A 46,267-nucleotide genomic window follows, 5' to 3' on the forward strand; every position below is an offset into this window, starting at 1 on the left:
GGGTGGCTGGCCTATGCGCTGTCGAGTTCGCGGGCGCGCGCCGTGGCCGTGGCCGACCAGATGACGCACAGCCTGCGCGACAGCCAGGCCGCGCTGGCCGAGGCGCAGCAGATTGCCCGCCTGGGCGACTGGCGCATCGACCTGGACAAGGACATCGCGCATTTTTCCCGGGAAATGGCGCGCCTGCTGGGCTTGCGCGGCGACAAACCGACTCCGGAAGCGCTGTTCCAGGCGATCGACGCCGGCCATTGCGCCGTGCTGCAGGAAAGGATGCGGGTAGCCCTGCAGGATCGCCAGCCGTTCGAGTTCGAGTGCCCCTACCGTTCGCGGCGCGGGCGGCGGGGCTGGCTGCACCTGATCGGCCACGCGCATGGGGCGGCGGACAGCGCCGTGCTGCGGGGCACCGCGCAGGACATCAGCCAGCGCAAGTCCGCCGAGCAGGCCAGGATGCAGGAACACCAGATTGCCCTGCACCTGGCCACCGCCACCAGCGAAACCGAGGTGCTGGAGGAGATTGTCCACACGCTGCTCGAAGGCATGGACTGGGAGGCGGGTGCCTTCTGGCCGGGCGATGACAGCCAGGGGCTGAAGCTGCCACCGGTCTACCTGGCCCGCGTCAAGGTGCTGCAGCCCTGGTTCGCCGAGCGCCCCGCAGGGCCGGCCGGCGCTGCGGTCTTGCAGGCGCCGCAATGGTATGCAAGCCGGAGCGCGATGGCCCGGCATTCGCAAGCCAGGTGGCTCGACGCGGGCGGCATCCGGACGGTGTTCGCCTTCCCGCTGAGCAGGGGGCACGTGACGCTCGGCGTGGTCGAACTCTATTCCCGCAGCAAGCGCAGCCCCGATACGCATGCGCTCGCGATGGCGGGCGGCATTGCCAATCAGACCGGGCACTTCCTGCTGCGGCGCCAGGCCGAGGAGAACCTGCGCTTCCTCGCCAATCACGATGCCCTCACCGGCCTGCCCAACCGCCTCATGTTCAAGGCCGAGTTCGAGCAGGCGCTGACCCGTGCCCGCGCGAGCGACCAGGCGCTGCATGTCATTTTCGTGGACCTGGACGAGTTCAAAGTCGTGAACGACACGATCGGCCACAACGCCGGCGACATCGTGCTGCGCGAGATGGCCGACCGGTTGCGCGGGAGTCTGGAGGAGGTGGAGCTGATCACCCGCTTCGGCGGCGATGAATTCGTCGTGCTGCTGGACCCCAAGGGCGATTCGACGCTCCTGGAGCGGACCATCGCCAGGATCCAGGCTGCGCTCGCGCCAGGCTTCGTCGTCAACGAGTCGGAGCTGCGCATGACGGCAAGCATCGGCATCAGCTCCTTCCCCGAGGACGGCAGCGACTGGCAGACCCTGCTCAAGCATGCCGACCTGGCCATGTACGGTGCCAAGCAGCTCGGCAAGAACGGCTACCAGTTCTACTGCCGGGGCATGAGCGCGTCCCTGCAGCGGCGCATCGACATGGAGACGCACCTGCACCGCGCGCTCGAGCAGAACGAATTCATCCTCTACTACCAGCCGCGCATTGCGCTCGCGTCGGGAGCGTGCACGGCGGTCGAGGCACTGATCCGCTGGCGCCACCCGGAACTGGGCCTGGTCATGCCCGGAGATTTCATTCCCTTCGCGGAGCAGAGCGGCGCCATTGTCGAGATCGGCGCCTGGGCGCTGCGCGAAGCGTGCCGGCAGAATGCCGCATGGCGCGCGCAGGGGCTGCCGCCGGTGCGTGTTTCAGTCAATCTTTCGGCACGGCAGTTTGCCGACAAGTCGCTCAGGCTGACCATTATCGATGCCCTGCGGCAAGCGGCCTTGCCTGGCAACCTGCTGGAGCTGGAACTCACCGAAAGCATGATCATGCGCGATGCCGAACAGGCTTCCAGCTGGCTCTCGCGCCTGAAGCGCACCGGCGTTCGATTGGCGATCGACGACTTCGGCACCGGCTATTCCTCACTTGCCTACCTGAGCCGCTTCCCGATCGATACGGTCAAGATCGACCGTAGCTTCGTCCGCTACGTACCGGAAAGCCGCAGCGACACGCAGATTACCAGCGCGGTGATCGGGCTCGGCCACCGGCTCGGCCTGGAAGTGGTCGCCGAAGGCGTGGAGAACGAGGTGCAACTCGAATTCCTGCGCCGCGAAGGCTGCGACGAGGTGCAGGGCTACTACTTCAGCCATCCGCTGCCGCCGGCGAAGATCACTGCCTTCCTCGCCAGCCGCATGGAGAACGGCCCCGCTATCGAGCACGGGCCGCAACCGCTGCGCGCCTGACTGCCGGCAATCCGGCGCGCGCTTATGCAAGTCCAATAAAAGGCAGTCAAATAAAAATGGGAGCATGAATCATGCAGGTCCGTACTATTGAAATCATGTGGCAGGCCATCGACGCCCTGGACTTTTCCAGGATGAAGGCCAAGCTGCTGCACCAGAAGTATGCGCACTGGTCGCCAGAATCGCTGGAGCAGGCGGAGAGCGGCTACCGGCAATTCCTCAAGCTGGCGGCGAAGCATCCGGACACGCCCGCCGTCCCCAGCGAGCAGGTGGATGCCTTCTGGCATGCCCACATCCTGGACACCAGGCGCTATGCCAGCGATTGCGAGCGCATCTTCGGCTATGTCCTTCACCACGACCCCTACGTTGGCATCGATGGCCCGGAGGATGAGGCCCGCCTCCTGCAAATGGCCGCGGCGAGCGATGCGCTGAGCATGCGCGAATTCGGCAGCCCGCTGACGTCTGCCGCATATTGTGCCCGGGCAGCAGCTGACGAGGCCGCGTACTGTGCGCGCATGGCGAAGGCGGAAGAACCCGCGTACTGCGCGCGCATGGCGAAGGCGGAGGAGCCCGCGTACTGTGCACGGATGGCCAAGGCGGAAGAACCGGCGTACTGCGCACGCATGGCGAAGGCGGAGGAGCCGGCGTACTGCGCCCGCATGGCCAGGGCGGACGATCCCGCGTACTGCGCCCGCATGGCCAAGGCCGGTGCCCCCGCATACTGCGCACTGGCTTCGCCCCAGCCCGCGGCCTGCTGAAGGCCTGGCATTCGTGGCCGGGCGGGTGTCGTCGACCTGGCCACGTTGCCCACGCTGGCACTATCGGTTGCCGCGCGGCATAGGTGCTGCATCGCGCATTGGCCGCGGCATCGATGAAATGAAAAATTTCATTTCTGAAATCCGATAGGCTGGCCTCGGAAGAAAATCCTCCACTAAATCAAAGGGATGGGGCCTGAATCGGCCGTGGCCCGCTTCTTGCGGCAGCAGGCCGGGATGGGCGCGTATTTCATCGCGCCTGCAAACCTGCCGTCGCCCTGGCCATCGCGCTGCGTCGCGGGCAGGCGAACCTGGTCTTGAAGAGGAAGGCACCACGATGTACTACGGAAGAAACGGAGCCCGCGGGCACAGCCGCGAGCTTGCCGGAGATGGCGATCAGCCGCTTGCCGGCCAGAATCGAAGCGAGCATGGCGATCGGGACCAGCCGTCGCCAAAGCGAGCCAACTGGGCATGGGCCGCTGCATCGGCGCACTATGACTGGATGGACTCGCACGCCCCATTTGCCCATTACGACTAGCGGCCCGGGCAAGCCTTGCGCCCGTGCTGCATCCCTGATCACCTGACCCTGCCGTGGCGGTTGCGCACGGCTGGTTCGTTTCCCTGCGCCCCATGGACTACGCTCCTATCCGTTCCCTGCTGATTGCCAACCGTTCCGAGATCGCGATCCGCGTGATGCGCGCCGCCGCCGAGATGAATGTGCGCACGGTGGCGATCTATTCGAAGGAAGACCGCCTCGCGCTCCATCGCTTCAAGTCCGATGAGAGCTACCTGGTCGGCGAAGGCAAGAAGCCGCTGGCGGCTTACCTCGACATCGACGATATCCTGCGCATTGCCAGGCAGGCAAAGGTCGACGCCATTCATCCGGGCTATGGCTTCCTCTCGGAAAACCCGGACTTCGCGCAGGCCGTGATCGACGCGGGAATCCGCTGGATCGGCCCGTCGCCCGAGGTCATGCGCAAGCTTGGCAACAAGGTGGCGGCGCGCAACGCGGCGATCGAGGCGGGCGTGCCGGTAATGCCGGCAACTGATCCGCTGCCGCATGACCTGGATACGTGCAAGCGCCTGGCCGCCGGCGTCGGCTATCCGCTGATGCTCAAGGCAAGCTGGGGCGGCGGCGGACGCGGCATGCGGGTCCTGGAAAGCGAGCAGGACCTTGAGGGGGCGCTCGCCGCGGCGCGGCGCGAGGCGCTGGCTGCGTTCGGCAATGACGAGGTCTATGTCGAAAAGCTGGTGCGCAACGCGCGCCATGTCGAAGTGCAGGTGCTCGGCGACACGCACGGCAACCTCGTGCATCTCTATGAGCGCGACTGTACCGTGCAGCGGCGCAACCAGAAGGTGGTGGAGCGGGCGCCCGCGCCGTATCTCGACGATGCCGGCCGGGCCGCGCTGTGCGAATCGGCCCTGCGGCTGATGCGCGCGGTCGGCTACACCCATGCCGGTACGGTCGAATTCCTGATGGATGCCGATTCCGGCCAGTTCTACTTCATCGAGGTCAATCCGCGCATCCAGGTCGAACACACGGTCACGGAGATGGTCACTGGGATCGATATCGTCAAGGCGCAGATCCGCGTGACGGAGGGCGGCCATATCGGCATGACCGAGAACACGCGCAATGAAAACGGCGAGATCGTCGTGCGCGCCGCGGGCGTGCCGGTGCAGGAAGCGATTTCGCTCAACGGTCACGCGCTGCAATGCCGGATCACCACCGAGGACCCGGAGAACGGCTTCCTGCCGGACTATGGCCGCCTCACCGCCTACCGCAGCGCGGCCGGCTTCGGCGTGCGCCTGGACGCCGGCACTGCCTACGGCGGCGCGGTGATCACGCCGTACTACGATTCGCTGCTGGTCAAGGTCACCACCTGGGCGCCGACCGCGCCCGAATCGATCCGGCGCATGGACCGTGCGCTGCGCGAGTTCCGCATTCGCGGCGTCGCGTCCAACCTGCAGTTCCTCGAGAACGTCATCAACCATCCCGCGTTCCGGTCCGGCGATGTCACCACGCGCTTTATCGACCTGACGCCGGAACTGCTGGCCTTCACCAAGCGCCTGGACCGCGCCACCAAGCTGCTGCGTTACCTGGGCGAGGTCAGCGTCAACGGGCACCCGGAGATGAGCGGCCGCACGCTGCCATCGCTGCCGCTGCCCACACCGGTCCTGCCCGCCTTCGACACCAGCGGTGCGCTGCCCTACGGTACGCGCGACCGGCTGCGCGAGCTGGGCGCGGAGAAGTTCTCGCGCTGGATGCTGGAGCAGAAGCAGGTGCTGCTGACTGACACCACCATGCGCGACGCGCACCAGTCGCTGTTCGCCACGCGCATGCGCACCGCCGACATGCTGCCGATCGCGCCGTTCTATGCGCGCGAACTGTCGCAGCTGTTTTCGCTGGAGTGCTGGGGTGGCGCCACCTTCGACGTGGCGCTGCGCTTCCTCAAGGAAGACCCGTGGCAGCGCCTTGAGCAACTGCGCGAGCGCGTGCCCAACGTGCTGTTCCAGATGCTGCTGCGCGGCTCCAACGCGGTCGGCTACACCAATTATGCCGACAACGTGGTGCGCTTCTTCGTGCGCCAGGCGGCCAGCGCCGGCGTGGATGTGTTCCGCGTGTTCGATTCACTGAACTGGGTGCGCAACATGCGGGTCGCGATCGACGCCGTCGGCGAGAGCGGCGCGCTGTGCGAAGGCGCGATCTGCTATACCGGCGACCTGTTCGACAAGTCGCGCGCCAAATACGACCTGAAGTACTACGTCGGCATCGCGCGCGAGCTGAAGCAGGCCGGCGTGCATGTGCTGGGCATCAAGGACATGGCAGGCATCTGCCGTCCGCAGGCCGCGGCGGCACTGGTCAGGGCGCTCAAGGAAGAGACCGGGCTGCCGGTGCATTTCCATACCCACGACACCAGCGGCATCTCGGCCGCTTCGGCGCTGGCCGCGATCGAGGCCGGCTGCGATGCGGTCGACGGCGCGCTCGACGCCATGAGCGGGCTGACCTCGCAACCCAACCTGTCGAGCATCGCCGCGGCCCTGGCCGGCAGCGAGCGCGATCCCGGCCTCAGCCTGGAGCGCCTGCACGAAGCGTCGATGTACTGGGAAGGGGTGCGCCGCTTCTACGCGCCGTTCGAATCCGAAATCCGCGCCGGCACCGCCGACGTGTACCGCCACGAGATGCCCGGCGGCCAGTACACCAACCTGCGCGAGCAGGCGCGCTCGCTCGGCATCGAGCATCGCTGGACCGAGGTGTCGCGTGCCTATGCCGAGGTCAACCAGATGTTCGGCGACATCGTCAAGGTGACGCCGACATCCAAGGTGGTCGGCGACCTGGCATTGATGATGGTGGCCAACGACCTGAGCGCCGCCGACGTGTGCGATCCGGCCAAGGAAACCGCCTTCCCTGAATCGGTGGTGTCGCTGTTCAAGGGCGAACTGGGCTTTCCGCCCGACGGCTTCCCCGCGGCACTGTCGCGCAAGGTGCTGCGCGGCGAGCCGCCCGTGCCGTACCGGCCCGGCGACCAAATCCCGCCGGTTGACCTCGACGCGGCGCGCGTCGCGGGTGAAGCAGCGTGCGAACAGCCGCTCGACGACCGCCAGCTGGCTTCGTACCTGATGTACCCGAAGCAGGCCGGCGAGTACCACGCGCATGTGCGCAACTACAGCGACACCTCGGTGGTACCCACGCCGGCATACCTGTACGGCTTGCAGCCGCAGGAAGAAGTGGCCATCGACATCGCCGCCGGCAAGACCCTGCTGGTCTCGCTGCAAGGCACGCACCCCGATGCCGAAGAGGGTGTCATCAAGGTCCAGTTCGAGCTGAACGGGCAGTCGCGCACCACGCTGGTCGAGCAGCGCAGCACCACGCAAGCGGCGGCGAAGCGCCACAGCCGTCCGGTTGCCGAGCCCGACAACCCGCTGCATGTCGCTGCGCCCATGCCTGGCTCGATCGTGACGGTGGCGGTGCAGCCAGGGCAGCGCGTGGCCGCGGGCACGACGCTGTTGGCGCTGGAGGCGATGAAGATGGAGACCCATATCGCGGCGGAGCGGGACTGCGAAATCGCCGCAGTCCATGTTCAGCAGGGCGATCGCGTGGCGGCGAAGGATCTGCTGATTGAACTGAAGAATTGACGCTGGCTGGCAGGCGCAGGCTCCGATTCGCATCCCGCGGCGAACCGTCCGCCACTTCCACCACGCCGTGCAGACAGATTCCCGGCTACGTGCAGTTGTCCCGGTACGCCTGCTGCAGTTGCTTGCGCGTCTTGTCGCGTTCGATCTTGGGGATGGTGCGGCCTTGCGCGTTCTGGGTGGCAGGGCCGGATGATTGATAGGAGCGCTTCTTGGAGGTGGCGTTGTATTGCTCCTTCAGGGCTTCGCACTTGGCGCGCGCGGCATCGTCAGGATCGGGCGAGGCGGCTGACGGGGGGCGATAGGGACTGGCCCCGCCTTGCACCGCTTCCGATATGGCGCCGGCGGCACCGTCTGCCGGTGCGGGCTGCGCCAGGGCAGGCGAGGCCCACGCCAGGGCCAGCAGGCCGGTTGCCAGGCATCTCGTCGATATCGGCATCTTGTCTCTCCCCGGTGCAAAGGCATTCCGCTGGGCGCGGGAACCCTGTCGGACTACAGGCTGGCTTGCCAGACCATCATACGTCCCATTACCGGGATTGTCAGAAGCGAATGACCCGGGCGGTTCTTCCCCGTAGTCAGATCGGGAGCGCGGTGCGGCAAGCAGGCAGCATTGCATTGCAGCATCCGAGGGGTTTCGCGGCACCCCGACCAGGGCGTTCCAGGGCCGGCTGATCCACTTCTTTCTTTGATCCGGCGGGGCGGCACCCTCTATAGTCGATGTATGCCAAGGAGATGCCCCCCATGGAGCCTCAGAACCTGACTCCCGCCGCGCAGCGCGACGCCGACAAGGCACCCGGGTGGTTGCGCTGGCTCCCCGGGGTCCAGATGCTGAAGTCATACCAGCCGGGCTGGCTGCCGAACGACCTCGCCGGCGGGCTGGTGCTGACCACCATGCTGGTGCCGGTCGGCATCGCCTACGCGGAGGCCTCCGGCGTGCCCGGTGTCTACGGGCTCTACGCCACCATGATCCCGATGCTGGTGTATGCCGTGTTCGGCCCGAGCCGGATCCTTGTGCTGGGGCCGGATTCGGCCCTGGCCGCGCCGATCCTGGCTGTGGTGCTGCAGGTCTCCGGCGGCGATCCGGCGCGCGCCATCATGGTGGCCAGCATGATGGCAATCGTCTCGGGCGTGGTCTGCATCGTGATGGGGCTGTTGCGGCTGGGGTTCATTACCGAGTTGCTGTCCAAGCCGATCCGCTATGGCTACATGAACGGGATCGCGCTCGCGGTGCTGGTCAGCCAGTTGCCCAAGCTGTTCGCCATCTCGATCGAGGACGCCGGCCCGCTGCGGGAGATAATCAGCCTCGGCCGGGCGATCCTGGCCGGCGAGACCAACTGGTACAGCTTTGCGGTCGGCGCGGGCAGCCTGGTGCTGATCCTGTTCCTGAAGCGCTTCGAGCGCATTCCCGGCATCCTGATCGCGGTGATCATTGCCACGCTGGCCGTCAGCGGGCTCCACCTGGACCAGTCCGGCGTGAAGGTGCTGGGCCAGATCCCGCAAGGCTTGCCGGCCTTTGTCGTGCCCTGGGTGAGCGATGCGGACCTGGTGAAGATCCTGCTGGGCGGGTGTGCCGTTGCGCTGATCTCGTTCGCGGATACCAGCGTGCTGTCGCGCACCTTTGCCGCGCGCACCAACACCCGCGTCGACCCGAACCAGGAGATGGTCGGGCTGGGCGCCGCCAACCTGGCCGCGGGCTTCTTCCAGGGCTTTCCGATCAGCAGCAGCTCGTCCCGTACGCCGGTGGCCGAAGCCGCGGGCGCGAAGACCCAGCTTACCGGCGTGTTGGGTGCGCTGGCCGTGGCGGCGCTGCTGATGTTCGCGCCCAACCTGCTGCAGTACCTGCCAAACAGCGCGCTGGCCGCGGTGGTGATCGCGGCGGCCATCGGCCTGTTCGAGGTGAATGACCTGAAGCGCATCTACCGGATCCAGCAGTGGGAGTTCTGGCTTTCCATGGTGTGCTTTGCCGCGGTGGCGGTGTTCGGGGCCATCCAGGGGATCATCCTGGCCGTGGTCATCGCCGTTATTGAGTTCCTGTGGGACGGCTGGCGGCCGCACTATGCCGTGCTCGGCCGCGTCGAAGGCCTGCGCGGCTACCACGACATGCAACGCTACCCGCATGCGCAGCGCATCGACGGCCTGGTGCTGTTCCGCTGGGATGCGCCGCTGTTCTTCGCCAATGCCGAACTGTTCCAGGAGCGGCTGATGGAAGCGATCGATGCATCGCCGACACCCGTGCGCAGGGTCGTAGTGGCGGCCGAACCGGTGACCAGTGTCGATGTCACCTCGGCCGACATGCTGCGCGAACTGAGCCGCACCCTGGACGCGCGCGGCATTGCGCTGCATTTCGCCGAGATGAAGGATCCGGTGCGTGACAAGCTCAAGCGCTTCGAGCTGATGGAAGCGATTGGCGACAAGAATTTCCATCCGACCGTTGGCAGTGCGGTGGATGACTACCTTGGACTTGACGACGGCCCGGCCGGCACGGGCAGCGGAAGTGCGCCTGCGGCGCAGGCCGGCCAGTGAAAAGACCTGCGCCGCATGCTTCGTTGCCGGCGCTGGGCTTACGAGAGCCGCCGGCCGAGCGTCTCCGGCACCATGGCCAACCCGAGCAGCGAGACCAGGCCGCAGCCGATCAGGTAGAAGGCCGGCGCATTGGGGCTGCCTGTCAGGTGGATCAGCACGGTCGAGAACAATTGGGCAAAGCCGCCGAATATCGCAATCGCCACATAGTAGGTCACGGACATGCCGGTGGCCCGCAGGCGCTGCGGCAATACCTCGCTCACCAGCACCAGCGTGGCGGGTGAAGTCATGGCCATGGGGATGGCCAGGCACCCGACCACCACCAGCAGGCAAGTCAATGACGGATAGGTGTTGAGCACGAAAAAGGCTGGATAGGCCATCAGCAGCAACACCACGCGCGACCACCACACCATGGTGCGGCGCCCGACGCGGTCGCACATCCAGCCGGCGATCGGACCGAACACCACCATCATGGCCGCGGCCACGAAGCCGGCCCAGACCGCCTCCCCGCGCGGGATATGCAGCTGGAAGGTGGCGTAGTTCGGCAGATAGTAGGCGATCAGGTGTACCGCCGCGGCGAGGCCGGTCATCAGGAGCACGCTGGCCACTAGCTCACGCCAGTGCTGGCGCATCAGCTGCCATCCGCCGGCAGCGGCCTTCTTGCGCGGCGGCGGCACCAGCGTTTCCTCCAGGCGCCGGCGGATCAGCTGGCCGATGGGGATTACCAGGATGCCGAGCAGGAATGCAGCGCGCCAGCCCCAATGCTCGAGGGCATCGGCGCTGAGCGTATGGCTGAGCGAGAGCGCCACCAGCGCTGCGAACACGGCGGCAATACCCTGGCTGGCCGTCTGCCAGCTGGTGTAGAAGCCGCGCGAGCGTTCGTCCGCGTACTCCAGCAGCATGGCGCTGGCCGAGCCCATCTCACCGCCGATCGCAAAGCCCTGCAGCAGGCGTGCGAGGATCATCAGGACCGGGGCCAGGTAGCCGATCTGTGCATAGGTCGGCGTCACCACGAGGATCAGGGCGCTGAACGCCATCAGCCACATCGACAGCAGCACAGCGGGCTTGCGGCCATGGCGGTCGGCGTATGCGCCGATCACCAGTCCGCCCAGGGGCCGCATCAGGTAGCCCGCGCCAAAGGTGCCGAACGACAGTAGCAACTGGCCGAGCGGATTGCCGACAGGAAAATAGAGGGGAATGATCAGGGTGGCGAAGAAGTTGTACACCCCCGAGTCGTATAACTCCAGGGCACCGCCGATGGTGATGGCGGTGACCGCAGAAGCCTTGGACATGGGCTTGGGGTTGTCCTCGGCCGGCGCGGGCGTGGATATTGGCGACACCATGGTGGTGGTGGGATCGAGGGGCAAAGCTGTCTCCTGGCGCGGCCGTTGCCGGTACGGGTGCGGGCAAGAAGCCGCCGCGCGCTGTTGTTAGTCTGATGAAGTGAGTCGGTGGAGGCGGGCCGGCGGCCTGGCGTCGCCGGGCCGTGCTGCCTTATTCCAGCCGGAACCCGGTCTGCTTGATGGCGAGCGCCCATTTCTTCTGCTCGGCCGCCATGAAGCTGGCAAACTGGTCTGGGGAACTCTGGCTGGCGGGCTCATAACCCCTGCTGACGAGTTGCTGGCGCACGCCAGGCGCATTCAGGGCCTTCTCGATCTCCTTGCCGAGCAGCGCGACGATTTCCTTCGGCGTGCCGGCGGGTGCCACCAGGCCATACCATTCGCTGGCCTCGATACCGGGGAAGCCCGCCTCCGCCATGGTCGGCACATCCGGGAACAACGGCAGCCGCTGCTTGCTGGCCACGGCGATGCCCTTGAGTTGGCCGCCCTTGACGAACGGCATCACCGCCGGCACGCCGTGGAACATCATCTGGATGTGGCCTCCGACCATGTCGGTCAGCGCCTGCGGTCCGCCCTTGTAGGGCGCGTGCACGACATTGATATGGGCGGTCTCCTTGAACACCTCGGTGATCACGTTCTGCTGGGTGCCCGGGCCGACCGATGCATAGCTGAGCTTGCCGGGCTCCGCCTTGGCGCGTGCCACCAGGTCCTTGACAGAGCCGCCCACGGACGGGTGGATTACCAGCATGTACGGCGAGCTTGCCATCAGCCCCAGCGGCGCGAAGTCCTTGCCCATGTCGAAGGGCAGGTTCTTGTGCAGGCCGGCGTTGATCGCCATCGGTGCGCTGGCGACCAGCAGCGTGTAGCCATCCGGTGCCGCCTTGGCGCCCATGCCGGCGCCGATATTGCCGGTTGCCCCGGGCCGGTTGTCGACCACGACTTGCTGGCCCAGGCTGGCTGTCATCTTCTCGGCCACCGTGCGGGTGACGGCATCGACGCCGCCGCCCGCCGGCCAGGGTACGATGATGCGGATCGGGCGGTTGGGGTATCCGCCTTGTGCCAGCGCGCCGGTGGCGCAGGCGGCCAGTGCGATCGCGCCCAGGGTACGGCCAAAGCGGTTCAGTACGGATTTCATCTGTTGTCTCCTCGCTGTCTCTGGCGGGCCCCGTGCGGGTGGCGGGGCCTACGCTGTTTCAGTCTTTGGTTTATGCCGCTTCAGTAGCCTTGGTCTGTCCCGGCTTTGCGCTTCCTTGCTGCCATTGCGCCATCAGCCGCTCCCAGCGCGTGCGGGTGGCCGCCAGGTTGCGCGCCTTGACGTGGCCGTAGCCGCGGATTTCCTGCGGCAGCCGGGCAATCTCCAGCGCCAGGTCAAGGTTTTGCGCGGAAAGTGCCGGCAGCAAGGCTTCCACGCTGCGCCGGAATTCACCGATCAAAGCCCGCTCTTCCTTGCGCTCCAGGGTGTAGCCGAAGGGGTCGAATGCCGTGCCGCGCAGTCCCTTGAACCGGGCCAGTACGCCGAACGCGCTGCGCATCCACGGGCCATAGGCGCCTTTCACCAGTTCGCCGGCCTGGTTCTTCCGCGCAAACAGGGGAGGGGCCAGGTGATGGACCAGCCGGACCTTGCCTTCGAACATCGACGCAATCTGCTGGCGGAATGCGGCGCCGGTATGCAGGCGAGCCACCTCATATTCGTCTTTATAGGCCATCAGCTTGAACAGCGAGCGGGCCACGGCTTCGGTCAGGCGGGTGCCGCCGACGACCGATTCCGCCGCCTTCACGCGGCCCACTAACGACTCGTATTGCGCCGCATAGGCCCGGTTCTGGTAGCCGGCCAGGAAGTCGGCATGCTTCGTCATCAGTTCCCCGACCGGCACCTTGCGCACGAACTGGATCACCTGCGAGCCGGCCGGCAGCGCGGGTATCTTCGACATATCGTGGGCGCACAGCCGGCCCCATTCGAAGGCCGCCTTGTTGCTGTCGACCTGCACGCCGTTGAGCTCGATGGCGCGCATCAGCGCGGCGTGCGACAGCGGCACCTTGCCTTTCTGCCAGGCATAGCCGAGCAGCAGCAGGTTGGCGAAGATCGACTGGCCGAGCAGCTGCTTCGCCACCTGTTCGGCGTCGAAGCTGGCGAGCTGGCCTTCGCCGACGGACTGCGCGATCCGCGCCACGGCCTCGCCGGTCTGCGGATCCCAGTCGGGATTGCGGACAAAGGCCGCGGTCGGGGTGAGATGGCTGTTCAGCACCACATAGGTCCGCGCCGGCGACATCGCGGCCAGCGAGGTCTTGCCGGCTGCGACCACGGTATCGCAGGCGATCACCAGGTCGGCCATGGCCATGTCGACGCGGCTCGCATGCAGGGCGTCCGGGCTGGCGGCGATCTGGATGTGGCTCCAGGTGGCCCCACCCATCTGCGCCATGCCGGTCGCATCCTGGGTGATCACGCCCTTGCCCTCCAGGTGGGCGGCCATGCCCAGCACGCCGCCGATGGTGACGATGCCGGTGCCGCCGATCCCCGCCACCACGATGCGCTGCGGCTTGCCGGCATCCGGCAGCGTGGGCATCGGGATGGCCGGAGGCGTGGCGCGGCCGCTCGCGGTGGCGGCGGGCTTCTTCAGTTGGCCGCCTTCGACCGTGACAAAGCTCGGGCAGAAGCCCTTGGTGCAGGAGAAGTCCTTGTTGCAGGTATCCTGGTTGACCTTGCGCTTGCGGCCGAAGTCGGTTTCCACCGGCTGCACGGCCAGGCAATTGCTTTGCACGGAGCAGTCGCCGCAGCCTTCGCACACCAGCTCGTTGATGACCACGCGCTTCGCCGGATCGACCATGGTGCCGCGCTTGCGCTCGCGGCGCTTCTTGGTGGCGCAGGCCTGGTCGTAGATGATCACGGTCACGCCGGACACCTCGCGCAGCTCGCGCTGCACGGTATCGAGCTCGTCGCGGTGGCGCACGGTGACGCCGGCGGCGAGGTTGTCGACACCCTTGTACTTGCCCGGTTCGTCCGTGACCACGACGATCTGCCGCGCGCCTTCGGCGCCCAGTTCGCGCGTCATCGCCGGCACGTCGAGCTGGCCGTCCACCGGCTGGCCGCCGGTCATGGCCACGGCGCTGTTGAACAGGATCTTGTAGGTCAGGTTCACGCCGGCGTGGATCGACTGGCGTACCGCCAGCAGGCCGGAGTGGTTGTAGGTGCCGTCGCCCAGGTTGGCGAACATGTGGGTGCGCTTGCTGAAGGGCGCCTGGCCCATCCAGTGCACGCCTTCGCCGCCCATCTGCGACCACGAGGTGGTCGAGCGGTCCATCCACACCACCATGCCGTGGCAGCCGATGCCGGCGGTCGCGACCGAGCCCTCCGGCACCTGGGTGCTGGTGTTGTGCGGGCAGCCCGGGCAGAACCACGGCAGGCGATCGGTGGCGCGCGTATCGCCCTGGCCGGTGGCGCGTTCCTTCGCTTCGATTTCCTGCAGGCGCACGTCCATGCGCGCGGCCACGTCGGCCGGCACGCCCAGCGCCTTGAGCCGCTGCGCGATGGCCTTGGCCACCAGCGCGGGCGAGAGATCGGCCTTGGCGCGCAGCAGCCAGTCCTCGGCGGGCTTGCGGTGGCTCCATTCGCCGCCGGCGCCGTCGGTGTGGTGGTACTTGCCGAAGACGGCCGGGCGGGCGGCGGGCGGGTAGTGGTACAGCTCGTCCTTGAGCTGCTGCTCGATGACGGGACGCTTTTCCTCGACCACCAGGATTTCGCGCAGCCCGCGCGCAAAGTCGCGCACGCTGTCGGGCTCCAGCGGCCAAACCACGCTGACCTTGTGCAGCCGGATGCCGAGCGCGCGGCAGGTGGCGTCATCCAGCCCGAGGTCGAGCAGGGCCTGGCGCGTGTCGCTGTAGGCCTTGCCGCTGGCGATGATGCCGAGGCGGTCGCCGGATCCCTCGATCACGTTGCGGTTCAGGCGGTTGGCACGCACATAGGCGAGCGCGGCCGGCCACTTGAACTCCATCATGCGCGCCTCGGCCGCGAGCGGATCGTCGGGCCAGCGGATATGCAGTCCGCCCTCGGGCAGGGCGAAGTCTTCCGGCAACACGATGCGCACGCGATCCGAGTCGGTGGTCACCGAGGCGCCCGATTCCACCACCTCCTGCACGGTCTTCATGCCGGCCCACAGCCCGCTGAAGCGGCTCATGGCGAGGGCATGCACGCCGAGATCGAGGATGTCCTGCACATTGGACGGGAAGAACACCGGCAGCCCGCACGCCATGAAGGTGTGGTCGCTCTGGTGGGCCAGCGTGCTGCTCTTGGAGACATGGTCATCGCCGGCGAGCGCGATCACGCCACCCAGCGGCGAGGTGCCGGCGAGGTTGGCATGCTTGAGCGCATCGCCGCTGCGGTCGACGCCGGGACCCTTGCCATACCAGATGCCGAACACGCCGTCGTAGCGCTTGCTGGCGGCATCGAACTCCAGTTGCTGCGAGCCCCAGACCGCCGTGACGCCGAGTTCCTCGTTGACGCCGGGTTTGAAGACCACGTGGTTATCGGCAAGATGCTTCTTTGCCTGCCACAGCGCCTGGTCATAGGTCCCCAGGGGTGAACCGCGGTAGCCGGAAATAAAGGCGGCGGTGTTGTGGCCGGCCGCGGCATCGCGCTTGCGCTGCAACAGCGGCAGGCGTACCAGCGCCTGCACGCCGCTCATGTAGGCACGGCCGGAGTCCAGCGCGTACTTGTCGTCGATCGACACGGCTTGCATCGCCTGCCGGGCCGCGTCGGGGAGGATTGGAGCATTCATAAGGGCGGTTTTCAGGCAAACAGGGTTGAACGGGGCCTGCCGGCGTGCCTTGGCACCCGGATTCCAGGCAATACAGGTGATGGAAGCGGCGCTAGCCGGGGAGGGGGATGCCGAGTTCGCGGCCTAGCGCATCCAGTTCCCGCACGACCGCGTCGGGCAGGGCGATGCCTTGCTCGCGGCCTTCGCGTTCGAGCGCTTCGCCTCGGTGTCCGGGGAGCCGGGCATCGGCGCCGCCGGCGGCAAGATAATTGCCGGTCCACTGCGCCATGTAGTCGGCGAACAGGTCCTTGCCGGCAAAGGCGTCCGGCTTTACCAGCCAGACAAAACCGCCTTGGCGGCCGACCGCGCCGGCGCCTGCGACGGTGTTGCGTGCGGGAGAAAGCGAGTCTGCGGTGGCGGCCATGGCACCGGCCAGGCACTCCACCATCATGGCGATGCCGATGCCTTTGTGCCCGCCGGTGGGCAGCAGCGAGCCTTCCAGCGCGCGTTGCGCATCGGTGGTCGGATGGCCGTCGGCGTCTAGCGCCCAGTCATCGGGAATCGGCTTGCCTTCACGGGCGGCCAGCAGGATATGGCCGCGGGCGGCGACGCTGCAGGCGACGTCGAACACGATCGGCGCCGCGCCCGGCAACGGGCAGCCGAAGGCGATGGGGTTGTGCCCGATCGCGGCGCGGGCAAATCCTTCCATGCCCAGCACGGGCGGCGTGCGCTGTCCGACCATGCAGAAGGCACCCGCCTCGGCAGCCAGCAGCGCCGGGATGCCCAGCGCGCCGAGATGGCCGCACGATTGCACCGCAACCAGCACGGACGCGCACGATTGCAGCGCCTCCAGCCCCAGTTGCACGGCGCGCGGGCCCGCGATCTGGCCCATGGCGCCGTCGGCGTCCAGCACGATGCCGCCCGGAAAGGCCTTGTGCGACATCTCGGGGCGCGGGTTGAAATCGCCGGCACGCAGGCGTTCGACATAGGAGGGGACCCGCGTCAGGCCATGCGTCTTGTAGCCACGCAGTTCGCTGCGCACCAGTGCGGCCGCGGCTTCGGTAGCCTGGTCTGGCGCCACGCCGCACGACTCGAACACGGCGGCGGTCCAGCGCGCAAGGCGGTCGGTTTTCCAGCGGATACTCATGTGGATTTCTCCCGCACGATCATCAGGCGCTCCGCGAACGGGGCGGCATAGATCGACTGGTAGTAGAGCGGCTGGTCGCGCAGCGTGTAGCCACGTAACTCCATGATGAATGCCGGCGCTTCCGGGTCGAGCCCGAGTTCCTGCGCGGCCGCGGCCGGGGCCGGGCCAAAGCGGATCCACTGGTCCACGCGCAGCGTCGGCAGCGACAGGCGCTGGCCGATCAGCTCGCGCAGGTTCTTCTCCAGGGCATCGCGGTCCAGCCCGCCAAGTTGCGCAAAGTCTTCCTCGCGCAGCCAGAACTCGCTGTAGAGGTCGAAGCGGCCACCGACGCTGATCACGCGCTCGATGCGCACGTAGCCGTCACCGGCGAGGAACTCCGACCACGGTCCCTTGCGCTTGATACGCTTTACCGAGCGCGCGTGGACGTAGGACGGCAGCTCGTTGCCCTGTTCATCGCGAAAGCGCAGGTAACGGACATCCGCCGGCGCAACGCGCGTCCCGGAGACAAAGGTGCCCCGTCCCTGTTCGCGCGTGATCAGTCCGGAGTGCGTCAGCCGCGCCAATGCCTTCTGGATCGTGCCGACGCTGACCCCATGGAAGCTGGCGAGCTCGCCCTCGGAGGGCAGGCGGTCGCCCTCGCGCAGCGCGCCGGATTCGATGGAGTGGATGATCGCGTCGGAGACGCTGCGAAGTTTGGTCATGGTTGTTCAGAGGCTCAGTGCGAATCGACTGACCGCGGTCTCCCGGATATCGAGCACCTCGCTGGTCAGCCGCGTGCCGGATGCGACGTCCATCGCATAACCAAACAGCTGCTCGCCGAGGTCGGAGATCTTGTCCCCGTTCTGCAGGACTCCGCTGACGTCGAAGTCAATGTTGTCGGCCATGGTGTGCAGGGTATTGACGTTGCCGCACACCTTGACGGTCGGTGCCACCATGCTGCCGATGGGGTTGCCCACCCCCGTGCCGAAGAAGGTGAGCTGGCATCCGCCGGCGGCCAGCGCAGTGAGATTTTCCACTGCCGCGGCCGGCGCGTCCATGAAATGCAGCCCCTTCTTCTGCGGCGCCTCGCCGTAGCGCAGCACGCCCACCAGTGGGCTGGTGCCGGCCTTGGCCATGGCGCCCAGCGCCTTTTCCTCGACCGTGGTCAGGCCGCCGCGCTTGTTGTCGGGCGAAGGCTGGTCCTCGCGCATGTCGACGCCGCGCGAGATCGCCAGGTTTTCCATGTTGCGCACCGCCGTGACAAAGGCCTCGCGCACCCGGCCATCGGCCGCGCGCTCGGCGAACAGATGCTCGGCGCCGATGAACTCCGAGGTTTCGGAAATGATCACGGTGCCGCCGCCGGCGATCACCATGTCCGCCATGCGGCCGATCACCGGATTGCAGCTCAGCCCGGAAGTGGTGTCAGAACCGCCGCACTCGACGCCGATCACCAGCGACGACACCGGGCACGGCACGCGGCGCGCCTTCGACGCCGCCAGCGAGAGCCGGCTGGCCTTGCGCGTGCCTTCGGCAATGCATGCAACCGTGCCGTCGGGCTGCAGGTGCACGCATTCGACCGGCTTGCCGGTGCTGCGGATGCGGCGTGCGACCTCTTCCGTCGACGATTCTTCCAGGCCCACCAGCAGCACCGCGGCGATATTGGGATTGCGGCCAAGGCCGGCCAGCGACTCGAACGCGAAATCCAGGTCGGCGCCGAACTGTCCGCGCACGAACAGCGTCGTGACCGGGATGCAGCCGCCTACGGTGCGGGCAATGGTGCGGGTGACCGGATTGCAGTTGTCCATCACGGAAACCACCGCGACCCAGTTGCGCACACCGACCGCGCCGTTCTCGCGCGGGTATCCGAGGAAGGTTGTTGTCATCTGCATTACCCCTTTTGCAGGTCGCCGCGGGCACGCGCCGACTCGATGTTGTGAACGTGCATGTGTTCGCCGGCGCGCACCGCGCGGCTGGCGCGGCCGATGACCTGGCCGTACTTCAGGATGGTTTCTCCCTCGACCGTGTCGGCGATGCAGATCTTGTGGCCGAACGGCACGTCTTGCAGCAGCACCAGCTTGCCTTGTCGCTCGCCTTCCAGCGCGCAGGCGTCGCCGGCCTGGCCGGCGTCCAGCAGGGTGGCCACATTGTCGGCCGGGTTCAGTACGATGGCTCGGGGCATTGATCAACTCCTGTATAGGTGTTGGGATCAAATGTAGGGAGCCTGCTGGTATCTAGTCAAGGATAAATAGGGATACTTAGCGAAAACCACTACTCCTAGAGTGAAAGTCCTATATAGAAGTTTGTTGACATCGGCCCGACCGCTGTCTATCGTCATGACAACGGCGATGTTGTTTGCGCCGGAGCATCGACGCAGTGAATCAACGGAGAAGGCGGACATGAACGTCATGTCACACAAGGAAAAGATTGCGAAGCTGCAGGCCCTGCGCGCACGCCTGGATCCCCTGGAGGACTTCGGCCTGTGGTTCTGGGCAGGCATGACCGCCGGCACCCATGCCGTCAATGCAGCACTGCATCAGGCGGGCATCACGCTGGATGACGACCGGTTCCCGACGCAACCCGGCGTCTACCTGGTGCCGCAGCCCGACGGCAGCCTGAAGCCGGCGTTCCGGCCGCTGGGCGACGTCCTGCATGTCGGTCGCCCGAAAGTGGAGGGGCCGGTGCCTGCCGATATCGCCGAGATGATGGAAGTGATGGAGCACATCGAGCACTACCGCGATCCCTGTCTGCGCGAAGGGCTGGCGCCGACCGCCGGGATTGCGCAAGGTTGCGACGCCGCGCTGCGCCGCTGCCTGGGATTGCTGGAAGCGCGCCTGGAGGGAGACCGCCATGGACATTGAGCAGCACATGGCGATGGCGCGCAGTCTCGAGGCGTCGCTGCAGAAGTGCACCAGCGTCGACTACGAGATGACTATCGAAGGCGCGATGCTGGCGGGAACGCACTGGTTGAACGCGCTACTGCACAAGGTGGGTGCGACGCCGCCGCAGGCGGATGTGTTCCATACCTACCTGCTGACGGTCAATGAATTCCGGCGGCTGGCGGTGGCGGCGGAGAAGCCGCTGCACGCCCTGGCCGCCATCGAGGATACGCGGGCGCCGTTTGTACGCGGCAACCATCCGGGTGGAGAAGCTGCCGCCGAACGGGCGCTGGAGCTGCTGTCGTTGATCCGCGCGACGGCGCTGGGCAGCGCATAGCAAGTACAGACGCAGCAAGAGACACGTCGAGAGACAGGAAAAGGAGACAACAGTGAAGGCAGTCCGTGTAGTGCCGGGCCCCGAGGGCGGCAAGGTCGAAGTGCAGGATATCCCCGTGCCGGTGGTGGCAGCGGGGCAGGTACTGGTGAGGGTGCGCGCCGCGGGCCTCAACCGTGGCGAAATCAACCAGGCGAAGGAGCTGCGCTCGGGCAACACCATCACCACCGGCGTCGAATTTGCCGGCGAGATCGCGGAAGTCGGCGAAGGCGTCAGCGGCTGGCGCAAGGGCGACCGCGTGATGGGCCATGGCCGCGGCTGCCAGGCGGAGTACGTGGTGGCCGACCCGTTGGCACTGATCCCGGTGCCGGACGGCTTGTCATGGATCGATGCCGCGGCGTTCCCCAACGTCTTTATCACCGCGCATGACGCACTGGTCACCAACGGCCGCCTGGTGGCGGGCGAGTCGGTGCTGGTCAACGGTGCCTCGGGCGGCGTGGCGATGGCGGCGATCCAGATCGCCTCGCTGATGGGCGCCCGGCCCGTGATCGCGTCCTCGCGCTCGGCGGCCAAGCTGGACAAAATCAGCCAGTTCGGCGTGGATGTCGGCATCGACGCCTCGAAGGACGACCAGGTCGAGGCGGTCTTGCAGGCCACCGACAACAAGGGCGTCGACATCATCATCGATACCGTCGGCGGCCCGGTGTTCGAGGCCAATATGAAAAGCCTGGCAATCAAGGGCCGCCTGGTGAACATCGCGCGGCTGGGCTCGGCAACCGCCCAGATCGACCTGGCACAGCTCTGGCTCAAGCGCCTGCAGCTGATCGGCGTGACCTTCCGCACCCGCACGGAACAGGAGCGGCTGGAGTGCATCCAGGCCTGCGCGCGCGACATGCTGCCGTTTTTGCGCGCGGGCCGCGTGCGGCTGCCGATCGATCGGACCTTTGCCATGACCGACATCGACGCCGCGCATGCGTACATGAAGCAAGACCAGCACGTCGGCAAGATCGTGTTGCTGGTCGACTGATTCCACAGAAAGCGATAGATAAGAGGAGACATGATGACAATCCAGATCAAGCCGCTGACCGGCTCCGTGGCTGCAGCCGTGACCGGTGTCGACCTGAACCAGCCGCTCGACGACGCCAGCTTCGAGATCCTGCACCGGGCGTTCCTGGAGCATGGCGTGCTGGTGTTCCGCGGCCAGCAACTGCAGCCGGCCGCGCAGGTCGCGTTCGCCCGGCGCTGGGGCAAGCCGGTGCAGGGCAACCCGCTGCTCAAGGGCCTGACCGAGTTCCCGGAACTGGCTCAGGTCACCAGGATCCCGAAGGAAACCGCCTCGACCGAGGCCTGGCATTCGGACTCGATCTATACCGAGGTGCCGCCGAAGATCTCGATCCTGTCGGCGGTCACCATCCCCATCGGTGGCGACACCATGTGGTGCAACCAGTACGTCTCGTACGACCGCCTGTCGCCGGCGATGCAGCGCATGATCGAAGGGCTGCGGGCCCGCTTCTCGGGGGCGCGGCTGGCCAAGATGACGGGTTCGGACAAGGTGCCGACGGCCGTGCACCCGATCGTGCGCACGCACCCGGAGACCGGGCGCAAGGCGCTTTATGTCGGCCACCCCGACACCGCGCAGTGCATCGAAGGCATGACCGAAGTGGAGAGCCGTCCGCTGCTCGACTTCCTGTATGAGCACTCGGTGACGCCGGACAACGTCTACCGCCATATGTGGCAGGAGGGCGATGTGGTGATGTGGGATAACCGCTGCACCATGCACTACGCCGTGCACGACTATGGCAATGCCGACCGCGTGCTGAACCGCGTCACGCTGGAAGGGGAAGTGCCCCGCTGAGCTGTACCGCCAAGACCGGCGCCGCGCCTTGCCATTGATCCGGCATGCGGCGCCCGGCACACAGGTTGCCCGTCCACCCTCGACGCACGGAATGCACGGGACCAAAGGAGATTGAAATGCAGATAGGGATCCCGACTGAGACGCGGGCGGGGGAGGCGCGCGTTGCCGCAACGCCGGAGACCGTGAAGAAATACGTGGCACAGGGCCACCAGGTCATATTGCAGGCTGGCGCCGGCGTGCGTGCCAGCCAGACCGACAGCGCCTATGAGGCCGCGGGAGCGCGCATCGGCAGCGCCGCCGAGGCGCTGGGCGCGCAACTGGTGCTGAAGGTGCGCGCACCGGACGAAGCCGAGCTGGCGCAGATGAAGCCGGGCGCCGTGCTGGTCGGCATGCTCAATCCCTTCGACGCCGAGAACAACGCGCGCATGTCCGCCGCGAACATCACCGCCTTTGCGCTTGAAGCCGCGCCGCGCACGACGCGCGCGCAGAGCATGGACGTACTGTCGTCGCAGGCCAATATCGCCGGCTACAAGGCCGTGCTGGTGGCGGCGCACCATTACCAGCGCTTCATGCCGATGCTGATGACCGCCGCGGGCACCGTCAAGGCGGCGCGCGTGCTGATCCTGGGCGCGGGCGTCGCCGGCCTGCAGGCCATCGCCTCGGCCAAGCGGCTGGGCGCGGTGATCGAGGCCTCCGACGTGCGCCCCGCGGTGAAGGAGCAGATCGAATCGCTCGGCGGCAAGTTCCTCGATGTTCCCTTCCTCACCGACGAAGAGCGCGAGATCGCCCAGGGCGTGGGCGGCTATGCGCGCCCGATGCCGCCGGACTGGATGAAGCGCCAGGCCGAACTGGTCCACCAGCGCGCGATCCAGGCCGACATCGTCATTACCACCGCGCTGATCCCGGGCCGCAAGGCGCCCACGCTGCTGCACGAAGCGACCGTGCAGCAGATGAAGCCGGGCTCGGTGGTGGTCGACCTGGCCGCGGCACAGGGCGGCAATTGCCCGCTGACGGTGGCCGACGAAGTGGTCGAGCGCCATGGCGTCGTGCTGATCGGACACACCAACCTGGCCGGCATGGTCGCGGCCGACGCCTCGGCACTGTATGCGCGCAATGTGCTGGACTTCCTCAAGCTGGTCATCGACAAGGACGGCCAGTTCACGCTGAACCTGGAAGACGACATCGTCGCCGCATGCCTGATGACGCGGCGCGAAGAACTGGCGCTCGCCAGCTGAACCGGCAATCAAGGAGATCTCGATGGAAATAGTTGGCCACACGGTGATTAACCTGATCATCTTTGTACTGGCGATCTACGTGGGCTACCACGTGGTCTGGACGGTCACGCCCGCGCTGCACACGCCGCTGATGGCGGTGACCAATGCGATCTCGGCCATCATCATCGTCGGCGCCATGCTGGCCGCCGGCCTGACCGAGGGCTACGTTGGCCGCGCAATGGGGACGCTGGCGGTGGCGCTGGCGGCAGTGAATGTGTTCGGCGGCTTCCTGGTCACGCAGCGCATGCTGGAGATGTTCAGGAAGAAGGCACCCAAGGCGCAGCCCGAAGCCAAGGGGCAGCCTGGCGGCAAACTGGCGGAGGTAGCGCAATGAATGGCCTGTCGATGAATATGGTGACGCTGTCCTACCTGGGCGCGTCTGTTTGCTTTATCCAGGCGCTCAAGGGGCTGTCACACCCGACCACGGCGCGGCGCGGCAATACCTTCGGCATGGCGGGCATGTTGGTGGCGGCGCTCACCACGGTGGCGCTGATCTTCAAGCTGAAGAGCGAGCTGCTGTCCGGCGGGGCGGACCCGTCCGCGCCGGGCACCGGCCTGGCGCTGATCCTGGCGGCGCTGGTGGTGGGCGGCGGCATCGGTGCCTACGTGGCGAAGAAGGTGCAGATGACCAAGATGCCCGAGTTGGTCGCGGCGATGCACTCGCTGATCGGCCTGGCGGCGGTGTTTATTTCCGTGGCGGCAGTGGCGGAGCCTGCTGCCTTCGGTATCACGGCTGCCGGTTCGCATGACATTCCGCTGGGCAACCGCATCGAACTCTTCATCGGCTGCTTCGTCGGTGCCATCACCTTCTCCGGCTCGGTGATCGCCTTCGGCAAGCTGGCCGGGCGCTACAAGTTCCGGCTGTTCCAGGGCGCACCGGTGGTGTTCGCCGGCCAGCACTGGCTGAACCTGCTGCTGGCGGTGGCGATGGTGGGCTTTGGCATTGCGTTCTTCCTGACGCAGGCATGGATGCCGTTCCTGGTCATGCTGGCGCTCGCCTTCGTGCTGGGCGTGCTGATCATCATCCCGATCGGCGGTGCCGACATGCCGGTGGTGGTGTCGATGCTGAACTCGTACTCGGGCTGGGCAGCGGCGGGCATCGGCTTCTCGCTGAACAACCCGATGCTGATCATCGCCGGCTCGCTGGTGGGTTCCTCCGGCGCGATCCTGTCGTACATCATGTGCCGGGCGATGAACCGCTCGTTCTTCAACGTGATCCTGGGCGGCTTCGGCAGCGACGCCGCGGCCGCCAGCGGCCCGGCAGGGCAGGCCCAGCGCAATGTGAAATCGGGCTCGGCCGATGACGCCGCCTTCCTGATGGGCAATGCGGAAACGGTGATCATCGTCCCGGGCTACGGCCTGGCGGTCGCGCGTGCCCAACACGCGCTCAAGGAACTGACCGAAGTGCTCACGCACAGAGGCGTGACCGTGAAGTACGCGATCCACCCGGTGGCGGGCCGCATGCCCGGCCATATGAACGTGCTGCTGGCCGAGGCCGAGGTGCCGTACGACCAGGTCTTCGAGATGGAAGACATCAACAGCGAGTTCGGCCAGGCCGACGTGGTGCTGGTGCTGGGCGCCAATGACGTGGTCAACCCGGCGGCCAAGAACGACCCCAAGTCGCCGATCGCCGGCATGCCGATCCTGGAGGCGTACAAGGCCAAGACCATCATCGTCAACAAGCGCTCGATGGCCGCCGGCTATGCCGGGCTGGACAACGAGCTGTTCTACATGGACAAGACCATGATGGTGTTCGGCGACGCCAAGAAGGTGGTCGAGGACATGCTCAAGGCCGCCTGAGCCGCAGATTCACAGCAATAACGAGGAGACATGGATTGACATTCTCCCCTCCCTAAAGGGAGGAGATTCCCTCTGCAGGCGATCGATGTCCCGATCGGGCAAGGATATTTAACGCAGCGTTCACATCGCGATCATGTACGGCACCGCATTCACTGCATACCCACTGCCTTATTCCGAGGTCTGCGATACCTTTCGGCCTCCCCGGCGGCATCGCGTCGCACGAAGAACAAACCTGGGTGGTGAAACGTTCGTCGACTTCCTCATACCACGCGCCATGCGCAATCGCCTTGTACGCGAGCATTGTGCGGAAGGACGACCAGCCCGCATCGAGGACGGACTTCGCCATGCTGGTTTTGGCGAGGCCGGCGGCGTTCACATTCCCCACCGCGATGTAGTCAAAGTCTCGCACGATGCGACGCGAGAGCTTGTGCAGGAAGTCACGCCTTGCGTTGGTGATGCGGGCGTGAAGGTTCGTTGCCTGTCGCCGCTTGCGTGCTCGCTGCGCTTTGGCCAGCGCTTGCTCGAGTCGGCCGAGGTGGCGCGGATTCTCGAACTTCTCGCCGGTGGACAGCGTGGCAATGTCCTTCAAGCCCAGATCGATGCCGACGCCGCGTTCCGGGCAGCGGGCCTGGGTGTCGGCAACTTCAATCACGATGTTCAGGAACCAGTTGCCTCGCGCATCGCAGGAGAAATTTGTGCCGTCCTTGATCTTGCCTTCGGGAAGGGGGCGGGAGCTGAACACGCGAAACGTGTTGCCGGCAAAGCGGAATGCGTCGCCCGAGCGCTTGAGATCCCGGCCCTTGAGCGGCACCCAGCCAAGCGACTTGCGGCCGCGATAGCGCAGGTACGGCCGGCGGTGCTGGCTACGCGACTTGGCGTACTGCTCGCAAACCGCGTTGACGGTGCCGGAATGGATGCGCAGTTCCTTGCTGCTGCCGGTGGTCAACACGTTCAGATCGAAACCCGTGGGCCATTTCTTGCCCCACTTGAGTGCGTGCTTCTGCGTGTCGTTGCAGAAGTTCCAGACGTAGTTCACCGCGCGGCTCTGCTGATTGAGCAGGCCGTTCAGCGACTTCACCCGGTAGCGATAGACCAGAAGCATGCCGGTCATTCTAATATGGGATTGCTTGCTGCCGGCAGCACTCCTTTCACTCCCCGCCCTGAAGGGCGAGGTTTCTCGGAGCAAGTCTGATGAACCAGCAAGAACGCAACCTCGGCCTGTTCGCCGACCTGGAAGGCAAGGTAGCGCTGGTGACCGGGGCCTTTGGCGGCCTGGGCCTGCATTTTGCGCAGACGCTGGCGCGCGCCGGCTGCAAGGTGGCACTGGCGGGGCGGCGCGTGGCCGAAGGCGAGGCCGTGCTGGCGGAACTGCGCAGGCAGGGCGGGCAAGGCTGCGTCGTTGCGCTCGACGTCAGGGACCCCGCGTCGGTCGGTGCGGCGTTCGAGACGGCGCGCCAACAGCTCGGCCCGGTCCAGGTGGTCGTCAACAGCGCCGGCATCGCCACCACCGGGCCGGCCATGGAGGTGGATGAGGCCGCCTGGCAAGGCGTGATCGATACCAACCTGAACGGCGCCTGGCGCGTGGCGCAATGCGCGGCGCGGCTGATGCGCGAGGCCGGCAGCGGCGGCTGCATCGTCAATATCGCGTCGATCCTCGGCCTGCGCGTGGCGCAGCAGGTCCCGGCCTACACCGCCGCGAAGGCGGGCCTGATCCACCTGACGCGCTCGCTGGCGCTGGAATGGGCGCGGCACGGGATCCGCGTCAACGCGCTGGCGCCGGGCTATTTCGAGACCGACATCAACCGCGGCTTCTTCGAGACCGACAGCGGCCGGGCCATGATCGGGCGCATTCCGCAGCGCCGGCTCGGCCAGCCCCGGCAGCTCGACGGCGCGCTGCTGCTGCTGGCTTCGGATGCTTCCGACTACATGACCGGTACGGTGCTGCCCGTGGACGGCGGCCACGCGGTCAGCTCGCTCTGAGCCCACCCGCAATCGAGGAGAGCGATCCAATGCAACCAGCCCTTGCAGTTCCCGCCGCGACTGGCGGTTCGGGTTTCGATAGCGCTGCCCTGGCAGCGCTGCTGCATGCAGAAGGCCTGATCGACCGGCCCGAACTGACCCTGGAGCGCCTTGCCGGCGGCCAGTCCAATCCGACCTACCGGCTGGCCTGCGGCGCGCAGCAATACGTGCTGCGCACCAAGCCGCCGGGCCAGTTGCTGTCGTCCGCCCATGCCATCGACCGCGAGTATCGCGTGATGCACGCGCTGCGCGACAGCGACGTGCCGGTGCCCCCGGTCTACCTCTACAGCGAAGACACCACGATCCTTGGCACGCCCTTCTACCTGATGGGACTCCTGCAGGGCCGCGTGATCTATGACCAGTCCCTGCCGGGCCAGTCCCCGCAACAGCGCGCCGCGATCTACCGCGAGATGAACCGCGTGATCGGCGCCTTGCACCGCGTCGACTACCGCGCCGCCGGCCTGGCGGACTATGGCAGGAGCGGCGGCTACGTGGCGCGCCAGGTCGCGCGCTGGGTCGGCCAGTGCCGAGACACCGGCATGGGCGACAACAAGGCGCTGGCGGCGCTGGCAGAGTGGCTACCGCAGTACGTCCCGGACGCGGAGCAGACCAGCGTGGTGCATGGCGACTACCGCATGGACAACCTCGTCTTCCATCCCACCGAGCCCCGCGTCATCGGCGTGCTCGACTGGGAGCTGTCCACGCTCGGCCACCCGCTGGCGGACCTGGCCTACCACTGCATGAGCTGGCATATCCCGGCCGACCTGTGGCGCGGTATCGGCGGGCTCGACCTGCAGGCGCTGGGCATTCCCGACGAGGCGACCTACCTGCGCTGGTACGGCGAGGCAAACGGCACGCACGCGCTCGAGCAGTGGGACTTTTATCTCGCCTACAATTTCTTCCGGCTGGCGGCGATCATGCATGGCATCGGGCAGCGAGCCAGGAGCGGCAACGCCGCCGCGGCGGATGCCGTGGAGACCGGCAGGAAGGCGGTGCCGCTGGCCGAACTGGGGTGGCAATTCGCCATGCGCTACCGCGCGGCAGGGCGTTAGCGTTTGCGCACGGTCCGGCGCCAGCCGGATCGAAGCCTCCGCAGGTGATGGAATCTGCCCTGGATTCCTCATCGGGAATCAAAGTTTGCCTTCCGATCCAGCCTGGCTTAAAGATAGGAAGGGGAGATGGGCCCGCGGATTCATGGCCGCATCGGAACCGGGCTGACTGGCATCCCGAGCCTTCAGGAGACGTCAATGAGTGTGCTGATGCTTGTGAATATCGATACGGCGACAACCGACGAGGAAATCCAGGAGTTCATCGGTCGCTACGGCTTCCCGGCCTTCGATGAGATTGAACGCGTGCCGGGAGACGGCACCCGCCCGGCCGTATCGCTGCATTTCAATTCGGTCGATGCGGCCGCGTTGCGGCTGCTGCAGCCGCGCATCAACCACCTGTTCTGGAAGCAGCGCAAGGTGGACGCGATGGTGCTGACCGAGCGTTTCGAATAGGCCGCTGCCGCGGCTGGCGGGCATGTGGGTCCGGTGCTTCCTCGCTTGCCCGCCTCGGGGCAGGCCATGGCGGAGGAGGCGAGATGAACAGGCGAAACAGGATCCTGCACGCGCTGGCATGCAGTGCCGCAATGCTTGCGGGTGCAATGTCGGCAGGACCGGCCGTTGCCTATTTTGACCACTACCTTGGCGGCACCATCGTCGGCACGCTTACCCAGGACCAGCTCACGGCGTTGACGGATGTCTTCCGCAGGACCCTGGAGCAGGGCGCCGACGGCGCCCGCATGCCGTTCAGGCTGCCACCCGACGCGCGCGAGCGGCAGGTCGAAGGTTCCTTCACGCCATTGCGGTCCCGGCGCGACCACGGCGACCGGTGCCGGCAACTGCGCAGTGAATTCCGCCGGGCCGGCGAAACCGAAGCCTGGACCGGGTGGTACTGCAAGGAGAAGGACGGGAGCTGGAAGTCGCGCAAGCTGCCGAAGTAGCTAGTACCGCTCGTCGACATACCGATACGGATAGTCGGGCTCCCGGTATCCGCCCGCCTTCTGCCTGGCAGGCAGCTTGACTGGCTTGCGTTCGATCGCCTTGTACGGGATCTGTGCCAGCAGGTGCGTGATGATGTTCAGGCGCGCCCGGCGCTTGTCATTGGAATTGGCCACATGCCACGGGGCATAGTCGGTATCGGATGCGGCAAACATGGCGTCGCGCGCGCGTGAATAGTCGTACCAGCGGCTGTACGAGCGCAAGTCCATGTCAGTGAGCTTCCAGACCTTGCGGCCGTCCTTGATGCGCCCCTGCAGGCGGCGGGTCTGCTCCTCCGGGCTGACCTCGAGCCAGTACTTGATCAGGATAATGCCGGAATGCACGATGGCGCGTTCGACCAGTGGGACGGCGCGCAGAAACTCGTCGGCCTGCGCTTCGGTGCAGAACCCCATCACGCGTTCGACGCCGGCGCGGTTGTACCAGCTCCGGTCGAAGATGACGATCTCTCCCGCGGCGGGCAGGTGCGGCAGGTAGCGCTGCACGTACATCTGGCTCTTTTCGCGGTCGGTCGGCGCGGGCAGGGCGATCACGCGGAAAATGCGCGGGCTGACGCGTTCCGTGATGGCCTTGATGGTGCCGCCCTTGCCGGCACCGTCGCGCCCTTCGAACACCACGCAGACCTTGCTGCCGCTGGCCTGCACCCATTGCTGCAGCTTGACGAGCTCGACATGAAGGGCGAAGAGTTCCTTCTGGTATGCCTTCTCCGACATGCGCTCGCGCGGCTGCTGGTCCGGCTTTTCGTCGCGGCTGTCGGCCGGGTCTGGTTCGCGCGGCGGCTCCGTCTGACTCCCGTTGTCGTCGTGGCGCTTTCCTTTCCGCTTGGCCATGATCTTCCTCCACTGACGTACCGGTGCCTCGAGGGTCCGGTTATGCACCTTCAAACCTGGGGTACCGCTTGCATGCGCACAGGCGGCTCGTTTCTACGATAGAAGCAAAATCGGGGGAAATCCTCATGCCGATCCATTTTCCTGGCATAACCCTTGCCGGCTGGCCTGCCGGACGGCGACCGGAATTCGGTTGAATTTCAATGTGTTCCGTACTACCTTCGTAGCGCGTATGGAGCAATATCCGCTCCGTATGTCGTCTGGCAATGGCACGCGGCAGGAGAACTTCCTCCGGCCCGGTGCGCTGCCCCGGTACGCCTCGGATGGCTCCGTCACCAGTTGCGAGGAGGGAACATGGCCTTTCTGGTCAGGCGGCTGCTTCAGTCCGGCTGTGCGTGGCTGTTTGTCGCGCTGGCGGCAGCAGCGGGCGGCGCCGCTGCCCAAGACGCACCGAAGCCGCCACCCACCTTCAAGGCCGAGGAGCTTGAGGCGCTGGTCGCGCCGATCGCGCTCTATCCCGATTCCGTGTTGTCGCAGGTGCTGATGGCCTCCACCTATCCGCTGGAGATCGTGCACGCGGCGCGCTGGGTCAAGGCCAACCCCAAGGTCAAGGGCGACGCCGCGGTCAAGGCCGTGGCCGACCAGCCCTGGGATGTCAGCGTGAAGTCGCTGGTGGCCTTCCCGCAGGTCCTTGAGCCGATGAACGACAAGCTCGACTGGACCCAGAAGCTGGGCGATGCCTTCCTGGCCCAGGAGAAAGACGTGCTGGCCGCGGTCCAGCGGCTGCGCAACAAGGCCCAGCAATCCGGCAACCTCAAGAGCACCGAACAGCAGAACGTCATTGTCGAGCCCGCGACCACTGCGGCGCTAGGCGTGCAGACCGTGGTGCGCATCGAACCGGCCGACCCGCAGGTCATCTACGTCCCGGCCTACAACCCCACCGTGGTCTACGGTTCCTGGGGTTATCCGTCCTACCCGCCGTACTACTGGCCGCCTTATCCCGCCTATTACCCGGGCGCCGCGCTGGCCACGGGCTTTGCCTGGGGCGTCGGGCTGGCCGCCGCCGGGGCGATCTTCGGCAACTGCAACTGGGGCGGCGGCGACGTGAACGTCAACGTCAACCGGGCCACCAATATCGACCGCAACTTTGACCGCACCAAGGTGCAGAGCGGCGGGCGCTGGCAGCACGACGCCGGTCACCGGCAGGGCGTGGCCTACCGCGACAATGCCACCCGCGAGAAATTCTCCCGCGATGTGCCAGGCGGGGACCGGCGCAATGAGTTCCGGGGTCGCGAGGGTGGCGCCGGCGTGTCCGACCGCGCGGCGCGCGACCGGGCCGGCGGGCAGGACCGGGCGGGTGCCGGAGACCGGGCCGGAGAAAGGGCGGGTGATCGGGCGGGAGACCGCGCCGGAGACCGGGTCGGTGATCGCGCTGGCGAACGGGGCAGTGATCGGGCCGGGGTCTCTGACCGGGCCGATGTATCGGACCGCGCAGGGGCTGCCGACCGGTCACGGGGCGGCGGTGAACGGGCCACCACCGTAGCCGACCGCGGCGGCGGTGGCGGGCGGGACAACGCATTCCAGGGCGTGGGCGGCGGCGCGGCGTCGCAGCGCGACTTTGATCGCGGACGCTCCAGCATGCAGTCGGCCGGAGGCCACGCAGGCGGCGGCTTCAGCGGCGGCGGCGGGGGCCGTGGCGGCGGCGGCTTCAGCGGCGGCGGGGGCCGTGGTGGCGGCGGCGGACGCGGTGGCAGGCGCTAGCGGACCAGGGAGCCTCGATCATGACGTCACCACTAAGCCTTGCCCGATCCCTGCCTGGCCGCCTGGCCTGCGCGCTGGCGTTTGCGCTCGCGCTGACCGTTGCCGGCATGCACGCCGCGCACGCGCAGAAGTCCTTCAAAACCCCCGAGGCCGCCATGAACGCCTTTGGCGAGGCGGTCGCCATCAGCGACGACGATGCCATGAAGGTGCTGCTGGGCGCCAGGATCCACGACCTGATCCCGCCAGTCGGCGCCGACATCCGGTACCGCTTTCTCGAGGCCTGGCGGATCTCGCATGCGGTCCAGCCAGAGGGCAGCCATGCCCGCATCGCCGTAGGCAATGACGGCTGGACCCTGCCAGTGCCACTGGTGAAGACATCGAAGGGCTGGCAGTTCGATACGCGTGCCGGGGTCGACGAGATGCGCATACGCCGCATCGGCCGCAATGAACTCGCGGTGATCCAGGCCATGCTCGCGGTCTATGACGCCCAGCGCGAATACGCCCGGACCGATCATGACGGCGACGGCCTGCTGGCCTACGCAGGCAAGCTTGCGAGTACGCCGGGCAAGCAGGACGGGCTGTACTGGCCGACATCGGAGGGCAAGCCGCCCAGCCCGCTCGGGGCCGCATTCCTGACCGCCGGCAAGCGCAACCCGGGGCAGGGCGGCTACTACGGCTATCACTACAAGCTGCTGACCGCGCAGGGGCCCACCGCACCCGGCGGCGCGTACAACTATGTCGTCAATGGCAAGCTGTTCGGCGGCTTCGCCGTGCTGGCCTGGCCGGTGCGGTATGGCGATACCGGCGTGAAGAGCTTCATGGTCAGCCACGATGGCCAGGTCTATGAACGCGACCTGGGCACCGACAGTGCCGGCAAGGCCGCGGCGATCAAGACCTTCGATCCCGGCCCTGGCTGGAGCAAGGTGACGCCATGAAGCATGGGCTCCGGATCCTGGCGGGCGTTGCCGTGTTCGCCGCAGTGCCGGTGCTGACGGCATGCTATCCCTACCCTTACCCTGCCGAGGTGGTTCCGACCACCTACCCGGGCCTGCAGCCCAGCCGCTACGACCGCGCCTTCGCCGCGGCCGCCGGCGCCATGCGCGACCAGGGCGTGGCGATCAACACGGAGGATGCCGTGGCCGGCACGGTGGAAGGAACCCGCAACAACCTGCCGGTGAGGGCCAGCGTGCGCCGCCAGGCCGACGGCACGGTGCGGGTGCAGTTCGACGGCACCGACCCGTCGGATCCCCGCCTGCTAGAGCGCATCTCGCGCAGCTACGACGCGCGCATGGGCCGCTGAGGCGCGCTGCGCCGCCGTTGCCGCCAACCACTCAAGGCTGCGCGCGCGGAATGACCGGCGCCCCCGGCGCCGGACTGGCCGGGCGCTGCGGATTCACCGACGTGCCAAAGGGGTTGTTGCCCATGCGATGGCTGGTGGCCGCCTCGTTATAGAGGCCGAGCTGGTTCGAGGGCCGCTGCGCGATCGCCTCGGCCGCCAGCGTTGAGCGAGGCGCAACTGAGCCAGTTGACGCCGACCGAGCGCAGCAACCTGCGCTGATGGCGCCCTGACGATCGAGGGAGCGCTTTGGGGCGGCTTGCCTGGGCTCGGCATGAGCCAAGGCAAGCGTCCTCATTTTTTTTATCCGCTCATGGGCCATTGTCGGCCGGCCCAGGTGCCGGCGACAAAGGCCTGGGCTTGGCACGTGGCCAGCCGGCTTGCGTCACGCCACCTTCGCCGCGACCGCCTCCCCGTGGCCGTCCGCCGCTTCGCGCTGGAGCGCTGAAGCGCGCTGCACCAGCTTGCTCAGGCTGGGGTTCATCGGCTTGAGCTCCATGCGCTCGGCTGCGAGCGCGCAGGCCAGGTTGGCGCGTTGGCCTCGCAACGCCGCCTCGATCAGCGTCAGGTTGATGAGATCGCGCTGGGCGTGGCTGCCGCCGAAGCGATGCGCGATCTGGCGTACCGGCAGCAGCAAACCGATGGCGTGGTCGTAGTCTTGCCGCGAGAAAGAGAGCAGGGCTTCGGTCACCGGAAGGCCGACCTCGCGGGTCATCATCGCGTTGGAGCCACTGCCACCTGCCGCCGCGCGCATGCCGGCAAGCAGGCCATCCAGTGCACAGTCGCGCCCGGCGCAAAGATAGGACATGGCGGCGTGGGTATCGTTGAAGGCGTAGTAGCCTTCGGCGCCGCGCGCCTGCCAGGTGTCGGCGACTTCGTTCCAGCGCGCGCCCACGTCGATGCCGCGCAGGTGCAGGCGCCACAGCATGGCGCAGGCATCGATCAGCTCCAGCGCCACCGCGGAGTGGTGCTCGCGGATGTGCGCGTCGTAGATGTCCAGTACCTGCCTGGTATGGCCGAGTTCGAGATGGAACAGCGCCAGGTGCCACCAGTTGTGCACGGCCATCATATTGTCCTGCGACCAGTCGGCAGCACGCCCGCTCAGCCAGTCGATGCCTTCATCCTGGCGGCCCTGCATTTCCATCACGTGGGCGACCGCATGAATAGCCCAGGGATCGCGCGGATTCAGTTCCAGCGCGAAGCGGCCGCGTTCCTCGGCTTGCTCATACAAGTTCGTTTCCTCAAGACCGAACGCATGCATGCCAAGGACATAGCCGAAGCCGGGTACGCGCGTATTCCAGTGCGGCAGCACCTGGGCGATGCGGTCGCGCAGCAGGGTGGACTGCCCGAGCAGGAAGTCGCCGATATGGGCGATCTGCAGCGCTAGGCTGTCACGCGGATAGTCGACCACGATGTCACCGTACAGCTGGATCGAGCGCGCGAAGTGGCCGTCCAGCCAGGCGCGTGCCGCCGCGATATGCCGGCGCTCGCGCTCGTTGGCGCTGGCGGACCGCGCTTCGCCTGCCTCGACGCTCTGCCTGAGCATCGGCTCCACGGCGCCGTCGCCAGCCGTGATCATCATCCCCGCGCGCAAGGCATGGCCCATCACGAAGCCCGGATCGTCGGCCAGGGCATGGTCGATCACCGTGAGCGGGTCGCCGTAGTAGCCATGCAGCAATTCCAGGGCGGCTTCGAAGCGCTCCAGCGAGTTGGTGTTGGTGCTCGAGACCGAAACACCGCGCGAGTCAGTATGTGTCATGACGCAATCCTTCCAGTGTGACCGAGGCAGCCCTTGCCTCGCTCGATGGCAGCCCCTGTTCGTCCGCTATGTCGGAGCCACGCGGCCCGGGGTTGTGGTCATACTAGGCAGCGGGCGTGAACGGGCCCGGCAATCCAGCGTGAAAGAAGCGTGAAAATAGCGGCAGGCCGGGAAGTACCGGCTTCATATCTTTGCGCCGGCGAGGCGCGCGTGATGCTGTGCCGTCGCCTATAAAGGATGGGCTTTCAGGATTCCAAATCATGGCCCGCGCCCGTCTTGACCTGTTCGGCGGCTTCCAGCTGAGTTCCGCAGACGGAACGCCGATTCCGCTGACTGCCCGCAAGGCGCGCGCAGTGCTGGCCTATCTCGCGCTGGCACAAGGGCGCGCCCAGCCGCGCGACAAGCTGGCCGCACTGTGCTGGGCCGAAAGCAATGCCGAGCAGGCGCGCAGCAGCCTGCGCCAGGCGCTCAGTGCGGCGCGGCGCGCGCTGGAAGAGGCTGGCCAGCACGTGGTGCTGGCAGAAGGCGACAGCGTGACGCTCGGCGAAATCGAGGTCGACGTGTGCGAGTTCGAGCAGTTTGCCCGTGAAGCCACGCCCGCGTCGCTGGCGCGCGCCGCGGTGCTGTACCGGGGTGACTTGCTGGAGGGCTTTCATGCCGCCGCGCCGGCGTTCGACCACTGGCTGGCGATCGAACGCGAACGTCTGCGCGGCGTGGTGTTGGCGGTCATGGCCAGGTTGCTGGCGCACCATGAACAGGCCGGCGAGACGGAGCAGGCCATCGCCAGTGCCACCCGCCTGCTTGCGCTCGATCCGCTGCAGGAAAGCGTGCACCGGGCGCTGATCCGGCTGTATGAACGCCAGGGCAGGCAGGCGCTGGCGCTCAAGCAATACCGCTTGTGCCGGGCGGCGCTGCAACGCGAACTCGGGGTATCGCCCGAGCCCGAGACCGAGGCGCTGTACCAGGCAATGCTGCGGGCCCGTCGCGAGCCGGTGGCTGGCATGCCGGCTGGTGACGACGGTGCCGCGGTGCCACCTGCGTCCGCCGTAATCGCTGCCGAGCCGCAGTTGCGCCACGCAGTGGTCCTGATAGCCAGCCTGGACGATAGCAGCGTTGGCCTGGAGCCCGAGCCATTGCACGCTGCCCTTGCGCGCTGGCGCCAGCATGCCAGGGCATTGGCCAGCGCCTGCGGCGGTCATATCACCGATGAAATCGGCACCCGGCTGACCATCGTGTTTGGCGTTTCGGTGGCGCATGGGAACGACGCCGAGCGCGCCCTGCATACCGCCGGGGCGCTGCATGCCGGTCTGGCGCGGCTGGCGGAATCCGCCAACGCCAGGCTGCTGGCGCGCGTAGGCCTGGCCAGCGGCCAGGTGCTGGCCGCCTGCGGCGAAAGCGGCATGACGCTGACCGGCGGGCCGGTTAGCGTGGCCTCGCAGGCGATGGAGCGGGCCGAGCCTGGCGCAACCATGGTGTCGAATCGGGTCTACCAGGCGCTGCCCGGACGCCTGGAAGCGGACTGCGTGGCGCACGCCGTGCTCCCCGGAGCGGCCGAACCGATTCCGCTCTGGCGCGTGCGGCGCTTTCTCGGGGTGGAACAGGCGCCGGCGCAGCACGCCTTCGTCGGGCGGCAAGCGGAGCTGGCCCAGCTCGCCGGCGTTGCCGACAGCTGCCTGCGTTCCGACCATGGCCGGGTCGTGCTGATCCGTGGCGAGGCCGGCATCGGCAAAAGCCGGCTCGCCGACCGCTTCGTCGCGCTGGCGCGCGAGCATGGCCTGGAGGCACACCGGGCGCTGGTGCTCGACTTCGGCGCCGGCAGCGGCGGCGATCCCTTGTGCTTGCTCGCGCGCAGTCTGTTGGGCGTCGCGCCTCGCACGGGCGCGGGTGGCGCCGCCGCCGAAGAAGCGACAGGCGCGGTCATCGCGCAAGCGCTCGCGGCCTGGCAACTCGGCGAGGATGAGCTTGTGTTCGCCCGCGACATGTTCGAGCAGCCCCAGTCCCGGGAGCAGGCCGCCGCACTGGCCGCGATGGACGCCGCCAGCCGGCAACGCGGCGCACAGCGATTGATGGTGACGCTGGCCACCCGCCGCAGTGCGGTGCGCGCGCAATTGATCGTGGTCGACGACGTCCACTGGGCCGAGCGCACGGTGCTCGATTGCCTGGCGCAGCTGGCCGCGGCAACCCGCAGCCATGCGCTGATCCTGGTGCTGACCGTACGTCCCGAGCATGACCCGCTCGATGTGGCCTGGCGGGCGAGCAGCCAGGGGGCATCGCTGACCACCATCGACCTCGGGCCGCTCGACGATGCCGAGGCGCACGAACTGGCAGCCTGCCATCGGCAGGTCGATCCTGCCGTGGCCGCTACCTGCATTCGCCGGGCCGAGGGCAATCCGCTGTTTCTCGACCAGTTGCTGCGCGGCGCGGAGGCGGGCGCGGACGAGTTGCCCGGGACGCTGCAGAGCATTGTGCTGGCGCGGATGGACCGGTTCTCTACCGCCGACCGCCAGGCGCTGCAGGCCGCTGCCGTACTGGGCCAGCGCTTTGGCCCGGCCGCACTGCGGCGTTTGCTCGAGGATCCCGCGTACGCTTGCGAGCGCCTGGTACAAGAGGCCATGGCCCGGCCGGAAGGCGAAGACTATCTGTTCATGCACGCGCTGATCCATGAGGCGGTGTACGCGTCGCTGCTCAAGTCGCGGCGACAGAATCTGCACCGGCGCGCGGCCGCCTGGTATGAAGGCCGGGACCCGGCGCTGATGGCCGAGCACCTGGATGCCGCAGGCGATCCCGGCGCGCCCGAAGCCTATGCCGCCGCGGCGCGGCATGAGGCGGCGCACTTCCGCGGCGAGCGCGCATTGCGCCTGGTCGAGCGTGCGCAGCGCCTGGATAGCGGCGACGCCTGCAGGCACACGCTTGCCTGCCTGCACGGCGAGCTGGCACTTGACCTTGGCCTGCCGACGCAATCGCTGCAGGCTTTCCGGCAAGCGCAATTGCTGGCGAGCGATGCGGCACAGCGGGCCCGGGTGTGGCTTGGCACGGCGGCCGCCTTGCGCCTGCTCGACCGCTATGACGAAGCCCTGGCGGCGCTGCGCGAGGCGGAGCAGGCCGCTGCCGCGCCGGGCCAGCACGAGCGCCTGGCCGAGATCGAATCACTGCGCGGCAATCTCTATTTCCCGAAGGGCGACATGGAAGAGTGCCTCGCCGCCCACCAGCGCGCCCTCGGCCATGCGAGGGCGGGCGGATCGGTGCTGGGCGAGGCGCGTGCGCTGGGCGGCCTCGGTGATGCGTACTACCAGCAGGGCCGCATGCTGACCGCGCATGCGCATTTTGTCCGCTGCGTCGAGCTGGCGCGGGCACACGGCTTCATCCGCATCGAATGTGCCAACCTGCCGATGGTGGGCGCGGTGGAACTGTTCCGCAACGAACTTGCGGCCGCGCAGGCCAGCTGCGAGGAAGGACTGCGCCTGGCGCGGCGCATCAGCGATGCGCGCAGCGAGATGCTCGCCTACGACGTGATGACATCGACCGCACAGCTCGCCGGCGACTGGCCGCGTGCCGAAGCGCACGCGCGGCTGGCACTGGCACTGACGCGCCGGTTGGAGGCCCGGCGCTTCGAGGCGGAAGTGCTGGCCCGGCTTGGCCTGGCCATCGGCGCGCTCGGCCAGGTGCAGGAGGCGGAGTCCCTGCTCGACGAGGCACTGCAGCTGAGCCACGCCAGCGGCGTGCGGTATTCAGGGCCAACCGTGCTCGCGTTCCTCGCGCGCACCACGCGCGATCCGGACAAGCAGCTCGACGCCCTGCGCCAGGGCGAGGCCATGCTGGCCCAGGGCTGCGTGAGCCATTGCCACGTCGATCTGCTCGAAGCTGCGATCGACGTTTCACTGGCGGCGCGCCGGTGGCAGGAAGCCGAACGCTACCTGGCAGCGCTGCAGGATTACATGCGGCCTGAGCCGTGCCCCTGGGGAGACTTCCTGATCCGCAGGGGTCGCGCCTTGATCTGCGCCGGACGGGAAGAGGGTGGTGCGAGCACGCCGCCGCTTTGGGCCCGGCTACGGCTGCTCAGGGACGAGGCACACGCGGCCGGTCTGAATGAATCCCTGGGTGCCATCGATGCGGCACTGGAGCGGCTGACAGCGACATCGCGTATCGGGCAGGACGCATCTGGCCTGTCCTGATCGAAAGGGCTCACCGTCACCCCACGCAGCGTTCAAGGAGCGCCTGGCCGCTGGTCACGGGCGCGGTACAGGTGCGATGTCGGCACACGTAGGCTGCCGGCCGGCCGTCGACCGGGAGCCGCCCCTGGCCGACGGGAACGTCTTCGGCGAATGCCAGCACGCGTGCCGGAAGATAGGTGCGGTGAACGCTTTCCACCAAGGCGGCGGCCGCCGCCTTGTCGCCGGCAAGAATGATCCCGAACGCGCCGCGCTGCGCGAAGTCCGCGGCGGCCAGGAGGTGCACGAAGCCGGCCGGGGCCGCGGTGGCGGCAGCACGGTAACGCTGGAATTCGTGCTCGGCGAGGTCACGATAGCGATCCTCGCCGGTGAGTTCATGCAAGCGCAGGAAGGCGAACACGCTGGCTGAAATGCCAGACGGCCAGGCGCCGTCGTACGGAGCGCGGGGCCTGTGTATCAATGGCTCGCCATCATTGGGCGTGAAATACAGCCCGTCGCCCCGGAACCTGTCGATGATGAGCGTCACGAGTTCGGCGGCGCGATCGAGGTATCTCCTGTCGAAGCAGGATTCGTAGAGGTCGATCAGCGCGTTGGCCAGGAAGGCATAGTCTTCCAGGAACCCTGGCACCTTGACTGTGCCGTTCTTCCAGTACCGATACACACCGCCGTCCGGCATGGTGAGCTTGTCCTGGACAAAGCTGGCGGCACGCCTTGCGGCGGCGAGGTGTGCGGGGTTGCCCGTTGCCTGGTAAGCCGCGCAGAGTCCCTGGATCATGAGACCGTTCCACCCGGCGAGAATGTTGTCGTCGCGGCCGGGGCGCACGCGCCGGGCGCGTGCTGCCAACAGCCGCTCGCGCCAGCCTTCCAGCCGTGCCTCCTCCAGAGGAGTCAGCGTGACGGCACGGTGGAGCACCGATCTGCCGGGCTCAAAGTTCCCGCCTTCGGTCACGCCGTAGGCGCGACACGCCAGGGCCCCCTCTGATTCGCCCAGGACTGCCTTTACCTCGGCCGCTGTCCAGACATAAAAGCGGCCTTCCTCGCCTTCGCTGTCGGCATCTTCGCCGGCATGGAAGCCGCCGTCGGGGTGCGTCATGTCTCGCAGAATGTACGCGATCGTTCCCTCGAATACGCGGCGCCAGGCTTGCTTTCCGGTCAGGCGATAGGCGTTGGCGTAGAGTGTGACGAGCTGGCCGTTATCGTAAAGCATCTTTTCGAAGTGGGGCACGGCCCAGCGTTCGTCGACACTGTAGCGGGAAAACCCACCGCCGAGCTGATCATGGATGCCGCCGGCCGCCATGCCGTCGAGCGTGCGCTCCAGCGCATCAAGCAGCGCGGGTTCATGCGTTCGCTGACAGATGCGCAGCACGAGGTCGTACGCGCTTGCGTTGGGAAACTTGGGCGCTCCGCCCAGGCCGCCATGGGTCGGGTCCGTATTGCGCGCGAGGGCGAGGGCTGTCTGCGCGGGCAGGTCCTGGACTTCCGCGGCCTGTTCCGCGTCTTCACGGCTCAGGACCCCTTCGTCCAGGTGCCGGAACCCCCGCTGAAACTGCTCGATGGTGTCGCGCAGTTCCTGGCGGCGATGCCTCCAGGCTTCGCTCAGGCTCAGCAGCACGCGCGGGAGCCCAGGGCGGCCGTAGCGGTCATCCGGCGGAAAGTAGGTGCCACCGTAGAAAGGCTCTCCTTGCGGCGTCAGGAATACCGTCAGCGGCCAGCCGCCGCCCTGTCCCATCAACTGGGGGACTTTCTGGTAAATGTCGTCGAGGTCGGGACGCTCCTGCCGGTCGACCTTGATGCTGATGAACCGCTCGTTCATCAGGGCGGCGATCCGGGGATTCTCGAACGATTCGTGCGCCATCACGTGGCACCAATGGCAGGTGGCGTAGCCGACCGAAAGCAGGACCGGCTTGTCGTCGTCGCGCGCACGGCGAAACGCCTCTTCGCACCAGGGATACCAGTCGACCGGATTATCCGCGTGTTGCCGGAGGTAAGGCGAGGTTTCTGTGGCGAGCCGGTTTGTCATCCTGGTCTCCAGCCTGGGCCGGTGGGACAACTGTGGCGCAGAACAGGGCGCCCGGCAAGCGCGTGGCGGGTTTCCGGCATCAGGCCACCCCAACCCCTGGTGACCAGTACTGGTATCGCCAGGTAAAGCCATCGCGCGGTGGCGTGGTGCCGGGGGGTGCCCCACCGCCACGATAGGCGAAGGTGTACAGCACCAGCGCCGTGCGCCGCGAAGAGTACCGGTCCCGCAGGGGCATAGCCTCCCTTGCGGGCCACCAGCGCGGTGCAAGCAGCGCGCCGCTGACATAGGCCAGGCCGCAGTGCCCCCAGCCGGCTGCAGACAGCTGCCACAGCCAGCGGTAGCCGGCGTTCGGAGGGCGTGAGCGAGCGCGCATGCGACTCCTTGTTTCAGTTCGGATCCGCTACCGCTCTGATCCGATCCGTCCAGTTTTGCATTGCCGGACGGTTTGCCGACCAGGGACTGCGATCGGTTAAGGCGACTGTGGCAAAAAAAACTGCCCGGGGCAATGCAAGTTACAGTGCCTGCCGGCATGTCACCAGCGAGGCCCGCGAGGCGAGTGGTCAACGTCGCCCTGATACGCCACAAATAAAAGGAGCCACAAATAAAAAGAGCACCTTCTACAGGTGCTCAGTGCTTCCAACAATCGGGTGCGTCCGAACCGGGTCAGCAACTTATGATCCGGTCCGGACCTGCAGGCATATGTGGCCTGCACGATCACGCTTCATCTGGCAGATCATCCAGGAAACATGATCGTTTCGCTGACCTACCTTCGCTTTACTCAAGCGTGTCTCAGTCAGCACTTTAAGTATAGGGCAGCCGACGGTCAGGTCAACCTGAATCTGGCTGTGCCGCCGCGCGAGCAGCCTGGTCCAGCGAGCTGCGCTACAGGGCCGCGATGAACTTGTCCCACGGCGTCGCTTGCAGCGTCTCGGTCGCGGCGTGTCCGTAGCCCCGGATGATCAACGCCGCCCGCTCGAGTTGCTTCAGGTCGTCCGTCTCGACAATGTCCACGACGTCAAAGCGCCCGAGTGTCAGATAGCTGTCCTTCCAGGTGACTGCAGGGCATTCGGCCTTGATTTTCTCGGCCACCGTGGCGGCGAGTTTCTTCATGTCCCTGGGGTCCGTGAACGCGTCAGGAGCGAGACGGCTGAGGATGACGTATGTAGTCATGGCATACCTCCGTGCAAGAAATTGCTCCGCAAATCGGCACGGCAGTCATGCGGGAACAACCGGCCGCAGGTCTTTCAGTCTATGTCATCGGCGCCCCCCTGCTGCGACCTGTCCCCAGGGCCCCGTGGGCCGGGCCATCAACGAACTCCCTGCGGCCATGGCTTTGATCAGCCATGCGCCTGCGAATGCAGTTCCACCACGTCTCGATCGGCTACCGGATGATCGGCGCCCACCTGCTGGCCGCTGAACTTGCCACTCCCCCAAATGCGGGCGAACTTGAACGTACGCGCGAGATCAGGGTGCACCTGCAGGGCGACATCCAGCACGGTGTCGCCGCGGCGCATCGTAAAAGGCCGACGCTGGTCGACGGGTTTCCCGGGTGCCTTGGTGTAGACACGCACGATGCCCAGAGCCCTGAAAAGGAACGGACCGACCTCGGCCAGTCCGCGCCCGCCGGTTGCCGAGGTTGCGAGCGCCGGAAAATGTACACCGAGCAGGTCTTCGAGCACGGCCGCGTCTTCCGGCTTGGCGAGATCAGTCTTGTTGGCCAGCAGCAGCGCAGGGAGGTGAACACTGAACGGGTCAGCCGCCGCTTCCGCCGTCGCCCCAGGGCTGTCAGCCTGACCCGGCCAGCGCTCCGACAGGATGATCTTTGCCTCGGCGAGGCGCCGCAGAATCAGCGCCAACTGTTCTGTACAGTCTGGCGCGCTCAGATCGACCACGAGCAGTACGCCGTCTGCCGCCCGCAATATGTCGGTGAGCCCGGGTTGCATGAATTCGACTGATACAGGTGGCAGATCCACCAGCTGAAAAGCAATGTCGTCGAACGGCAACATGGCGGGAATCGGAAACTGCGTAGGGTGGGGGTAGGGCCCGACCTCGTTGCCCGATCCTGTCAGCCTTGCGTGCAGGCTGGATTTTCCCGCGCCGGGCGGGCCGATCAGACAGAGCTGCGCCGCGCCTTCTGGATGCACCGCATGTGCCGGCCCTCTGTGAGCGGCCTTCCCGTGGCCCGCGGATGCCTGGGTGAGTTCCCTGATCCGCGACTTGATATCGGCCTGCAGACGCTCCGTCCCCTTGTGTTTCGGGATGACACGGAGCATCTCCTTCAGGCATTCGAGCTGCTCGCGCGGCTGGCGTGCCAGCCGATAGGCTTGTTCGGCCTGCTTGTACTCTGGAGTGAGGTTTGCTGGCATGGGCTGTCGCCAGAGCTTCAGCGTCCGGAAGCCGAAAGAGCGATCCAATCGCCAAAGGGCAGTTTCATTCTAGTCTGCCGTCCGTGCTGCTAATGGCAAGCGGGGCCGGCAGCGGCGCCGTACCCGGTCTCCAGCCCGACCATTCGCTCAGCGCGCAAGGCTGCCCGCCGGCCCCGCACGGTGTTGACGCCGCACAGCAGGCCCAGCCCGACCACGAAGTAGCTGCCGGTGACCAGCAGCGCCTGCCGGTGATCGCCGCCCGTCAGCCAGCTTGCCATGCCATAGGTCAGTGGCCCGGCGATCGAGGCCAGCTTGACCGCCAGGCCCCAGAGCCCGAAGAACTCGGCCGCGCGCGAGGGCGGAGCCAGCAGCCCCACCATGGCCCGTCCGGCGGACTGGGCGGCGCCCAGGCACAGGCCGGCCACATTGGCGGCCAGCCAGAACAGCGGCGCTTCGCGCGCGGCGCGCGCCAGCATGATGGTCAGGATCCAGCCCAGCAGCGTCAGGGCAATGGCGCGCACGTGGCCGATGCGGTCCTGCACATGGCCGAACAGGAAGGCGCCGGCCGCTGCCGTCAGATTGACCACCAGCACCAGGGTCAGGGTCTGCCGCATGGTGAAGCCCATGGCCTGGTTGGCGTAGATGGCGGTCAGCGTGATCACCGCCTGGATGCCGGCCTGGTAGAACAGGGTGCACAGCAGGAAGCGGCGCAGGTCCTTGAACTGGCGCAGCTGGCCCAGGCGTTGCCATACCCTGGCCCAGGCCGTGCCGATGGCCCGTTCGCCAGCCGGCGCGGCCGCGGCGACCTGTGGCGCGCCGCGGTCGCGCAGCAGCAGGAAGGTCGGCAGGCTCGCCACGGCAAAGATGGCTGCCGTGATCAGCATGGTGACGGGAACGAACTGGCTGGCGACCTGGCCGCGCGCGCTGGCCCAGTTGACATAGAGCAGGCAGGCGCCCAGCGTGGACAGGCCACCGATATAGCCAAGGCTCCAGCCCCAGCCCGATACCCTGCCCAGGGCGCGGGTGGTGGAGAGCGATGGCAGGAAGGCGGCGATCAGGTTTTCGCCGCTGCCGAAGAAGAAGTTGGACAGGACCACGCACAGGATGGCGATGCCAAGGGTGCCGGGCTGCGCAAAATAGAGCAGTGCGGTGAACACCACGCAACCCGCCGTCGTCACCGCAAGCAGTGGCTTCTTGGCTGCGCGCAGGTCGGCGTAGGCGCCGACCAGCGGCGCGCTGAGCACCACCAGCGCATAGGAGAGGGAAAGCGCCGCGGTCCACGCCAGCGTGGCCCAGGGCGCGTTGCCGGCCACCACGGCGACGAAGTAGGCATTGAACAGCGCGGTGATGACCACCGTGGTGTAGCCCGAATTGGCAAAGTCGTACATGGCCCATGCCCACACTTCGCGCGGCCGTACGTCGACGCCCAGGGCAGAGGGCACGCGGGGCTCGCGAGCGTGGCCACCCGCTTGGGGCACGGTCATGTTCCTTCCTCCACGATGCGGCGCCGCTTCAGCCGAAGCAGGACGCCATAGACGGCCAGCGCTGCGAACACGTGCTTGAGCGTGTGCCCGCTGACCAGCCCGGTGAGCGCGGCGATCTGGTGATCCAGCACATCGCAAGCCAGGGCCAGCACATAGCAGCCGGTGATGGCCAGCACATCCCAGTCGCCAGTGTAGCGCGGCGCATAGAGGCAGAGCAGCAGCGGCACCACCAGCATGGCCCACGCCTGAACCAGGAGATAAGGGCGCAGGTCTCCGATGCCTCGGGCTTCGCTCCATGCCCAGTAGCCGACGCTGGCCGGCCCCGCGATCAGCAGCAGCGGCAGCAGCCGCAAGCCGGCCTTCAGGCTGACCCGCTCGCACAGGTTGGCGCCCAGCCAGGACATCAGCGCGAGCGCCAGCGGGGCCCTGTCCCACACCAGCCGCTGGTTGTCCGGTGCAAGGTGGTAATAGGCGGAGCCCAGGCCAACCAGGAAGACGGCAAAGAAAAGCAGCCGGTAAGGCCAGGCCTCGGCCGGCGCGATGAAGGCGCGGCTGGCAGCCGTGGTGCCCAGATAGCGCAGGCCGGCCGCGCCCGCGAGCAGGAACAGCAGATTGGAGCCGATGTCGAGGCAGTGGGGCGTGCCGAAGCAGACATAAGGGTCGGCATAACGATGGTATTGCGGAGGCTGCGCGATGCGCGGCAGCAGCCAGGCCGCGGTGGCCATGGCCGTCACCAGCAGCCAGACTGCTGCTGCCCTGGCGGCAGGGCGGGCTTGTCGGCAGGCGCGCATGATGGCCTCCTTCCGCTTGTGGACGGCCTTGTGATAGCCGCGTACTACCAAGTTTCGACAATTGTCTGTTGCTTGGCCAATGCTTTGGCTGTGATGCCGCATTGTTCCGGCATTGGAACACTGTGTTCGCTTCCGGCAGGCTTCCGCAAATTTGAAGGGCTGCTATCTTCGAGCGCCGTGATCAAAATAAAGTGGCAGCGCCGCGATACACCTCGACGCTGCCCGAAACCCACGGATGTCAGTGAAGAACGCAACCCCATCAACCCGGCTGGCGCACCTTGCGACCGCCGTTTCCTTTGCTGTCTGCCTGTGCGTGCTGCCGGCCGCCGCCGGCGCGGCAACCTTCTCGATGCAGGGCGGCTATGGCCGCGACAACGGCCACGGCGTTGAGAAATACGAAGTGGCCGCGCGCTGGGACGATATCGTGCAGTGGCAGCTGTCCAGCCGCTTGGTACTGTCCCTGGACGGCGAGGTCAATCTCGCGAACTGGCGGGCGCTGTCGTCCCAGCCGTCGAGCCAATTGACCAGGTGCGCGGCAAGCCTCGGCCTTTAGGCCGGAGAAGGATAGCGCGGACGCCGTCGGCGTCCTTTCGGCGGCTAATGCGGCGTCTGTTGTTGCTCAATGTATTGGCGGATGATCTCGATGGGCGCACCGCCGCAGCTCCCTGCGAA

Annotated in this window: 38 protein-coding genes and 1 pseudogene (1 of these 39 running past the window's edge); 20 read left to right on the top strand and 19 right to left on the bottom strand. The window is 67.0% G+C overall.

Annotated features, from left to right (window positions below; genetic code table 11):
• Together AC1Q7H_RS29205 and AC1Q7H_RS29210 are read left to right on the top strand one after the other, a co-directional pair.
• Positions 1–2,262, top strand: partial view of a bifunctional diguanylate cyclase/phosphodiesterase gene (locus AC1Q7H_RS29205; protein WP_153954363.1) — the 3' portion only. It extends 1,146 nt beyond the left edge of the window; the window shows 2,262 of its 3,408 coding nt (coding positions 1,147–3,408); its start codon lies beyond the left edge, outside the window; its stop codon occupies positions 2,260–2,262.
• Positions 2,263–2,333: 71 nt separating this feature from the next.
• Positions 2,334–3,017 carry a glycine-rich domain-containing protein gene (locus AC1Q7H_RS29210; protein WP_153954362.1) on the top strand — a complete coding sequence of 228 codons (684 nt, stop codon included), beginning with the start codon at positions 2,334–2,336 and terminating at the stop codon, positions 3,015–3,017.
• A gap of 247 nt (positions 3,018–3,264) precedes the next feature.
• On the opposite strand, the gene AC1Q7H_RS29215 is transcribed toward AC1Q7H_RS29210, so the two are convergent.
• A complete protein-coding gene (locus AC1Q7H_RS29215) occupies positions 3,265–3,444 on the bottom strand; it encodes a hypothetical protein (protein ID WP_013956238.1) in 180 nt (59 codons plus the stop codon).
• Between the two features lie 200 nt (positions 3,445–3,644).
• Between AC1Q7H_RS29215 and AC1Q7H_RS29220 the strand changes: the two genes are divergently transcribed.
• Positions 3,645–7,148: a pyruvate carboxylase gene (locus AC1Q7H_RS29220; RefSeq protein ID WP_153954361.1), complete on the top strand. Its 3,504-nt coding sequence runs from the start codon at positions 3,645–3,647 to the stop codon at positions 7,146–7,148.
• A gap of 85 nt (positions 7,149–7,233) precedes the next feature.
• Here the strand turns inward: AC1Q7H_RS29220 and AC1Q7H_RS29225 are convergent, their stop codons facing one another.
• Positions 7,234–7,584, bottom strand: a complete 351-nt coding sequence (locus AC1Q7H_RS29225; RefSeq protein ID WP_013956240.1) for a hypothetical protein — start codon at positions 7,582–7,584, stop codon at positions 7,234–7,236.
• 302 nt (positions 7,585–7,886) lie between these two features.
• On the opposite strand from AC1Q7H_RS29225, the gene AC1Q7H_RS29230 reads away from it, so the two are divergent.
• Positions 7,887–9,668 (top strand): SulP family inorganic anion transporter, encoded by a 1,782-nt coding sequence (locus AC1Q7H_RS29230; protein ID WP_013956241.1) that lies wholly within the window; start codon positions 7,887–7,889, stop codon positions 9,666–9,668.
• Positions 9,669–9,706: 38 nt separating this feature from the next.
• Here the strand turns inward: AC1Q7H_RS29230 and AC1Q7H_RS29235 are convergent, their stop codons facing one another.
• The 7 genes from AC1Q7H_RS29235 to AC1Q7H_RS29265 all read right to left on the bottom strand — a co-directional run bounded on the left by AC1Q7H_RS29235 (position 9,707) and on the right by AC1Q7H_RS29265 (position 19,061).
• Positions 9,707–11,032, bottom strand: coding sequence for an MFS transporter (locus AC1Q7H_RS29235; protein WP_153954360.1), 1,326 nt, complete (start codon positions 11,030–11,032; stop codon positions 9,707–9,709).
• A 127-nt stretch (positions 11,033–11,159) separates the two neighbouring features.
• On the bottom strand, positions 11,160–12,140 hold the full coding sequence (locus AC1Q7H_RS29240) for a tripartite tricarboxylate transporter substrate binding protein (RefSeq protein WP_013956243.1): 981 nt from the start codon (positions 12,138–12,140) through the stop codon (positions 11,160–11,162).
• Positions 12,141–12,210: 70 nt separating this feature from the next.
• On the bottom strand, positions 12,211–15,777 hold the full coding sequence (locus tag AC1Q7H_RS29245; RefSeq protein WP_153954359.1) for an indolepyruvate ferredoxin oxidoreductase family protein: 3,567 nt from the start codon (positions 15,775–15,777) through the stop codon (positions 12,211–12,213).
• 91 nt (positions 15,778–15,868) lie between these two features.
• Complete coding sequence (locus AC1Q7H_RS29250; protein ID WP_013956245.1) at positions 15,869–16,903, bottom strand: Ldh family oxidoreductase; 1,035 nt, start codon at positions 16,901–16,903, stop codon at positions 15,869–15,871.
• A complete protein-coding gene (locus tag AC1Q7H_RS29255; RefSeq protein ID WP_013956246.1) occupies positions 16,900–17,604 on the bottom strand; it encodes a GntR family transcriptional regulator in 705 nt (234 codons plus the stop codon). Before AC1Q7H_RS29255 ends, AC1Q7H_RS29250 begins: the two co-directional genes overlap by 4 nt.
• Before the next feature lie 6 nt (positions 17,605–17,610).
• The gene (locus tag AC1Q7H_RS29260) at positions 17,611–18,765 is read right to left on the bottom strand and encodes a UxaA family hydrolase (RefSeq protein ID WP_013956247.1); all 1,155 of its coding nucleotides are present in this window, start codon (positions 18,763–18,765) and stop codon (positions 17,611–17,613) included.
• 5 nt (positions 18,766–18,770) lie between these two features.
• Positions 18,771–19,061 (bottom strand): UxaA family hydrolase, encoded by a 291-nt coding sequence (locus AC1Q7H_RS29265; protein WP_013956248.1) that lies wholly within the window; start codon positions 19,059–19,061, stop codon positions 18,771–18,773.
• Positions 19,062–19,278: 217 nt separating this feature from the next.
• On the opposite strand from AC1Q7H_RS29265, the gene AC1Q7H_RS29270 reads away from it, so the two are divergent.
• From AC1Q7H_RS29270 to AC1Q7H_RS29300, 7 genes are all read left to right on the top strand, one after another.
• Positions 19,279–19,740, top strand: coding sequence for a hypothetical protein (locus AC1Q7H_RS29270; protein WP_013956249.1), 462 nt, complete (start codon positions 19,279–19,281; stop codon positions 19,738–19,740).
• Positions 19,730–20,095 carry a hypothetical protein gene (locus tag AC1Q7H_RS29275; RefSeq protein WP_013956250.1) on the top strand — a complete coding sequence of 122 codons (366 nt, stop codon included), beginning with the start codon at positions 19,730–19,732 and terminating at the stop codon, positions 20,093–20,095. Before AC1Q7H_RS29270 ends, AC1Q7H_RS29275 begins: the two co-directional genes overlap by 11 nt.
• Before the next feature lie 52 nt (positions 20,096–20,147).
• The gene (locus AC1Q7H_RS29280; protein ID WP_013956251.1) at positions 20,148–21,119 is read left to right on the top strand and encodes a zinc-binding dehydrogenase; all 972 of its coding nucleotides are present in this window, start codon (positions 20,148–20,150) and stop codon (positions 21,117–21,119) included.
• Positions 21,120–21,152: 33 nt separating this feature from the next.
• Positions 21,153–21,947: a TauD/TfdA dioxygenase family protein gene (locus AC1Q7H_RS29285; RefSeq protein ID WP_013956252.1), complete on the top strand. Its 795-nt coding sequence runs from the start codon at positions 21,153–21,155 to the stop codon at positions 21,945–21,947.
• Between the two features lie 116 nt (positions 21,948–22,063).
• Positions 22,064–23,182 carry a Re/Si-specific NAD(P)(+) transhydrogenase subunit alpha gene (locus tag AC1Q7H_RS29290; RefSeq protein WP_013956253.1) on the top strand — a complete coding sequence of 373 codons (1,119 nt, stop codon included), beginning with the start codon at positions 22,064–22,066 and terminating at the stop codon, positions 23,180–23,182.
• Positions 23,183–23,204: 22 nt separating this feature from the next.
• The gene (locus AC1Q7H_RS29295) at positions 23,205–23,555 is read left to right on the top strand and encodes an NAD(P) transhydrogenase subunit alpha part 2 (protein ID WP_013956254.1); all 351 of its coding nucleotides are present in this window, start codon (positions 23,205–23,207) and stop codon (positions 23,553–23,555) included.
• Positions 23,552–25,021: an NAD(P)(+) transhydrogenase (Re/Si-specific) subunit beta gene (locus AC1Q7H_RS29300; RefSeq protein WP_013956255.1), complete on the top strand. Its 1,470-nt coding sequence runs from the start codon at positions 23,552–23,554 to the stop codon at positions 25,019–25,021. The genes AC1Q7H_RS29295 and AC1Q7H_RS29300 overlap by 4 nt, the downstream gene beginning before the upstream one ends.
• Before the next feature lie 52 nt (positions 25,022–25,073).
• On the opposite strand, the gene AC1Q7H_RS29305 is transcribed toward AC1Q7H_RS29300, so the two are convergent.
• The gene (locus tag AC1Q7H_RS29305; RefSeq protein WP_211982134.1) at positions 25,074–26,123 is read right to left on the bottom strand and encodes an RNA-guided endonuclease InsQ/TnpB family protein; all 1,050 of its coding nucleotides are present in this window, start codon (positions 26,121–26,123) and stop codon (positions 25,074–25,076) included.
• Between the two features lie 89 nt (positions 26,124–26,212).
• Here AC1Q7H_RS29305 and AC1Q7H_RS29310 point away from each other — a divergent pair, with 89 nt between their 5' ends.
• The 4 genes from AC1Q7H_RS29310 to AC1Q7H_RS29325 all read left to right on the top strand — a co-directional run bounded on the left by AC1Q7H_RS29310 (position 26,213) and on the right by AC1Q7H_RS29325 (position 29,027).
• On the top strand, positions 26,213–27,001 hold the full coding sequence (locus AC1Q7H_RS29310; protein WP_211980950.1) for an SDR family NAD(P)-dependent oxidoreductase: 789 nt from the start codon (positions 26,213–26,215) through the stop codon (positions 26,999–27,001).
• A 29-nt stretch (positions 27,002–27,030) separates the two neighbouring features.
• Complete coding sequence (locus tag AC1Q7H_RS29315; protein ID WP_211980951.1) at positions 27,031–28,092, top strand: phosphotransferase family protein; 1,062 nt, start codon at positions 27,031–27,033, stop codon at positions 28,090–28,092.
• 195 nt (positions 28,093–28,287) lie between these two features.
• On the top strand, positions 28,288–28,542 hold the full coding sequence (locus AC1Q7H_RS29320; protein WP_153954357.1) for an RNA-binding protein: 255 nt from the start codon (positions 28,288–28,290) through the stop codon (positions 28,540–28,542).
• 83 nt (positions 28,543–28,625) lie between these two features.
• Positions 28,626–29,027: a hypothetical protein gene (locus AC1Q7H_RS29325; RefSeq protein WP_153954356.1), complete on the top strand. Its 402-nt coding sequence runs from the start codon at positions 28,626–28,628 to the stop codon at positions 29,025–29,027.
• Here AC1Q7H_RS29325 and ppk2 read toward each other — a convergent pair whose 3' ends face one another.
• Positions 29,028–29,912, bottom strand: coding sequence for a polyphosphate kinase 2 (gene ppk2 / locus AC1Q7H_RS29330; RefSeq protein WP_153954355.1), 885 nt, complete (start codon positions 29,910–29,912; stop codon positions 29,028–29,030).
• A 351-nt stretch (positions 29,913–30,263) separates the two neighbouring features.
• Here ppk2 and AC1Q7H_RS29335 point away from each other — a divergent pair, with 351 nt between their 5' ends.
• From AC1Q7H_RS29335 to AC1Q7H_RS29345, 3 genes are read left to right on the top strand one after another with little or no spacing between them, the layout of a single operon-like run.
• Complete coding sequence (locus AC1Q7H_RS29335) at positions 30,264–31,670, top strand: DUF3300 domain-containing protein (protein ID WP_153954354.1); 1,407 nt, start codon at positions 30,264–30,266, stop codon at positions 31,668–31,670.
• A gap of 20 nt (positions 31,671–31,690) precedes the next feature.
• On the top strand, positions 31,691–32,605 hold the full coding sequence (locus tag AC1Q7H_RS29340) for a DUF2950 domain-containing protein (protein WP_153954353.1): 915 nt from the start codon (positions 31,691–31,693) through the stop codon (positions 32,603–32,605).
• On the top strand, positions 32,602–32,970 hold the full coding sequence (locus AC1Q7H_RS29345; protein ID WP_013956264.1) for a hypothetical protein: 369 nt from the start codon (positions 32,602–32,604) through the stop codon (positions 32,968–32,970). Before AC1Q7H_RS29340 ends, AC1Q7H_RS29345 begins: the two co-directional genes overlap by 4 nt.
• Before the next feature lie 421 nt (positions 32,971–33,391).
• On the opposite strand, the gene AC1Q7H_RS29350 is transcribed toward AC1Q7H_RS29345, so the two are convergent.
• A complete protein-coding gene (locus tag AC1Q7H_RS29350; RefSeq protein WP_211980952.1) occupies positions 33,392–34,765 on the bottom strand; it encodes a tetratricopeptide repeat protein in 1,374 nt (457 codons plus the stop codon).
• A 260-nt stretch (positions 34,766–35,025) separates the two neighbouring features.
• Here AC1Q7H_RS29350 and AC1Q7H_RS29355 point away from each other — a divergent pair, with 260 nt between their 5' ends.
• Positions 35,026–38,937: an ATP-binding protein gene (locus tag AC1Q7H_RS29355; RefSeq protein ID WP_492382045.1), complete on the top strand. Its 3,912-nt coding sequence runs from the start codon at positions 35,026–35,028 to the stop codon at positions 38,935–38,937.
• A gap of 16 nt (positions 38,938–38,953) precedes the next feature.
• Here AC1Q7H_RS29355 and AC1Q7H_RS29360 read toward each other — a convergent pair whose 3' ends face one another.
• From AC1Q7H_RS29360 to AC1Q7H_RS29385, 6 genes are all read right to left on the bottom strand, one after another.
• Positions 38,954–40,954: a thioredoxin domain-containing protein gene (locus AC1Q7H_RS29360; RefSeq protein WP_211980954.1), complete on the bottom strand. Its 2,001-nt coding sequence runs from the start codon at positions 40,952–40,954 to the stop codon at positions 38,954–38,956.
• Between the two features lie 79 nt (positions 40,955–41,033).
• Complete coding sequence (locus AC1Q7H_RS29365; protein WP_013956268.1) at positions 41,034–41,327, bottom strand: hypothetical protein; 294 nt, start codon at positions 41,325–41,327, stop codon at positions 41,034–41,036.
• 509 nt (positions 41,328–41,836) lie between these two features.
• Positions 41,837–42,124, bottom strand: a complete 288-nt coding sequence (locus tag AC1Q7H_RS29370; RefSeq protein WP_013956269.1) for a GYD domain-containing protein — start codon at positions 42,122–42,124, stop codon at positions 41,837–41,839.
• 167 nt (positions 42,125–42,291) lie between these two features.
• Complete coding sequence (locus tag AC1Q7H_RS29375) at positions 42,292–43,320, bottom strand: TGS domain-containing protein (RefSeq protein WP_153954349.1); 1,029 nt, start codon at positions 43,318–43,320, stop codon at positions 42,292–42,294.
• 89 nt (positions 43,321–43,409) lie between these two features.
• A complete protein-coding gene (locus AC1Q7H_RS29380) occupies positions 43,410–44,804 on the bottom strand; it encodes an MFS transporter (protein WP_153954348.1) in 1,395 nt (464 codons plus the stop codon).
• Positions 44,801–45,595 (bottom strand): hypothetical protein, encoded by a 795-nt coding sequence (locus AC1Q7H_RS29385; protein WP_211980955.1) that lies wholly within the window; start codon positions 45,593–45,595, stop codon positions 44,801–44,803. The genes AC1Q7H_RS29380 and AC1Q7H_RS29385 overlap by 4 nt, the downstream gene beginning before the upstream one ends.
• Before the next feature lie 235 nt (positions 45,596–45,830).
• Between AC1Q7H_RS29385 and AC1Q7H_RS29390 the strand changes: the two genes are divergently transcribed.
• Entirely contained in the window at positions 45,831–46,148 is a 318-nt protein-coding gene (locus AC1Q7H_RS29390) for a hypothetical protein (protein ID WP_249221259.1), read from the top strand.
• Between the two features lie 44 nt (positions 46,149–46,192).
• Here the strand turns inward: AC1Q7H_RS29390 and AC1Q7H_RS29395 are convergent.
• Positions 46,193–46,267 (bottom strand): annotated as a pseudogene (locus AC1Q7H_RS29395) (IS200/IS605 family transposase); the annotation flags it as partial.

This window comes from Cupriavidus sp. GW823-FHT06D04, assembly GCF_058795055.1.

What these genes read in the sequence shown, in the direction of transcription:
- ppk2 (WP_153954355.1), bottom strand. Translation starts at nt 29,912, where the DNA reads ATGGCCAAGCGGAAAGGAAAGCGCCACGACGACAACGGGAGTCAGACG.
- AC1Q7H_RS29210 (WP_153954362.1), top strand. Translation starts at nt 2,334, where the DNA reads ATGCAGGTCCGTACTATTGAAATCATGTGGCAGGCCATCGACGCCCTG.
- AC1Q7H_RS29340 (WP_153954353.1), top strand. Translation starts at nt 31,691, where the DNA reads ATGACGTCACCACTAAGCCTTGCCCGATCCCTGCCTGGCCGCCTGGCC.
- AC1Q7H_RS29275 (WP_013956250.1), top strand. Translation starts at nt 19,730, where the DNA reads ATGGACATTGAGCAGCACATGGCGATGGCGCGCAGTCTCGAGGCGTCG.
- AC1Q7H_RS29230 (WP_013956241.1), top strand. Translation starts at nt 7,887, where the DNA reads ATGGAGCCTCAGAACCTGACTCCCGCCGCGCAGCGCGACGCCGACAAG.
- AC1Q7H_RS29265 (WP_013956248.1), bottom strand. Translation starts at nt 19,061, where the DNA reads ATGCCCCGAGCCATCGTACTGAACCCGGCCGACAATGTGGCCACCCTG.
- AC1Q7H_RS29385 (WP_211980955.1), bottom strand. Translation starts at nt 45,595, where the DNA reads ATGCGCGCCTGCCGACAAGCCCGCCCTGCCGCCAGGGCAGCAGCAGTC.
- AC1Q7H_RS29295 (WP_013956254.1), top strand. Translation starts at nt 23,205, where the DNA reads ATGGAAATAGTTGGCCACACGGTGATTAACCTGATCATCTTTGTACTG.
- AC1Q7H_RS29260 (WP_013956247.1), bottom strand. Translation starts at nt 18,765, where the DNA reads ATGACAACAACCTTCCTCGGATACCCGCGCGAGAACGGCGCGGTCGGT.
- AC1Q7H_RS29270 (WP_013956249.1), top strand. Translation starts at nt 19,279, where the DNA reads ATGAACGTCATGTCACACAAGGAAAAGATTGCGAAGCTGCAGGCCCTG.
- AC1Q7H_RS29350 (WP_211980952.1), bottom strand. Translation starts at nt 34,765, where the DNA reads ATGACACATACTGACTCGCGCGGTGTTTCGGTCTCGAGCACCAACACC.
- AC1Q7H_RS29390 (WP_249221259.1), top strand. Translation starts at nt 45,831, where the DNA reads ATGTCAGTGAAGAACGCAACCCCATCAACCCGGCTGGCGCACCTTGCG.
- AC1Q7H_RS29240 (WP_013956243.1), bottom strand. Translation starts at nt 12,140, where the DNA reads ATGAAATCCGTACTGAACCGCTTTGGCCGTACCCTGGGCGCGATCGCA.
- AC1Q7H_RS29325 (WP_153954356.1), top strand. Translation starts at nt 28,626, where the DNA reads ATGAACAGGCGAAACAGGATCCTGCACGCGCTGGCATGCAGTGCCGCA.
- AC1Q7H_RS29220 (WP_153954361.1), top strand. Translation starts at nt 3,645, where the DNA reads ATGGACTACGCTCCTATCCGTTCCCTGCTGATTGCCAACCGTTCCGAG.
- AC1Q7H_RS29370 (WP_013956269.1), bottom strand. Translation starts at nt 42,124, where the DNA reads ATGACTACATACGTCATCCTCAGCCGTCTCGCTCCTGACGCGTTCACG.
- AC1Q7H_RS29365 (WP_013956268.1), bottom strand. Translation starts at nt 41,327, where the DNA reads ATGCGCGCTCGCTCACGCCCTCCGAACGCCGGCTACCGCTGGCTGTGG.
- AC1Q7H_RS29315 (WP_211980951.1), top strand. Translation starts at nt 27,031, where the DNA reads ATGCAACCAGCCCTTGCAGTTCCCGCCGCGACTGGCGGTTCGGGTTTC.
- AC1Q7H_RS29255 (WP_013956246.1), bottom strand. Translation starts at nt 17,604, where the DNA reads ATGACCAAACTTCGCAGCGTCTCCGACGCGATCATCCACTCCATCGAA.
- AC1Q7H_RS29310 (WP_211980950.1), top strand. Translation starts at nt 26,213, where the DNA reads ATGAACCAGCAAGAACGCAACCTCGGCCTGTTCGCCGACCTGGAAGGC.
- AC1Q7H_RS29225 (WP_013956240.1), bottom strand. Translation starts at nt 7,584, where the DNA reads ATGCCGATATCGACGAGATGCCTGGCAACCGGCCTGCTGGCCCTGGCG.
- AC1Q7H_RS29285 (WP_013956252.1), top strand. Translation starts at nt 21,153, where the DNA reads ATGACAATCCAGATCAAGCCGCTGACCGGCTCCGTGGCTGCAGCCGTG.
- AC1Q7H_RS29245 (WP_153954359.1), bottom strand. Translation starts at nt 15,777, where the DNA reads ATGAATGCTCCAATCCTCCCCGACGCGGCCCGGCAGGCGATGCAAGCC.
- AC1Q7H_RS29345 (WP_013956264.1), top strand. Translation starts at nt 32,602, where the DNA reads ATGAAGCATGGGCTCCGGATCCTGGCGGGCGTTGCCGTGTTCGCCGCA.
- AC1Q7H_RS29300 (WP_013956255.1), top strand. Translation starts at nt 23,552, where the DNA reads ATGAATGGCCTGTCGATGAATATGGTGACGCTGTCCTACCTGGGCGCG.
- AC1Q7H_RS29290 (WP_013956253.1), top strand. Translation starts at nt 22,064, where the DNA reads ATGCAGATAGGGATCCCGACTGAGACGCGGGCGGGGGAGGCGCGCGTT.
- AC1Q7H_RS29375 (WP_153954349.1), bottom strand. Translation starts at nt 43,320, where the DNA reads ATGCCAGCAAACCTCACTCCAGAGTACAAGCAGGCCGAACAAGCCTAT.
- AC1Q7H_RS29355 (WP_492382045.1), top strand. Translation starts at nt 35,026, where the DNA reads ATGGCCCGCGCCCGTCTTGACCTGTTCGGCGGCTTCCAGCTGAGTTCC.
- AC1Q7H_RS29360 (WP_211980954.1), bottom strand. Translation starts at nt 40,954, where the DNA reads ATGACAAACCGGCTCGCCACAGAAACCTCGCCTTACCTCCGGCAACAC.
- AC1Q7H_RS29215 (WP_013956238.1), bottom strand. Translation starts at nt 3,444, where the DNA reads ATGCTCGCTTCGATTCTGGCCGGCAAGCGGCTGATCGCCATCTCCGGC.
- AC1Q7H_RS29380 (WP_153954348.1), bottom strand. Translation starts at nt 44,804, where the DNA reads ATGACCGTGCCCCAAGCGGGTGGCCACGCTCGCGAGCCCCGCGTGCCC.
- AC1Q7H_RS29320 (WP_153954357.1), top strand. Translation starts at nt 28,288, where the DNA reads ATGAGTGTGCTGATGCTTGTGAATATCGATACGGCGACAACCGACGAG.
- AC1Q7H_RS29250 (WP_013956245.1), bottom strand. Translation starts at nt 16,903, where the DNA reads ATGAGTATCCGCTGGAAAACCGACCGCCTTGCGCGCTGGACCGCCGCC.
- AC1Q7H_RS29335 (WP_153954354.1), top strand. Translation starts at nt 30,264, where the DNA reads ATGGCCTTTCTGGTCAGGCGGCTGCTTCAGTCCGGCTGTGCGTGGCTG.
- AC1Q7H_RS29305 (WP_211982134.1), bottom strand. Translation starts at nt 26,123, where the DNA reads ATGCTTCTGGTCTATCGCTACCGGGTGAAGTCGCTGAACGGCCTGCTC.